The sequence below is a fragment of the Nocardiopsis listeri NBRC 13360 genome (assembly GCF_001570765.1).
In the GTDB taxonomy this organism is placed as follows: domain Bacteria; phylum Actinomycetota; class Actinomycetes; order Streptosporangiales; family Streptosporangiaceae; genus Nocardiopsis; species Nocardiopsis listeri.
In genome coordinates, this window is record NZ_BCSH01000028.1 from 1 (window position 1) to 57,671 (window position 57,671).

Sequence of the window (57,671 nt, forward strand, 5' to 3'; positions counted from 1 at the left end):
CCTCTTCCTCCATCCACGTCATGGACTTCAGTAGGTTTATATGTCGATTACTCTCGTTGTCGTATTTTTCTTTCTGCTCGGGGTCTTTCTCGTAGAAAGCCAAATCCGCGTAAAGATACATCACTATTTTAATATATGATTTTGCCTTTTCCTTTAGGTCCAGGTATTCCATGATTTCCATGCCTTTAGGTGGGAAGGGAGAGCGTTTTCGGAAGGTCCGGCCGTGGTCCTTGTTCTCGCGGTTCATGGTGTTCTCCTCCTTGGGTGTCGAGTGGTGTTTTGAGTATATCTGTGTTCGTTCTGGGATTTCGACTCCGCACTGTCCGGGTTTCTTGGACGGGTTGGTTGGTTCGCCTTGATTCCCCTGATCATCGGCTTACCGATCTGGAGCGATGGGCGAGCCGTTCTCTTCGATGAGCCCATTCCGAAGCCTGCGCGGGGCCGGATGGGCCGACTCCGGTTCTTGCGTTCGGGGCCGTCGCGCGTTGACCGGAAACGGCCACGTTGAGGCGAGTTCGGTGTGCTCGGAGACCGCTAGCGTGACTGGATGTGAACGACCCCGAACCCCCTCATGACTACGCCTCCTGGATCAGGAACTACGCCGACCTTGTGGGCCGGGTGCTCGCCCGGGGCCCGGCGGCGGTGGCCGACGAACTGTTCGAACACGTCCCCGACACAGCCGCCCCCACCTCCGCCCCCGGGCGGCTTCGGCGGCTGCTGCTCACCAACGCCCACCTGTTCGCCCACACCCGGGACCGGACCGAGATCGCCTGCACGCTGCACGGTGCTTTGACCCGCGAACCACGGGTGGCCGCATGGCTGACCGGGGTGGATGAGGCCCTGCCACCGTTACGCCTGATCGAGCGTGGAGACGACGCCGCACCGATCGACGCACGGTTGCTGCGGGTGTTGACCGGTCACCGCGCCCCGGTGAACTCGGTGGCCTGGTCGCCGGAGGGGAACAGATTGGCCACGGTCGGCGCCTACGACGCCTCCGTACGGATCTGGGACACCCGAACCTGGCGACAGGAACAGTGCCTGAACATTCGGGGCGCGGCCCTGGACCAGGGGGTCTGGAGCCCTGATGGGAGCCGGCTCGCGATCCTGGGCGAGAGCGACCGCTTCCCCGACGTGGGGGAGTACGACGCCGACGATGTGGGGGCCGGCCGAGTCGAACACGTGAGCATGGTGCTCGTCTACGACACCACCACGTGGACGGAGATCGCCGCCACCCCCACCGCTCCGCGAACCGGATACGGAGACCGGCCGGTCATCGCCTGGGCCCCCGATTCCCGGATCCTGGCCATCGGTGAGGACATCGGTGTGCGCCTGTGGGCGGTGGGCGGCGGCGAACAACCCCCGTGGCTCCTGGTCGATGACAAGGTGCGTCGGATATCCGCGTTGCACTGGCACCCCGACGGCGCACTCGCGGCGGTGGCCCTGATCGAACAAGGTCCACGCGCGATTTCCGAACACCGTTTGCTGACCTGGCCCAGGCCCTATGCGGATCCGTTGTATCGGGTGTGGGCGTGGAGCGACCCGTACGGCGTGCGCTGGCACCCCGATGGCGAGCGTATTCGCCTTATCTTCCAGGAAGAACGGGTCCTGTGCGGCCCCGAGACCGAACGGCCCCCGTCTCGTTCTGAAGGTGCGCGAACCCGGAGTCGGGTAGGAGCGGTCCCTGCTTGGTCCTCTGACGGGCAGGCTCTGGCCACACTGGAATCGGAGCACCATGGGTGGGCTCACCTGACCCGGTGGGAGGTCGGGGACGACAGCGCGCTGTCGAAGAGGGCCCGGATCGCCTGCGCCCCGGAGGAGACCACGGATCTGGCCTGGCGACCTGGAGGCGACATGGTCGCCACCGCCGGCGAGTCGGGGGTGCGTCTGTGGTCGGTTCGCGGCGATGGACACCGGGATCGAGAACGGACCGGTCCCGGATTCAGGGACCCCGTGTGGAGCCCCGATGGTGCGCACGTGGCGGTGCGATCGATCCGGGAGGGACGATGGTACGTGGCGGAGGCGCACGATCCGCGCGTGGTCGAACCGGCCGGGGACCGGTGCCCCTTCCCCGACCACGACACCGAGGAGGTTCGGGAGCTGATCCGGGCCGCGCGTCACGAGGGAAAGGACTTCGACGTCTACGCGAGTATGTACGGTTTCCGCGCTCCTGAGGCGGTCAGCCCCGGACACGGGTTGTACGCCCTCGCGGGTGGGCTCGCTCCGGTTCGTGTCTTCGACCTTCTCAACGGCGGCAGTCGTCGACTGGGCGACTCCAAGCCGGAGGGGCGATGGATGCTGGTCCGCTTCTCACCCGATGCCGATCGACTCCTCACCGTTGAGCACCGCACCATCAGCCATGAGCGGGACGGTGACTGGGTGGAGGAGATCGTGCTGACCCTGTGGGACGTCACCACGGGAGAGCAGGTGGCCTGTGCACGTTCGCGAGGTGACCGCAGGAGCGAGGAGTGGACCGACTATCCGCGTGACGTGGTGGTGGGTCGCACCCATCTGGCCTGGTGCGGCAACCACGGCGTGATCGCCGTGCACGATGCCCACACCCTGGAACCCCTCAGTCGGATCAGGGTCACCGAGGACGTGAACGGCCTGGCGTTCTCTCCCGACGAAAGCGCCCTCGCCGTGACCGGTGACGCGGGAGTGCGCGTCATGGACCTGATCGATGGCGATGGTAAGGGCGCGCGTCGATAGTTCCCCGCCTCGGCTTCAGCAGGTCCCAACCGTCGAGGAAACCGGTGATCCGCTCGACGGTGTCCTTCGCCGGCTCCCCGGCCACGGCGTTGGTGCTGTGGGTCAGGACCAGGGAGCGTTGTCGACGATCTCGGGGAAGACCTGGTGGACCTGTTCGCCCGTCTGACGGTGGGCGGGCATCTCGGTGGGGCGATGCCCGCCGTGCGGGTCAGTACAGCTGGTTGGCGCCGCCGTCGGCCATCAGGGTCTGGCCGGTCATGTACTTGGCGTCGTCGGAGAGCAGGAACGCCACGATCGGGGCGACGTCGGTCTCCGGGTCGCCGAAGCGGCCGAGCGGCACCTTCGCGAGCGAGGCCTCGTACAGCTCCGGTGCGGACTCGCTCCAGGCCTTGACGCCCGCCGTCATCGCCATCGGGCACACGACGTTCACGCGGATGTTCTCCTTCGCCCACTCATTGGCGACCACGCGCGAGAGGCCGCGGATGGCCTCCTTGGCGGAGGCGTAGGCGGCCTGGGTGGGCTGACCGACGAGCGCGGCGCCCGAGCCGAAGTTCACGATCGAACCACCGGACTTCGCCAGGTGCGGGTGGGCCGCGAGCATGAAGTTGCGGGTGGCGATGAAGCCGGTCGAGAACGACAGGTCCCACTGCTCCGGGGTGAGGTCGGTGAAAGGCGCCTGGCGCGAGGCGTGCGCGTTGTTGACCAGGCCCGTCAGCCCGCCGAAGCGTTCGACGGCGGTGCGGACCGCGAGCTCGGCGGTCTCCTCCAGCCTTACGTCGGCCTGGATGAAGGCGATATCGGCGCCGAGCTCGGTTTCGAGTTCCGCTCCGGCCTGCCCGTCGACGTCGACCGCGACGACCTTGGCGCCGCGTCGGACGAGGACGCGCGAGATCGCACCACCGATGCCGGCGGCGCCTCCCGTGACGATGACGATCTGGTCTTGCAGCAGCATGACTGCTTCCCTCCTGCGTGCCGCGCGCTCGTACGCACCGGGTTCCATTCTTGGCCCGGTGGCGTGAACGCGGTGCACCTACGGGGCGCTCGGCGTGGCCGTCGAGTCCTGACATGCGACGTGAATCGGTTGATTCAGGACACCGAGTGCGATTCGGGTGCCAATGACGGACCGTACTAGGATCCGAGTCATGCCGCGTTCTCGTCCGACCCCCGAACACCTGTCTCCGGGGTACTTCGCGTTCGTCATGGGCACCGGGATCCTGTCGGTCGCGGCCGAACAGCGATCGTGGCAGGTCGCGTCCCTGGTGCTGCTCGGGTCGGCGGGGGCCGGCTACGTGCTCCTCGTCGTCTTGAACGTGTGGCGGGTCATCGCCTACCGGGAGGCCTTCACGCGCGACCTGCACGACTCGCGCAAGGCGTTCTTGATCTTCACCTTCGTCGCGGGCACCGGCGTTCTCGCGGCGGGCTTGGCCGCGCACGGTGAGCTCGTCGGGGCGACCGTCCTGTTGGCGATCGGCACCGCGAGCTGGTTGCTGCTCGGCTACACGGTGCCGTGGGCGGCGGTGCTCAGCCGCGACGAACGACCGGTGACCGACGCCGCCAACGGAACGTGGTTCATCTGGGTGGTGGCCGCCCAGTCCGTGGCCGTGGTCGCCGCGACGCTGGAGCCGCACTACGAGGACCTGGCGCGACACGGGCTCTCGGTGCTGGCGGTCTTCGCCTGGTCGATCGGTGTGGTGCTGTACGCCGCCGTCGCGATGTTCGTCGTCCTGCGGATCCTCCAGGCCCCACTGGATCCCCGCGACTTCGAACCGCCCTACTGGGTGTCGATGGGGGCCATCGCCATCAGCATCGTCGCCGGCTCGCGCATCATCGAGATGGAGAGCACGCCGATGGTCGACTCGGTCCGTGGCCTCATCGAGGGCGGGGCCGTGGTGCTGTGGGCCTTCGCGACGTGGCTGATCCCCGCGCTGATCGCGGTCGGCGTCTGGCGGCACTTCGTCAAACGGGTGCCACTGAGGTACACGCCGACCCTGTGGAGCATCGTCTTCCCGCTCGGCATGTACTCGGTGGCCTGCATGTACCTGGGGCGGGCCAACCGTCTGCCGCTGGTCGAGTGGATCGGCCAGGTGTGGATCTGGGTGGCCCTGGCGGCCTGGGCGGTCACGAGCGCGGCCATGGTCCGATCGTGGTTTCCCACCGCGTCCCGCCGGCCCGCCCCGACTCCCCATGCCTAGCCGCCGACGTTGAGTTGAGTACCCATCGCCGCGCAGAGGTAGATCGCGGCGATGATGCAGATCAGCCGTACCGTCTTGCCGTTGTCCTGAGCGCAGAACAGGATTCCGTTGATGGTGTGGATACAGATCACTGTGAGAAAGCCGAACATGGTCGGGCGACCCTCATAGTGAGTGAACGAAGCCGATGGGCTCGTGTCTTCGTCGGGCGGCAGGGCGCTTCCTTCTGGTTTAGAGTTAATAGTACTTGATCAACTTCATCATCATCGATGGGAACGTAGTGACTGGAGTGGGGCCCCGGTCTCGGTCACACGCCAGAAGTCCCAGCCGTTGCGGTTGGGGTTCGCCTCGGGCTTGAAGTGCTGGACGACGGCGATGGCTGCGCTGCTCGGCTTGCTGAAGACCTCACCGGACCAGGGCGCGGACGTGATGGTCAAGGTGGAGGAAGAAGGATCGTACAGGCCTTCGACCCGCTCCTTCTCGTAGATCTTGTGGACCGCCACGGTGTCATCCGATCGGGTCTCGGTCTTGGAAAGGTTGGACAGGAGGCGGGCCACCACTTCTCCCTTGCTGGTTCCGTCCCATGAGGCGAGCAGGCTCAATTGGCGGTCGGTCTCCGCCGACACGTTGATCTCAGGCATGCGGTCAGACTACCTTCAGTCTGCTGGGAATGCTACCGATTCAGTTTTTCCCCCTTGAGAGGGTTAATAGCGCTTCTCTCGTCTGCGGTTTCCTCCCCCGCCAAAACACGTGTGGGCAAGGTCCTCATGCCGTAGCGGCAACAGGAGAGTGGCCCCGTGTGGGATACCGAGTACCTGCCCCACACCGGGAGCGTGGGGAGTGGCTCGCTCATCCCGGAGCCGCCACCCCCTATCCCCGGAGGTTCCGTGCCGCGTATCCCTGAGCACAGCAAGCGATGCGAACGAGCCATCAGGCCCGTGTGCGTCTGTTCCTCCTGTGGAGGCAGCCGCCACGGTTGGCTCGGTCATCTTGAACGGGCTCGACTCGGGGATCCGGGTGTCAGGGAACTACGTGAACCCGCGAAGAAACTGTGGTCGGATCGATGCCGTCACTTCGACGAGAACGGTCGCCGGACACCGACCAAGTACCTGCGACAAGCCGGTGGCGCAGTGGCCAGGGCCGGCGCGGTCGCCTGGCTGTCGGCCCATCCGACCGGAATTCAACGTATCGAGGGTCTTGGTACCGCACTCAACGAGGAGGTCTTCGCCGATCGACTGTGGCGGTACGCCGAACAGGCAGCCGAAGGGGAACCCCCGAGCTTCAACGACTACGGCCGTGCGATCGCGGGCCATTTCTGGTGCGATCTATTCGCTGAGATCGCCGACGTCCTGGACCGGGGGGCCAAACTGCTCGCCAGGGTGCCCGAAGGGCTCAAGGAAGCGGTCTTGGAGCACGAGGATGCGAAGGAGTGGGGTCCGGTCCGCACCGAGCTGACGGGGGAGGCACTGAACCTGCTGTGGCAGTGCGCTCAGAAGGTGCTGGGGGCCGACCCGAAATCCGCAGCCCTGTACCTGCGCATCCTCGCGATCCTCATTTGCCCGGATCCCGGTGCCCACCCACGTGTCGCGCGAGGATGCCTTCGACCTCTGGCCGCCGACACCCTGCGCGAACATCTCGGAGTCGACATCAAGCCCGAATGGCTTTGGCCGGACCCGAGCTGATCATGGCTCCTACCCCTTACGAGCCACGGCGTCGAAGTCGTCCAGGGGGTGCGCGGAGCCGACATCGGCGGGCTTGGGGCACGCATGTGCGAAATCGTGCCCGAACAAGAAGTCTCCCTCACTAGCGTGATGGCATGGTGAAGAACACCTTGTCCCCCGAACATCAGGTGGACGCCGCCGGTGAAACATTGCTGGCCGCCGTGACCCCGCTCGGCCTGCCCGCTCATGTTCTCGACGAGCTGGGCCGATACCAGGAGGCAGTGGGGGAGATCCTCTTGGAGGAGGTGGGCGGAAACCGTCGAGGTTCCTCCGAACACCCGGAGCTGCGGGTCCGCGAACGGGGGTGAGCCCCCGCACCGGATAGGCGCGTGGCCGAGTGAACCGGGTGATCTTGCTACCAGTAGCGGTGAAAGCGCTTTCATCGCTACTGGTAGCAAGAAGCGTCACCCGGGGTGAGGAGGGCTGGCCCGGCGCGGGAGGTGTGGTGGGTGTAGTTTCCCACCAGCCTTGTCGGCGGGTGCCGGGGCTGTACGTGGGCCGGTGGATGTGCAATTCTTAGAATTGGGCACTCGTCCAAGGCGGTCGCCCAAATTCTGGACGGAGAGGGCTTATGACCACACAGCGCGCGCACCAGGTGCGGGAGAGCCTGCTCACCGCCGCCGCCGAGCTCATCGCCGAGCGGGGGTGGACCGGGGTGAGTACCCGGGTGCTGGCCGAGCGGGCCGGGGTGGGGCCCGGGCTGGTCCACTACCACTTCCCCTCATTGCGCGCCCTGCTCAACGAGGCCGCCCTGCGCACCATACGAGCCGTGGCCCGGGAGGGGGCCGCCCACCTGCCGGGCGCCACCGCCCGGGAGGGGCTCGACCTGCTGCTCGGTTCCCTGGACGCCTACTCGGGCGAGGACCCCACCTCGGTGCTCTTCACGGAGGCCTTCCTGGCCGCCGGGCGCGACGCGGAACTACGCGAGGCCCTCACCCGACTCCTGGCGGACTTTCGCACCCTGCTCACCGACTGGATGCGGGCCGGCGGGGTACCCGACCCCGACACCACCGCCCGTGTCCTGGCCGCGACCGTGGACGGGCTCATGCTGCACCGTCCCCTGGACCTCTCCCTGACCGCCGAGTCCGTCGTCCCCGTCCTGCGCAGGCTCCTGCGTGGAGCCTTGGAGGAGTAACGATGAGTACACCGCACACGCCCCGGCACGCACACGCACCGCACGCCGTCGTCGCCGGCGCCGGGATCGCCGGACTGGCCCTGGCCCACCGCCTGGCGCACCACGGTTGGCGGGTCACCGTGGCCGAACGCGCCCCGGGACCCCGTCCGCAGGGCTACATGATCGACTTCTTCGGTCCCGGCTACGACGCGGCCCGGATCATGGGGGTGCTGCCCCGGATCCGGGAACTGGGTCACGACTTCGACGAGGCCGTCCTGGTGGACGAACAGGGGCGGCGCCGGGCCTCGCTCGGCTTCCGTCGTTTCGCCCGGGCCATGGGCGGGTCCCTGGTCTCGATCATGCGCCCGGACCTGGAACTGGCCCTGCGCGAATCCCTTCCAGAAGGGGTGGAACTCGTCTACGGGGCCGCGCTGACCGGGGTCGAGGAGCACCCCGACGGGGTCCAGGCGCATCTGTCCGATGGCCGCGTCCTGGACGCCGACCTGCTCGCCGGGGCCGACGGAATCCACTCCACGGTGCGGGGCCTGGTCTTCGGCCCGCAGGAGGAGTACCTGCTCCACCTGGGCTTCCACACCGGCGCTTTTGTTTTCGAGGACGCCGAGCTGCACACCCGCCTGCGAGGACGCTTCCTGCTCACCGACAGCCTGGGCGCCCAGATGGGCTTCTACGGCCTGGCGGGGAACAGGGTGGCGGTCTTCGCCGTGCACCGCACCGAGGACACCACCCTGCCCGACGATCCACGGTGGGCTCTACGCGAGGCCTGCTCGGGCCTGGGGTGGTTGGTACCACGGGCACTGGAACGGTGTCCGGAGCCCGAACACGTCTACTACGACAACGTGGCCCAGTCGCGGATGGACACCTGGTCCAAGGGGCGGGTGGTGCTGCTGGGAGACGCGTGCCAGGCGGTGTCGTTGTTGGCCGGACAGGGCGCCTCGATGGGTGTGGGCGGGGCGTTCGTGCTCGCCGAGGAGCTGGCCCGAGCGGGAACGGTGCGCGAGGGGCTGGAGCGCTACGAGGCGCGGTGGCGTCCGGTGGTGGCCGAACGTCAGCGCGCGGCCCGCACCGGGACCTCCTGGTTCCTGCCCTCGTCCGCGATGCGACTCCGGTTGCGCCGCCTCGTGCTGGGGTTGGCCGCCCTGCCCGGTGTGGACCGCTGGGTGGCCTCGGCGATGTCGGGCAAGCCCAGCCGGGTGGTCGAGGATCTCGCCGCCACGCCCCTGGTCGAACCGGTCGGGGACGTGGGCGCGAGTGCGAAGGAGGGCCGGAGCGGGTTCGAAGCGCCCCGGCCGTGAAGCCGTGGACTCAGGTGTCGCAGTTGCGGCAGCGGCGTGTGGCCACCCGCTTGGTGTTGCCCTTCGTGGCCTGGGCGGGAGCGCTCTCGCCCAGGCGGCGCCACAGGAGCGGGTCGGGATCGTTGATCCAGCCCCACATCGGCGCTTCGATCTCGGATTCGGACTGATGCCCGCACCCTGGGCGGTGGGCGATGCCTCTCGGTGAGATGAGGATGGCGCCGCGAGGGAAACGGGCCTCCTTCGAGGTGGTCCCGGGCTCCTGCCCGGATCGGCCGCGGGCCTCGCTCACGAGTGAGCACGCGCAGCCGCCCCCGATGGGGAGTTCGCAGAAATCACAGCGTTCCATGGCTCGATCATGCCCTGTTCCCGTGACGAATGGGCCCCGCGCCGCCTCCCCAGGCCCGTTCATTGAGCGGAAGGTGGCAAGTATCTCCTCTTCAGAGGCGGTCCTGGCACCCATCCCGCGGTTCTCCATCGCGGGGCCGGCCACTTCAGTCGGCGGGACGCGGCTCCTCCGGGGTCGCGCAGGCACGCGCACAGGCGTCGATCGGCTGCTGGATGAGAGGCCCGTACAGGTCCAGCACCGCATCGCGGGAGACCTCGTCGGTGGGGAACAGCCCCAGGAGTCGGACCCCCTCGGCCAGACCGATCACCTGGCAGGCGACGGCGCTCGCGTGGCGGCGGTCGGGGGTGGTGTCCCCGATCAGGTCACCGAAGCGGGTCAGGAGCCGCTCCCGTACCTCCTCGCGGGTGCGGTCGGGGTCGGGTGACTCGCGCACGTGAGAGACGGCCACCAGCAGGGGGTCGCGCACGTCGTGTTCGCGCCGGGTGAGGATCTTCTGCACCAGCGCGCGCCCGAGTTCGGAGCGGGGCAGGTCGAGTTCGGCCAGCGGGATCTCGTTGGGCCCCAGCTCGTTGAACAGCTCGGCCTTGCTCCGGTAGTGCTTCATCACCAAGGAGGGTGAGACCCCCGCGGCGGTGGCGATGTCGCGGATGCTCACCTTCTGGTAGCCGTGTTCGGAGAAAAGGGCTCGCGCACTGTCGAGGATGGTGCTCCGACTGTCGTTTCTGCTCACGGTTCCACCTTCTCCTGGACCTCCTTGACAACCTCGCGTACCGGTGCGGGCCCGGTGATCACATCATCGCCCTTCTCGTCGCGCTCGCGAGCCGGGATGATGGCCCCGAACAGCACACTGGCCACGCACACCGCCAGGCCGAGCCCGTTGGCGGTGAACATGGCCTGGGCGGAGGGGAACACCGCGCCGTTCACGGTCACGGTCAGCGAGGCGAAGACCAACGCCACCACGGCGCTGCCGCTGGAGGTGCCCATGGAGCGGACCAGGGCGTTGACGCCGTTGGCCGAGGCGGTCTCGTTGCGGGGGGAGGACGCCATGACCAACGCCGGCATGGCCGCGAAGGCGATGGCGCTGCCGACGCTGACGAGCATGTTGCCCATCATGATCTCCCACACGGCGTCGTTGTTGAACATCCGCCACAGGTAGGTCACGCCCATCACCACGCCGCCGGTCAGCAGTACGGTCTTTCCGCCCCAGCGGTTGAGCATGCGGGCGGAGATCGGTGAGAAGACGAGCATCATCAGGCCGCCCGGCACCATCGCCAGTCCGGCGACGGCCACGGGCAGGGCCATTCCGTACCCGGTGTCGGCGGGGACCTGGAGTTCCTGGGTGGTGACCAGGCTGTTCAGGAACATCGCGAAGCCGACGAAGTACGAGGAGATGTTGGTGAACAGGACGGGTCGCCGGAAGGCGGTGCGCAGGTTCACCATGGGTTCGCGCATGCGCAGCTGGAGGGGGACCCAGATCGCCAGGCAGACGAGCGAGAGCACGGTCAGACCGATGACCTCGCCGCTGGTCCAGCCCCACGTCGCGCCCTTGGACAGGGGGAGCAGGAGGCCGACGAGGACGATGGTGAGCAGCAGCGCGCCGACGACGTCGAAGCGTCCGGGGGAACGCTCGGTGGACTCGTCGAGGGTCAGTGGGATGGCGATGAGGAAGACCGTGCCGACCAGCGCGGTGGCCCAGAACAGCGAGGTCCATCCGAACGCGCCGTAGAGCACACCGGACAGCGGTAGTCCCAGGGCTCCGCCGATGCCGAGGGTGGCGCTCATCAGGGCGATGCCCCCGGCGAGCTTCTCCCGGGGCAGCTGGTCGCGCATGATGCTCATGCCCACGGGGATGAGGGAGGCGCCGAACCCCTGCATGGCCCGGCCGACGAGCATCGCGGGGAAGTTCCCGCCGAGCGCCGCGATGAGCGAGCCGACGGTCATGACCCCCAGGGAGACCAGCAGCATTCTGCGCTTGCCGTACATGTCGGCCATGCGGGAGACGATCGGGGTGGCCACGGCCCCGGTGAGCAGGGTCGCGGTGACCAGCCATGACGCGTCGTCGGCGGATACGTCGAGGATCTCGGGCAGGTCGGGCAGCAGCGGGATGACGAGTGTCTGCTGCAGCGAGACGATCATGCCGCAGAAGGTGAGGATCCCCATGGTGGCCCATGAGGGCACACGCAGGACGGCCATACTCGGAGCTCCAAAGCGGTGAAGGGGTGCGGCGGGCGAGTGGAGGGCGGACGCACGAAAAAAAGGGGGTGAACGATTGTTCACCCCCTTGAGTGAACACCCGTTCACCCCCGTGGGTCAAACGACTCGCGCCCACTGGGACCAAGGTCACCGCCAAGGTCACCGTCCCCGTGCGGGCTCAGAACAGGGGTCGAAGGTGCGTGTGCGCCCAGGCCGCGAGCGTGGTCGGGGTCGTGGTGAGCACGTCGCGTTCCTGTTCGGGCACGAAGTCCTGGCGCAGTCCGGCCGCCATACCGACGACACCCTCGACCTGCCCGGCGCTCATGCCGACGGAGCGCAGCCCCACGCGTACGTCGTCGTCGGAGACCCGCTCGGCGCGTACCTGGCGCCCCAGGACCCGGCCGAGGATCCGTGCCACCCGCGAGAAACTCAGGTCCTCGGGGCCGTGTACCGCCTGCACCCCGCGTCCCGCCCCGCCGCCCGGCCGGTCACCGGGCCGGGCACCCGCCAGGAGCCTGGCCGCCGCGACGTCACCGATGTCACGGGGATCGACCCAGGGCATCGCGAAGTCGAGCGGCCACGGGGTGGGCAGGACACCCTCGCGCAGGGAGTCCGATTCCATGAGCAGGTTCGTGAAGAAGTAGCCGCAGCGCAGGTGCAGCACGTCGGCCCCGGTGGCGTCCAATGCCTGCTCGGTCCGGGCCAGTCCGTCGATCTCACCGGCCCCGTGCCGTTTCTCCGCGCCCACGCTGCTGAGGAACACGATGTACCCGATGCCGTTCTCCCCGACCGCGCGCGCCGCGTTGGCTCCCATGCGAGCGTGGCCGACGATCGGGTCGTCGTCGGGGGTGGGCGGGTCCACCCAGAAGAGGCGGTCCGCGCCCCGGGTCGCGCGCAGGACGGCGTCGGCGTCGCCCTGGTCCCCTCGTACCGTGTCCACCCGTTCTCGGGTGGCCGCGTCGAGCCGGTCGGGGTCGCGCAGCAGCAGGGTGGGACGGACCCCTGCCTGCAACAACAATCGGACGACCCGTGAGCCGACCTTGCCGGTGGGCGTGGTGACGACGATCTTTCCGTGTGCGTGTTCGTGTGCCATGGCCGGACGCTACAAGCGATGGAGGTCGACTTCCGGCCGCCACTCGGCACCGAATCCGTCCGCCACTCGGGGCCGAGGGACGGTGGGAATCGGGGCGGGAAGGCACGGCGCTTCCCGCCCCGCACGTCGGTTCAGGCCCGGCTGCGGGCCTTGTAGGCCGCGCGGCGGGCCGCCTTGGCGACCTTGCGGTCCGGGTGGAGTCGGCCCACCGCGTCCAGCACCGACAGCGTCTGGGGGTGGTCGCCCCGCCACACCTCGCCGGAGCTTTGGAACAGCAGCCGCGTGAAGGGCAGACCCTCGCCGGCGTCCTCGCTCCTCAACGCGCCGGCCAGGGCGGACTCTCCCGTGTGCAACAGGCCCGCCGCGGAGTCGATCGTGAACCAGAGCCCGTGCGAACCGATCACCTCCTCGACCTCCTCCGGTGGAAGGTCCGGGGCGCCGATCAGGGTGCTCGCCGCGAGGCCGGCCACGGCGGGACGATCGGAGGCGAGCAGTACGCGTACCGGGGGCAGGGCGGGGCCGCCGAGTGCACGCAGCACCTCGGAGGCGATGATGCGACGCACAGCCCCGTCCCCCGTGGGCTCGGCGCACGCCTCGGCGATCTCCGTCACCGCCTCCTGCGCAGTGCGAAGGGCGGCCCACGCCTTGATCTCCGCCACCCGAACCTCGCGGGGGAGCCGACGCAGCGCGTCCAGGAGTTCGACGGCCCCGGCCCGGGCCAGGCCGCCGAGCAGCGGCGCATCGACCCCTTCGGCCAGGAACATCCGCCGTACCCCGTACCGGCCGAGCGGGGTGAGCACGGCCGCGCAGACGATCTCCGAGTCCCGAGGGCCCGAAACCGACTCGTCCAGGGTCAGGGAGTAGATGGGGAGCAACCCCCTTTCCGGCGCGAACTCCGCTCGCGCTTCCCCGCCGGTGTGGTCGACCAGCCGGATACCACCGTTGGAGCCGATCCCGAGCGCGGTCTGGTACAGGGTCATGTGCGCCATCCGACGCGAATGGTCGATGAGTTCCGGGGACGCGCCGCTCAACTGGGCACCGGGTCGGGCCAGCTCCTCGATGATGGTCGAGGCCAAGGTCGACAGGGAGACCTCCGTGTCGTCGGGCTCCGCGTACAGGTCGTCCAACAGGTCCCGGATCAGACCCGAACCGAACCGGCCGACGTCGAACAGGTCCTCCGGGTCCGGGTCGCCGGTGATGGCCCGCTCGAACAGGGCGACCCACAGGTCCAGGGTTCGCCGGGGGGACGTCCCGTCCCGGACCTCGGGGCAGGCCCGGGCCCGCCCCGAGTCGACCTCGATCAGGCCCAGCGCCACCGCGGTGCGCCACAGCGCCAGGAACTCGGGCAGCTCCCGGGCGGCGCGCAGCCGCTTCAATTTCTCCGCGCGCTCGGCGGCCTGTTCCTTCGTGGCACCGGGCCACAGGTCCAGGTCGCTCACCAGCGCCCGGATGTCGTCCGGGCGGGGCACGCCCGTCCCCGTCAACTTGCGTTCGGCGGTGAACCAGTCGGCCAGCGCCAGCAGTTCGCGCAGTGGCCAGGTGTCCCGTGCGGCGAGCGCCAGTTCCTCCTCCGACGGTAGGGTCACCGGCCGTACCCGTGCCCGTTCCGTCGGCTCAGTGGTCTCCTGACGCACCAATGTAACTCCCCGTTGTCGAATCCTTACTTTCGGTGTCCATTTCTATCGGTCGGAGCACCGCCATGTGGGGCTTTCCGAACACAGGGGCGCGTCGTTCGGCCGCGACACACCTGATCGAGCCCGGGGCGAGGCCGGTGAACGACCGCGTGTGTTCCGGGTGGCGCCCCGGCGACCTGACAGGCGCCACCCACCCGTCCGCGACGAGGATCCGCTACGCGCCGAAGGGGCTCATGTCCCCGCGGCCCTCGGTGCGCCGATCCCCGGGTCGATCCGCACGGGCCCCGACTTGGCGGGCCGCACGTCGAAGTCGAAGATCGCGGTCGGAAGGTAGACCGTGGCGCACGCGTTCGGGATGTCCACCACGCTGGAGAAACGCCCCTCGATGGGTGCCGCGCCCAGGAGCAGGTAGGCCTGCTCGGGGCTGTAGCCGAACCTGGTCAGGTAGTCGATGGCGTTCAGGCAGGCGCGCTGGTAGGCGAGCTGGGAGTCCAGGTAACGCTGTTGGCCGTCCTCGGTGACCGAGATCCCGGAGAAGGCCAGCCATTCGGAGTACTGGGGCGGCGTCTTGCCGGGCATGAAGACGGCGTTCCCACCCACCCCGTACGTCTCCATGCCGCCCTTGATCAGGTCCAGGTGCAGGTCGATGTACCCGCTCATCTCGATGCCACCGCAGAAGGTGATCTCACCGTCGCCCTGGGAGAAGTGCAGGTCGCCGACGGAGAAGTTCGCCCCGGAGACGAAGACCGGGTAGAACACGCGTGTACCCCGGGTGAGGTTCTTGATGTCCTGGTTTCCGCCGTTCTCCCGGGGCGGGGCCGTCCTGGCCGCCTCCGCGGCCACCCGGTCGAACTCCGAGCCGCTCAGGCTCCCCAGGACCGCGTCCCGTGGTTCGGGCGGCAGCGCCAGGGGCGGCAGCCGGTCGGGGTCGGTCGCGATCAGATCGCCCTCCCTGCGGTTCCAGCGCGCGAGCATGTCCGGGGAAGGGGCGGTGGCCATCAACCCAGGGTGGGTGATGCCGGTGAACGACACCCCCGGGACGTGCCTGGAGGTGGCCACCTCGCCGTGGAAGTCCCACACCGCCTTGTAGGCGTCCGGGAAGCGGTCGACCAGGAACGATCCGCCGTTGCTCTTGGCGAAGATACCCGTGTAACCCCACCCCTGGCCGGCCAGCGGTCCGGAGTCCTCCTGCGGTAGCGGTCCCACGTCCAAGACGTCGACGATCAGCAGGTCGCCCGGTTCGGCGCCCTCGACCCCCACCGGACCGGACAGGGCGTGCACCTTGGACATCGGGGCGTCGCGGATGTCCTCGGCGGAGTCGTCGTTCTTGATCGCGCCGTCGAACCACTCGCGACAGTGCATGCGAAACGTCGACCCGGGGCGCACCCGAACGGCGGGCGGGATGTCGGGGTGGTACCTGTTGTGGCCGATGACCCGTTGGTCGGTGAACGGCTTGGACGAGTCGAGCGGAAACAGGAGTTCGGGCATGGTCGAGTCCCTTCCAGGCGGACGACCTCAGGGCTTGGGAAGTCGTCGGTGTGCCGGATCGTTCGTGAAGCGCGCTCCGGGCCGCCCTGCCCGGGGTGGTGGCGACCGCACCACGTCCGGGGCGTCCGCGCTGCGTTCGGCGCGTTCGTAGGTGCTCCTCACGGCTCCGCGGGAGCGGTTGAGCATCGGCGCGCCGAACACCCGACGTGCCGGCCGGTGACAGGTGGGACAGGGCAGGGTCGAGGGCGCGGTTCCCATCGCCGCCTCGATGTCGATGCCGCCGTGTTCCCCGCACTCGAACCGGTACTCGGCCAAGACGACCTCCTCGTCGGCGAATGTTCCGAAGATCCCGCTGATCGCGCGGCATGACCCACCCCGACGCGGTCGGGGTTGAGCGTGATGATGTTATTGCGGAGTGTAATCAAGGGTCGCCGACGTGGCCGGCAAGCGATGGCGTGTGTTCCGGGTGGCGCCTCGGGGACCCGCGAGGCGCCACCCCTTCGCGAGGAGGATCCGCTACGCGCCGAACCCGCGGATCCGGTGCTGCATGACCTTGTAGGGCCAGCCATGGTCGGTGTTCCACTGACTGACGCTCAGGTGCAGTTCGTCGGGGGTGGAACCGGGGATGATGTAGCCGCCGTAGAGCTGGGCCACGTGGGAGTCGTCCTCGTGACCCCACGCCCCGCCATGGACGAGAGTGCGTCGGTGGGCCGTGTGCAGGTTCGACGTGGGGGTGTCCATGATGATGCCGTCGATGCGATAGCCGCCCGCGTCGAACCAGGTCAAGACCCATTTTCCGGCCATCGGGCGCAGACACATCTCCCCGAACGCGCCGTCGAGGATCGGGGTGGGCGGGTTGCCCCAGCCCCACACGCCCTCGCGGTACCCCCAGGGCTCGTAGGCGGCCGGGTCGGCGATGGCCGCCGTGGGGACCCGGTGCATGATGATCGGCCGGCTGCGGTCGAAGGAGGTGGAGTAGACGTAGACGTATCCGTCGTCGCCCTCTGCCCAGGTGAGCAGCTGGAACAGGCCGTCGTGCAGGTGGGCGTCGAAGTGCGCGTCGGTGTGCGTCCAGGTCGCGCCGGAGTCGTCGGAGCGCCAGATCTCCGTCCACACCACGTTGCCCAGGCCGTTGTTGACCATGGCGTGCAGGTACATGGTGTCGCCGATGGTGATGACGTCGGAGGGCAGGACGGTGGTGAAGACCGGGTTGTCGTGGTCGTAGTGCCACAGTTGCACGGCGGCCTCACCCCCGACCGCGCCCGACCACTGGACACCGGCGTCGAGGTCGGTGGTCGTGGAGTACAGGGCGGTGGGGGAGCGCCACCAACCGCCGCCGACGGTGGCGCCCTCGAAGCTGTCGCCGAAGACGAAGAGCATCCGCCCGTCGGGGGTGCGGACCGGGATGCCCAGGTCGGTGGCCTCCATGCGAAAGCGCGTGGTCAGGCCGGGGCCGGTGAGGTCGCCGATCTTGGTGACCTCCAGGGCTTGGCGGGAGGAGGCGTCGTCGGCGCCGGCGGGGGAGCCCGTGCCGAGCAGAAGTCCGGACCCCAGGAGGGCGCCGGCGGAGGTGCGAAGGAACGTGGACCGGTCGATCTGCGGGGGACGAGGGGTGCGGGGGTCGATCATGGTCGCTCCTACGTGCGAGTGGTCGAACGGTCAGGATCGATAGCCGCGGATGTGGTGTCAACCAGAGGAAACGGGGCCGGTGGGGCGCCCGCGGAGCCGTCACGGACCGGTTCGCGCGCGAAACCCGACGGTGGCGCGCTGTTCGCGGGGGTCGGCAGGAGAAGTAGGAAACCAACATGATTTGCGGGCTCGTTGGTCGAAAATTAACTGATCCGTTATCCGAAGCCCCGGTGTGCTCGCCGCGTCCTCCTGTTTCACTGAGGCGGTGGCCACGAAGAGGTGGCCGGCCCCCGCACCCCAGGAGTCGTCTTGAGCCCGAACCCCCCGAACCGGCGCGCCCTCCTCAAGAGCGTCGGTGGACTCTCCCTCGGACTGGCCGTCACCTCCGGCGGCCTCTTCGCCTCGACCTCGGCGGCCCACGCCGAACCGGTCACCCGGAACCTGCCCGCCCCAGACCACGCCGGGCTGCGCCTCGTGGACCACAACGAGGACGACCCCCGCATGTGGTACTACCGCTTCGAGACCCCCGAGATCGGTTGGAACCCCGGCGTCAACGTCCTCGTACCGGACGGCTACCGCGACGACGGCCGCACCTACCCGGTCCTGTACCTGCTGCACGGCGGCGGCCCCGGATCGGATTTCATCAGCTGGGACCGCACCGGGATCCGCCAGATCTCCCAGGACAAGCAGATCATCATCGTGATGCCCGACGGTGGGCCCTGCGGGTGGTACTCCAACCCGGTCACCTCCAACGTGGGTCCTCGCAACTGGGAGACCTTCCACATGAACCAGGTCCTGCCCTGGGTCGACGCCAACTTCCGCACGCACGCCGAGTTCGACGGTCGCGCCGTGGCGGGTTTCTCGATGGGCGGCTTCGGAGCGCTCAAGTACGCGGCCAAGTACTACGGCCACTTCGCCTCGGTGAGCTCCTACTCGGGGCCGGCCAGCACACGTCGCGACCTCGGGGTGGTCACCCACTGGGCGAACTTCACCTCCGCGGCCTTCGAGCTCGGCGGCGGCATGGTCTACGGGGCGCCGTGGGACGAGGCCCGGGTCAGCGCCGACAACGCGATGGAGAACATCGAGCGTTACCGGGGCAAGCGCGTCTTCCTGGTCGCGGGGGACAGCCCCGAGCGCTTCGACCTGTTCGATCGGATGAACGAAGAGCAGGTGTTGGCCGGGCAGCGGGAGTTCCGTGCCGCCCTGGACGAGGCGGGCATCGCCTACGAGGCGCACGAGCCGGGCGGCGGTCACTTCGTCCGCCCCGACCTGGTGCGGCGCGACCTCGACGGCATGATCGAACGGCTTCGCTCGGCGGGGTAGAAAGGATCGCGCCGGTCGGGGCACGTCCGGTCGGGGACAGGGTCGCGACCCCGACCGGACGTGATCAGGCCCGCGCGCCCGGATCCTCGTCGGCTCCCCGGGCGGACGCCTCGGGGGTCTCATCGTCCTTGGTCCTGTCCTCGGCGGGGGCGGGGCCGTGGTCCTCCACGGCCAGGGACGGCAACAGCGGGTGCTCGGCGACCTCGTAGCGCCGGATGTAGGTGCCCAGGAACGCCTGAAGGCTCGCGCCGATCGGCAACGCGAGCAGCGCGCCCGGGGCGCCCAGCACGGCCACGCCCGCCAGGACCGAACCGAAGGCCACGGCGGGATGCATGTCCAGGGTCTTGGCGGTGATCCGCGGTTGCAGCAGGTAGTTCTCGAACTGCTGATAGACGATGACGAACACCAGCATCCACACCGCCGGCCACACGCCCTCGACCAGCGCCACCAACACCGGGACCGCGCCGCCGATGTAGGTGCCCACGGTCGGGATGAACTGGGACAGCACCCCGATCCACAGCGCCAGCGCGAAGGCGAAGGGCACGTCCAACATGATCAGCACCACGTAGTGCGCGGCACCGCAGATCAGCGCCAACAGCGCGCGGGAGTACAGGAAACCGCCGGTCTTGGCCACGGCGATCTCCCAGGCCCGCAGTACCTCGCGCTGGGTGCGCGGGGGCAGGACCGAACAGATCACCCGGCGAAAACGCGGGCCGTCCGAGCACAGGTAGAAGGTGAACAGCGCGACCGTCAGCGCGTTGAACATCAGCACCAGAAGGGTCGTTCCGGCTCCCCACACGTTGTTGGCGATGCCGGTGGCGTACTGCTCGATGAGTCCGCTGGCGCTGGAGACCTCGTTGAGCAGCGTGGTGGGGGAGTAGGAGGTGTCGAACGTGCTGTTGATCCACCGCAGGACGGCCCGGACCATCGACGGGACCTCGGAGATGAAGGCCAGGACCTGACCGATGAGCATGGACCCGAGCATGCTGAAGAACACGACGGCCACCACCAGCACCACCAGCATCACCGCCCCGGTCGCGGGGCCGCGCGGCCAGCGGCGCCGGTGCAGCCAGTTGACCGCCGGTTCCAGGGCCAAGGCCAGGAACAGGGAGATCAACAACAGCATGAAGAGGTTCTGTAGCTTGAGGAACAGCCACAGTCCGACACCGAAGGCCATGACGATCCACAGGGCCAGCAGCATGGCGCGGGGCAGCCACGGGGGCATGCCGCCACCGCGGTCGTGGCGCGGGGGCCGGGGTGGGGAGGGGCTGGTGGACACGCGGGGTCTTCCTCACTGTCGACTCGGTACGGCGGGACCCTTGCCGGACGGTGAGGGGAAACCGGCCCTGGAGCACGGGGACGCGCTCGGTGGTCCTTCGCCGACCTCGGCGCGGGGGCGCCGACGTCGTTCTTGGGCAGAACGAGGTCCACCGTATCGACCCCGAGGGCATGCGACGGGCCCGCCGACGCGCGGAAGGGGCGCGTGGGTGGTGAGGGGCGGGGCCGGGGAAGCGCGGATGGACGTCCGGGGGAGAGGGACGCGGGCGCCCTCCCCCGACGACGTCAAAGGTGCGGGGTCAGGAGGGTGAGCAGGTCCTGGTCGCCACGGTCGGTCAGGTGGGCCATGAGCTCGGGCGCTTCGGCGTCCTCGGGCAGACCGACGGCGTGGATCAGGGAGGACAGATCGTCGGTGACCGAACGCCCGGCCAGGTACAGGGCGGCGGCGAAGGGATCGTGGGGGACGGCGTTCGCCTTGTGGAGCCGACACAGCACCCGCCCCCCGGTGAGGGTGATGAAGGCGTGGTCGCCGACCTGGGCGTCCTCGAGTAGGAGCAGGGGACGGATCGAGTTCATCAACGGCTGGTTCTTCCATGCCGCTATGGAGGGGCGATCACCGATGCGCACCGGCAGGCGGCAGCCCGGACCCATCCCCACGCTCACGGCGAAACCGCTGGGGATCGGAAAGCCGGACCCGCGCAGGTGCTCGCCGTTGAGCTCCACCCGAAGCCACCACGCCCCTTCGATGTCGCGGAAGCAGCGCCGGGTCCGCTCGACCACCCGCCGGGGCCGGTAGGGGGTCCGTGCCGTCACCACACCCGGTAGGGCCACCCATCCGGGGCGGGGGCGGGTGAACTCGCTGCCGGCGGACATGGCGCGGATCGAGCTCTCGGTGATGTCGAACCAGTCGGTGATGCGTTCGACGAGCGTGCTCACGGGCATCTCACCGCCCGCCTCGACCAGTTGGCGGCGCATCGTCTCCTCCAGGCCGAGGTATTCCCTGCCACCCCAGGCACGGAGCCCGAACAGGCGTCGGTCCCGGCGCATGATGCGTTCGTCGCCGTGGATGCGTTCCCGGAAACCGGACTCGTTGAAGCCGGTGCCGACCCGTTCGAGGAGTTCGTCGAAGTGCAGGGGGCGTCCGGCGACGGTCAGCACGGCGAAGGCCTTGTCGGGGAGGTTGCGGCCCCAACGCACGAGGTGGCCGTCCATCACGCGCGCGTGCGGCAGCGCGGACAGCCACGCCAGGGCGTGCTCTTGGGGGACACCTCCTTCGAGGGGGACGCGTTCGGCCTCCTCCAAGGGGATCACGGTCCGCTCGGCCAGTTCCTCGGTGAGTTTTCGGACCAGGGCCGTGGCCCCCTCGGAGGTGATCCAGCCGTCGACGACCCGGTGGCCGGGCAGCAGCCTCAACAGAACCTCGCCCACGGGCAGGTCGAGGGAGGGCAGGACGTCGGGGTACTCGGGGGACAGGTCCCAGAAGGCGTCGAGCGGGGTGGCCACACCCAGCTTCCTCGACAGCTCAGGCAGGTGCGCGGAGGTGCGTGCGCCTCGTGCGCCCTTGAGCCGGGAGCGCACCTCCTGGCCGACCTGCTTGTGGATCTGCCGGATGCGTTCGCGGGTGACCCCGAAGCGTGAGCCGAGGGTGTCCAGGGTCTCGGAGTTCAGGGTGAGGACCCGGCGGCCGGCCACGGCGCGGCGTCGGGGGTCGGCGGTGGCGAACCACCCCTCGATCTCGGTGAAGAGGGGACCGGTACCGGGGCCGGTGGGAGGGGCCTCCCACGGCAGGTGGTCCAGCGCCGTCAGGTACAGGTCGTGCAGGTACTTGTGGGCGCCTTCGGGGTCGGGCCACTCGTGCGGGTGGGTGGCCAGGACGTCGGGGTGCTCACCGGTGAGGTAGAGCGCGGGCATGATCTCGCCCAGGGCGAGGTCCTGCCAGCGATCCAGGGTGAGGTGGGCCAGGCCGGTGGCCAGGTGGTCGGGACCGATCGCGTGCAGGGCCCGGGGCAGGGTCACCTGCCGCCACCAGTGTTTCTCGAAAAGGTCGGGATGCCCCAAGGCCTGCTGGAGGGATTCTTCGCAGGTGTCGTCGAGGGGCGGGACGAGATGGGCGAGGCGGATGCCGAGGGACCGGGACAAGGGCGACCTTTCCGTGGTCGGGGGATCGGGAGATGACGGTGAGTGAGGCGGGAACATCACACGTTCCTCCCACGCGCGCGTCACCCAGGACGGGGTTATGCGGGACACGCATAGCGGTTGCCGGGGCGCCGCCTTCGTTCCACGTAGGTGATTCGGTCCATGGACGACATGTTAAACGAGCGGTTCGGCGGCGTTCCCCCGGCCGTTTTCGGTCCGTCCGAAGCCGTCGAAAAGGCAGTGCACGCGATTCGGAGATCGCCGGATCCGGAATCATGAAAGAATTCCAGGAGTTCTCCGGCTCGGCCTTTCCCGAGGTCGCCAAGACGCGCCGACAGGGCGACACCACGCTCCCGGCGCCCGGTGACCGAGGCGGAGGGCCCACCCCGCACCCCCTCGTCCTCGGATCCACGGTCACCGGACGGGTCGCGCACCCCAGGGGGCCGCCCGGGGGCGCGCCGGGGACCGCCGTTCCTATCGGTACGATCCTCGGTGAACCGAGGACCTGGTCGGCCAGGGTGTGGGAGGAACGGAACGTTGTTGTACGCGGGCACCTTCACGATCGTCGCCCACGACCGGAGCACCGGCGCGTGCGGGGTGGCGATCAGCAGCCGGATGCCGGCGATCGGAGCGCTGACGGTGTTCGCGCACGCGGACTTCGGGGCCGTCGCCACACAGGCGCTCATCAACCCGCTGCTGGGTGTGGACGCCTTGGAACTGCTGGGTTCGATGCCCGCGGAGGAGGCGTTGGAGGGGGCGCTGGCCAAGGACCCCGATCCCGACTCGCGCCAAGTGGTCGTGGTGGACCGTCGGGGCCGCTCGGCCGCGCACACCGGCACCATGACCCACCCCTGGTGCGGTCATCGGACCGGGGAGGGCTTCGCGGTGGCGGGTAACATCCTGACCGGCGCGGACACCCTCGACGCGATGGCCGACGCCTGGTCGGCGAAGCCGGACCTCACCTTCGACGAACGGCTGCTCGGCGCCCTGGAGGCGGGCCAGGCCGCCGGAGGCGACCGCAGGGGCAGACAGAGCGCCGCCCTGTACGTGCACACGGGCGACCCCTACCCCTACCTGGACCTGCGGGTGGACGAACACCCCGACCCGGTCGCCGAACTGCGCAGGGTGCACGGAGTGGCCCGGCGGGAGTTGCTGCCGTTCGTGGCGGCCCTGCCCACCCGGGACAACCCCCACGGCTCCTTCGAGCGGCTCCACGAATGACCGGCCGGCGTGAGGTCGGCCACGTACCCGCGGCTTCTAGCCTGGTGGGATGACCGAACCTGCCTACTCGGCCCCGCTCCCGCCCCGGCTGGTGGCGGCCATCCTCGACATGGACCTGCCCCAGCACCTGCTCGACGACCTGGCCCAGAGCCCCGACCAGACGGGGGACATCCTCCTGGGCGCCGCGGCCGAACTGCGCGAGCGCCGCCCCGGCCTTGCCCGTCGGGTGCTCGACCTGCTGCGCGAACACGCCCCCGAACCCGACTACCGCCAGTACGCCACCCACATGCTGGCGGGTCTGCTCCGCTCCCAGGGCGCGGTGGCGGAGGCCGACGGGCTCATCGACGAACTGATGGACCCGGGGGTGTTGGGTCGGCCCATGGCGGCGGTGCTCGCCGACGAGTTCGCCGCGGACGGGGACCTGGACCGCGCCCTGTACTGCTACAACATCGCCTGCCGCAGCATCCTCGCAGAGCCGGTGGAACTGCTGGAGCGCATGGACCCCGTGGGCCTGTTGCCTTTGATGGGCCGCGCGCAGGTGCGTGAACGACTGGGGCTGCCCGCGGACGAACACGACCGCGCGGTGCGCGCGGTGGACCAGGCCCGGCCCTCCTTGGAAGAGGAGATGGGTCTGTTGGCGGAACCCGTCGAGGTCGACCCCGACGCCCGGGTGGTGCTCACCGGACGGGCCCGGGAACACTACGCGGGGGTCGAACGCGCGCTGCGCGAAGGTGGGAACGGGCAACGGATCGTTCTGGCCGATCAGGCGGAGATCGACGCCTACGCGGGCGAGCACGGACTCGATCCGGCGGCGGAGGAGACCCGGAACGCGTGGGCGCGCACCCTGCCCCAGGACCGCGCGGTCTCCTGGCCACCGGAGCGCAACCGGCCCTGCTGGTGCGGTTCGGGGCGTAAGTACAAGAAGTGCTGCGGGTCCCCGTCGGTGCGCTGACCGCTCGACGCCCCGGTACGCGCGGGACGGGTCGCTCCTGGTGAGCGGCGCGTCTCGCGGAGAGGGAGCGCCTGACCCACCCGCAGATCAGGGCGGCTTCGAAACCATCGGCCCGGGCAAAACCCGGGTATAGGTTCGCATGATTCGGGGGACTCGTGTATCAGCCGACTCGCCATCGGGTAGCGGAGCGTGTGCGACGCAACCGTAAGTCATGGGCCGTGGCCGTGCGTCATATCGATGCGCGGCGGCGACCCGTACCCGTGAGGGAGAGCCATGGCCAAGGAAACCAACCCGATCAAGGCCGCGGTCGACAAGGTCTCGCAGGCGGTCTCGGAGGAGAAGGACCCCGCCGCGGACATCCCCGGTCGACCCACCGATCAGCCTCCGCCCCTGGAGGAACCGACCGAACCGCGGGCGCCCCTACCGCCCAAACCCGACCAGGGCGCCCCCGGCTCCTACACGGCGACGGGCCGTCCGGTGGAGGGCCTGGCCGACTCGCGCTCCCAGGAGAGCGCCTACCTGACCAACGCCCAGGGCACACGGCTGCCCGACTCCGACCACTCGCTCAAGGCGGGTCGGCGTGGTCCGGTACTCCTGCAGGACCACCACCTGCGCGAGAAGATCATGCACTTCGACCACGAGCGCATCCCCGAACGCGTGGTGCACGCCCGTGGAGCCGGCGCCCACGGCGTGTTCAAGGGATACGGGACGGCCGGGAGCGTCACCAAGGCCGCCTTCCTACGCAAGGACGTGGAGACCCCGACGTTCACGCGGTTCTCCACGGTGGCCGGTTCCCGGGGTTCGATGGACACCGCACGCGACACCCGCGGGTTCGCCACCAAGTTCTACACCTCCGAGGGCGTCTACGACCTGGTCGCCAACAACATCCCGGTGTTCTTCATCCAGGACGCCATCAAGTTCCCCGACGTCGTCCACTCGGTCAAGCCGCACCCGGACCGGGAGATCCCCCAGGCCCAGAGCGCGCACGACACCTTCTGGGACTTCCTGTCCCTGCACACCGAGGCGATGCACCACACCATCTGGTTCATGGCCGACCGCGGCATCCCGCGCTCGTACCGGACCATGGAGGGCTTCGGCGTCCACACGTGGCGGTTGGTCAACGACGGTGGCGAGACCACCCTGGTCAAGTTCCACTGGAAGCCCAAGGCGGGTGTGCACTCCCTGGTCTGGGAAGAGGCGCAGATCGTCGCCGGCGCCGACCCCGATTTTCACCGCAGGGACCTGGCCGACGCGATCGAGGCGGGCGCCTACCCGGAGTGGGAGCTGGGCATCCAGACCTTCCCGGACACGCCCGACCAGACCTTCGAGGGCATCGACCTGCTGGACCCGACCAAGATCGTTCCCGAGGAACTGGCGCCGGTCCAGCCGATCGGCCTGCTCACACTGAACGCCAACCCGTCCAACTACTTCGCCGAGACCGAGCAGGTCGCCTTCCACCCGGGCCACCTGGTGCCCGGCATCGACGTCACCGACGACCCGCTGCTGGCCGGGCGCCTGTTCTCCTACCTGGACACCCAGCTCACCCGGCTGGGCGGGCCCAACTTCGCGCAGGTGCCGATCAACCGTACGCACGCGCCCGTCAACGACATGCTGCGCGACGGCATGCACCAGACGGCGGTGCACAAGGGGGTCGCCCCGTACAAGCCCAACAGCCTGGATGGAGGTTGCCCCTTCTTCGCCGGCGCCGAAGAGGGCGGATACGTCGAGGTCCCCGCGCGGGTGGAGGAATCCCGGCGAGTCCGAGAGGCACCGGAATCGTTCGCCGACCACTTCAGCCAGCCTCGCCTCTTCTGGTTGAGCCTGTCGTCGGTCGAGCGGGAGCACACCATCGCCGCGTTCACCTTCGAACTCGGCAAGTGCTACGAGGACGCGATCAAGGAACGCACTCTACGCGCGCTCGCCGAGGTCGACCCCTACCTGTGCGAACAGGTGGCCAACGGCCTCGGACTCCCGGCGCCCAAGACCACCCGGGAACTCGAATCGCCCGCGCCCAGTCCCGCGCTCTCGCAGCTGGGCGGCGCGTGGCCGACCAAGGGGCGGGTGATCGGCGTCATCGCCGACGATGGATCGGACCTGGACGCGGTCCGCGCTCTTCGGGCCGAGATCTTCGACGGTGGCATGGTGCCGCTGGTGGTCGGCCCCACCGGCGGGGCGCTCGGCGCGTCCGGCGATGACCCGATCACCGTGCAGCGCAGCTTCGCCACCGCGCGGTCCATCGAGTTCGACGCGCTGATCGTGGCGGGGCTCCCCGCCGCGGGGGACGACGCCAACCCCTCCCGTGACGGCAAGGCGTGGACCGGAGGCGCCGACGCCGCCGTCGATCCGCGGGTGTCGCTCATGCTCAACGAGGCCTACCGGCACGCCAAGGCGCTGGGCGCCCTGAGCGTGGCCCGGCCGGCGCTCGATGCGGCGGGGATTCCCGTCGAGGCGCTCGGTGTGGTCGTGGGCGACCAGGGTGGGACCATCCTGCGAGAGGTCGTCGACCTGCTCGGCCACCACCGGGTCTGGGAGCGGTTCCCCACCCACGCCTGACCGGGGGTGGACGCTGTGGCCCTCGTGGAGCGAACGCTCCACGAGGGCCGTCGTCTTGGTGGCCACATGTGGCAACGAACCCGGACGGAGCCTGGGGCATCGGGGGCGTCGATCACAGACGACTTAGGAGTAATTGTCGCAGGTGAATATGGTCGGATGTTCTTGATATGCGATGAATTCGGTATCGGGTTTCTTTGGGTGGTGAGTTCATAAAGCCCTGGTGTAAGAAAAAGAAATGGTGATCGCAAGGGTCTCGTGGCACGCTTCCTCTCGTCTCCTCAACGGGGGCGAGAGCAAAGGAGTACGTGCATGAGTGCACTTCGTGGAGCCGCCGTCGCCGCGGCTCTGGGATTGGCGGCCACGGGGATCCTGGTCGCGTCCCCGGCCCACGCGGCCGCGTACAACGACGCCTGCGGTGCGGGATACGGCGTCGTCAGGAAGATGGACATCGGTGATTCCGGCACCGCCTTCCTCACCTACAACGCCTCGAACGGCTACAACTGCGCCGTGACCGTGCGCAACTCCCCGGGTGATCCGATCGAGGTGGTGGTCGGCATCAAGCGCACCGCCGACGACCCCGCCGACGCGGTCCAGGACGCCGGTATGTACACCACCTACGCGGGCCCGGTCTACCTGCACGCACCGGCGACCTGCGTGGATTGGTTCGGCCACATCGGTGGCGACAACAACAACAGGAACCAAGACGCCTGTGGCTGACGCGTGAGAAGGAGAAGTCATGAGGAAGTTCGTCCGGCGTTCCCTCGCCGTCGCCGGGGCGGCCGTGTTCGCCACCACCGCGTTGTGGACCACCGCCTCGCCCGCGTCGGCCGCCACGTACAACGGCGCCTGTGGGGACGGTTACGCCGTCATCAACAGCTACGACCTGTCCTCGGACCGGGGCACCATCTTCTTGACCTACAACAACTCCAACGGCCACAACTGTGTGACCACCGTGCGCACGGTCGCCGGGACCACCACCCTGGTGGAAGCGATGGTCCGTGTGAGCGGTGGCTCCGACTGGGTCATCGACTCCGGCGACTACACGACCTACGCGGGCCCGGTCTACGTGGAGGCCGCGGGCAAGTGCATCGACTGGGGCGGCACGATCGGCACCGAGACCCGGACGTTCCCGAACCAGCACTGCGGCTGACCTCCGCACATGGATGAGGGGTGGGCCCGGACGGGCCCACCCCTCATCGTGTTCTCAGCCGCGCAGGCGGTCCAGTTCGGAGCGCAGCTCGTCGACGAGGGACAGTGCTCGCTCCAACCCCGTGTCCGTGCCCGTGTCCGTGCTTGTGTCCAGGGCCTGGGCACGGCTTCGGTCGGGACGGGTCAGGGACGGCCCCGGCGCGATGTTCACCTGCTCGGTGGATCCGGCCGCCTCGATGTCGAAGACCACCCGGTCCGACCGGTGCCAGCTCTCGAACCACTCCACCGGGGCGCCGGAGCGATCGAAGGTGCCGCCCTCCAGGAGCAGCAGCGGAGAGTTCTCGGGTACACCGAGCTCCCGGGCGATCCCCGGATCGGCGGGAACCGCCCGGACCTGGCGTCGACCACCGGAGGGCACCACGCCGAAACGCGACTCCATGAGCCGGTGCAAAGAGGAGTCGGTGAGCATCCGGGCGTCCAGTCCGGCGAAGCGATCCGCGGGCAGCCAGGTGCGCACGTAGGACAGGGGGTCCCCGTCCACGGAACGCACCCGCTCCAGGCGGAGCAGGGAACGCGTGCCCAGGTGTTCCTCGGCGGAGGGCACACCCGAACGCACCGGGTCGAGGGAGACCACCTTGGTGGAGAGGGTGAGTCCCTCGGCGGAGAACTGGTCGAACAGGCCGGTCACCCGTTGCACCAGGCGGTGGTGTTCGGCGCGTACCGCGGCGACCGCCGCACGACCGTGCGGGCGACGGACCACGCCCTCGTCCTCCAGGGTCGACAGAGCCTGACGCACGACGCTGCGCGAGACACCGAAGCGTTCGCGCAGGGCGGCCTCGCTGGGCAGGGTCTCCCCGGGGGCGATCGTATGGTCCTGGATCTGCGCGCGCAGCACGTCCGACACCTGGGAGTGCAGTGGGCGCGGGTCGGAGCGGTCGACAGGCATGACGGCCATTCTAGGCAGTGCGCGGGGGCCACCCGCTCGGCGAACGGGCGGCCCCCGGAAAGCGGGACACGGAGCGTGGCCCGGCCTCGGGATCAGGTCTCGGAGCGCGTGGCCCGCCAGACGTGGCCCCAACCCGGGGCGAGTTCGGCGGCCCGACGCAGTGCCAACACCAGGCTCGCCTCACGGGCGATCCCCTGCCCGGCGATGTCGAAGGCGGTGCCGTGGTCCACCGACACCCGCACCACGGGCAGCCCCGCGGTGATGTTGACCCCGTCATCGCCGTAGACCGCCTTGAACGGCGCGTGTCCCTGGTCGTGGTAGCAGACCGCCACCAGCTTCCACTTGCCGCGCACCGCTGCCGGGATGAGGGCGTCGGCGGGGATCGGTCCGTGCGCGTTGACGCCCTCGGCGCGGGCGAGCTCGATCGCCGGAGCGAGGACGTCGGCGTCCTCGTCACCGAACAGCCGGTTCTCGCCCGCGTGCGGGTTGAGTCCGGCCACGCCGATGGGTTCGTCCGGAGAACCCTGCGCGCGGGCGAAGGCGTTCATCAACCGCAGCACCTCGAGGGTGCGCTCGGGGGTGACGTCCTCGATGGCCCGTCGTAGCGACACGTGCGTGGTCAGGTGGAAGAAGGACAGCTCACCGGCGGACAGCACGAGGCTGTAGTCGCGCACCCCGAACTCGTGGGCGAGAAGTTCGGTGTGGCCCGGCCAGTTGTGCCCGCCCATGTGCATGGCGGCCTTGTTCAGCGGTGGGGTGACGATGCCCTCGACCAGGCCGCGCTTGGCCAGGTCGACCGCCTCGATCACGAACCGGGCGGCCCCGTCGCCGGCCTCGGCGCTCAGCTCGCCGGTCGGCACGTGCCCAAGGGAGGGGCCGGTCTGCACGATGTCGATCACCGAAGGGTCGTCGGCCGCGTCGGCTGGGGACTCGACCGGGTTGACGGCGGAGGGGTCGCCGCCCACCGCGGTGACGGCGTTGCGCAGCGCGTCGGCGTCACCGACGACCACCGGTCGGGAGTGCTCGCGGACCTCCGGGTGGTGCAGGAGGGCCTTGGCGGTGATCTCCGGACCGATGCCGGCGACGTCGCCGAGGGTGACCGCGAGGGTGGGGCGGTGACTCATGCGTGGGTGCCTTTCGTGTGGCGGACCGCGTCGGCGGCCTCGATGAGGACGTTGGGACTGCCGAAGCCCCCGGCCTTGGTGACGATGGAGTGCCCCTCATGAGGGCCTCCGGTGAGGGTGCCCAGCGGAATGCCGGGGGCCACCTCTCCGGTCAGGGTGATGGAACGTGCCCGCAGCGCCTCGGTGAGGGCCCGGGCGCCGTCGCCTCCGGTGACGACGAAACCGGACAGTGGGTGTCGCTCGGCCACGCGCGCCGCCAGTTCGCCGAACCGGCGTGCCACGAGAGCGGGGGACAGGCCACCGTCACGGTCGTCGGGCGCGACCAGCGCGGTGTGCGGGCAGGTGGGATCGAACCCGGCCACGACCTTGTCGGACCATGCCCGCCACGCCTGGTCGTCGCCCAGATCGAAGGTCGTGGGTTGCTCCACCCGGGTCCACTCGTCCACGACCAGCTCGTGCACCTGACCGCGTGCGGCCTGGTGCAGTGAGGTGACCACCACCAGTGCGGGTGCGGGCTCGCGGACCGGACGCCAGGACTCGGCGAGCCGTGTCGCCAGACCGGCCGAACCGACCGGGACGACCCGGTCGCCCAAGAGCGTGATGGCCGCGGCGATCCGGGCGAGGTCCTCGTCGCTTTCGGCGTCGACCACCGCGACCGGTCCGGCGGCGCGCAGCCGTTCGGCGTCCTGCTCGGGGTCGGTCCCGGTCAGGCGCACGTGCCGAGCCCCCAACAGTTCGGCGACGCGGCTCTCGGTCACCGGGGAGACGGGGTCGGTGCCCACGGCGGTGCGGTGCACCTCCACACCGTCCACCAACAGGACTCCGTCACGGACGATACGACCGTTGGCGGGGAACGCCGTGCAGACCACCGCGACCGAACCCGGGTGCCAGGCCGACAGGACGCCGTCGATCTCGGCCCGGATGGGGCCCCGAAGCGTGGAGTCCACCTTCTTGTAGAGCAGCCTCGTGCCGGCCTCGCGCAGGCGGCGGACCTCGGCGGAGGCCGTCGCCGCCGCCTGCGCCTCGGGCAGGGCCCGAGAGTCGGTGGTCACCGCGACGACGTCGGCGGTGGCGTCGGCCGCGGCCAACTGGAGTTCGGTGCGCCAACCGGCGCGCACGAACTGGACGGCGGTGTCGCCCGCGCCGGTGAGGTCGTCGGCGACCACGGCGATGTGCGGCGCGGATGGTGCGTCGTGAGCGGTGGCGCTCATGACCGGTCCCCCTTCGTGGCGGTGTCCGTGGGATTCTCGGCTCCGTCGAGTGCGGCTTGTTCGGCCCGTTCGGCCTCGGCGGGACGGGCGCCGGCGCGGCGCAGTGCCCAGGTGGTGACCAGCGGTGCGAGCAGGGCGGTCACCAGCACGCTCGCGGCGACCTGGGAGGTGGCGGTGCCGACGTAGGCGGCGAAGGACGGGTCTGCGGCGGCGACGATGGCCGGGGTGGCCACGGCGTTGCCCGAGGTGGTCCCGGCGGCGAACCCGATCCCGGACTCCCCACCGCGACGCAGCAGGAAGCGGTACCCGAGGTAGACCATCCCACCGGTGAACAGGACGATCACCACGCCCATGACGACGCCGCCGAGACCGCCGCGGACGACGTCGCCCAGGTCGATGCCGGTGCCCAGGGCGAAGGCGAAGAACGGGATGACGATGCCGGGCACGGGCTTGAGCACCTCGCGCCACTTGGCGTCCACGTTGCCGATCACCACGCCCAGCAGGAACGGCAGGATCGCGGCGAGCAGGGTCATGAAGGGGATCTGACCGAGCCCGGAGGCGCCGATGAACAGCAGCGCGAAGAACGGGCCGTCGTTGACCGCGCCGGCGATGTAGGCGCCGCGGTCCTTGGTGCGCCCGTACTGTCCGGTGATGGCCAGCCACAGGCCGCCGTTGGCGTTGGTGGCGGCCGCGATCATCGCCAGGATCGACACACCGAGGACACCCCCGGGGCCGGTGGCCATGGCCAGGGCGATGATGAGCAGGCCGGGCACGACACTCTTGCCCAGGATGACCACACCGGTGGTGGCCAGGACGGGACCGCTGGTACGGAGGGTGACCTGGGTGCCGGTCGCGAAGATCAGCAGGGCGATGAGCGGCATGGCGCTGTCCTTGAACAGCGCGGTGGTGAAGCTGCCGATGTCGAGCGCGCCCGGGGCGAAGGTGCCCAGGATCGATCCCAACACCAGCGGGACCAGCATGGTTCCGCCGGGGATCTTGTTCAGCCAGTGGTAGAGGGGAACCACCGACCCGTGGTCGTCACGCATGAGTGTCCGTTCGAAAGGGCCCCTCGGTCGGCATGTCTCAGGGCCGGGTCACGTATTGTCCGTACAGAGTGTACGTACAATTTTGTTCCGCGCCACCCCCGAATCACATCCGGGCACGCCCAAGAGAGCCCTCCGACGCTCGGATCCACGATGGGAAGGGCCTTTCGAAAAATGTGAATCAGGTGGATCCGCCCGTGCCCGGTCGCACCGCGCCCGGGCGGCCCGGTGCGGCGGCCGACGGATGGTGCCCCCCGACGCACCGCTCGGACGAAGACACCTTCACCCGGATCACGGTGACCGACCCAGGACGCCTACGACCTGGAACAGGCCGTGCGATGGGCCGCTGCGAGGCCATCGGGCTCAGAACCGGTCGTCCCCGACCGCACGGAAGGAGTAGGCGCTCCCCACGAAACGGCCGTGGACACCGTTGTACTCCGGTTCGGGGCCGGCGGACAGAATCGCGTACACCTCGCCGTCCTCACCGAGGAGAGCGCGCGCGAACACCTGGAAGGGACCATGCGCGTCGTGCTCGTAGCGGTAGGAGAGCACTCCGTCCGCTCCCTGTCCCTCTCCCGTGTTCCGCTCTTTCCGGTCGAACCCGGGGAGGGACTCCGCCTCGTTCTCCAACCGCTCCAGCGCCCGGCCGGGGGAGGCGACCTCGGGACCGAACGACCTGACCTGGATGAAGTTGCGTCGAGCGTTCGGGGTGAAGAAGACCTTGAAGACGCCGTCCTGGGACAACTCCTCCGCACGGCTCCAATCCTCGGGCACGTGCAGGAGGAAACCCTGGTCGTCCTCCCGAACGCTGTAACCGTCGGGGGCGGGACCCTCCTCGCCCTCACCTTCGTCCGCGTCCTGCGTGGGAGCGTCCTCGGGCGGGGAGGTCATGGGGTCCTCCACGTCGGGTTCGAAGGCCCCGCCGGAGACATCGCCGCCAACGCTCTGCCCCTCCTGGTCGTCCTTGTCGTCGGGGGAGTCATCCGCGGTGAGGATGCCGCCGGGCAGGACGAATATCGCGGTCAGCATCAGGGCGATCAAGAACCCCAGGACCGTGAACGATCGGATCGGATAGGCGGACACCGACCGAACGGAGACGGCTCCGCCCGAGGGCTCTGGGAAGGAGACCCAACGCTGCCGTTCGGCGTCCCAGCGAAGGTTCTTCGACATCGGCCCTTCCTCAAGTCAGTAGACGTCGCGCCATGTCCGCCAGCGTGACCGCGGAGGCCAGGGCGCCCAGAGCCGTGTTCCCCGGGGCCAACCGCTTCCACAGCCGGCGCAACAGCCCCTGGTCGGCGCTGCCGCTCTGGGTGATCGCGAGCTCGGCCTCGGCCAACTCGGCGTCGACCACGGTCACTTCGGAGGTGTCGGCGAGCAGGGGCAGTTGTCCGCGCAACAGCCTGATCTGCTCCAGGAGCTCTTGGAACCGCTCGTCCTCGGGCGTGATGTCGGTTCGCGCCGTGCTGTTCTCGCCGGTGGCGATGGACACGCCCTCGGCGTCGCCGCCGATGACCACCGAACCGGCGGAGTGGTCCCCGGTCGGAGCGGGAGCAGGACCGATCCGACGATCGGCTCGAGGCGGCGCCTCGTCTGGACCCGCCGGAACCGAGGTTCGGGCGTCGCTTCCGGTACCGGTGGAGAGAGCCCCACCACGCACCGATCCTCCGATGAAGACCGAGCCCGTGCCGGCCTGGTCGTTGTCGTCGTTGGTGCTCGTCATCCCTACTCCTGTTCCGTGTGCGGGGGAGCGCCGGCGGTGTCGGCCCGGGCTCCGCTTCCGGTGGCGATCGATCCGGCCATGGACCCGCCGACGAACACCCCGCCGCCACCGACGTTGACCACCTGCTGTTGGAATTCGTCGGTCATGTAGCCGGCCTCGGCGAGGGCCTGGTGGGTACCGGAGGTGATGCGATCTTGAATGGTGGTGATGTAGCGGTTGATGTCCATCTCCTGGAACATCGACCAGGACTCGCGCGCCCCCACCTCCCGGATGCTGACCCGGGGCCCCTCCAGGGGGAGGTGGGAGGTGGCACGCCACCATTCGCGTGTCCAGGAACGCAGGGCGTTGATCCCGGAGAACAAGGTGGCGACCGTCACCGCCGGCCCGGCCGCCAGAGTCGACATCCGTAGTCGGATCGATCGTTCGGTGAGGTCGTCCACCTGGTGAAAACTCGACCGCGGCGGGGCCAGGACGTAGGGCAGCACCTCCAGCACGAGCAGCTCGCCCTGGGTGTGCACGCGGAGGAAGACGGTGGTGACGACCTCCTCCTGCCAACCGCCCACTCGGATGCGCAGGAAGTGCCGTCGCTGTTCGGCGCCCTCCCCGGCGGCCTCCGCCAGGTGTGCGTGCACGTCGGTGTCCCGGTAGGGCAGGGTGGCTCGGCGCAGCCCCTCGGGCAGGTCGCCCGGCAGGAAGACGCACTCCCGCAGTTCCAGCTCGTTGAGCCGGTCCTGGCTGGTGCGTGTGGTGCGTTCGGTGAGTTCGGCCAGCCGGGGGATGATGAGGTCGAGCACCCGGCGGCCGTCGAGGCGTTCGGGGGCGGTCGCCTGGTCGGGCCGCGGCCTCAGTTCCAGGGTCAGGGACCAGGGTTTGTGCGGCACCCCGGCGCCCAGGAACGGCTCGTCCGCGTTGTACAGGGCCAGGGGGGAGAACTGCTCGGTATCGATCGCCGCCAGGATCCTCGCGCGTCGGGAGGCGAACGGCGTGTGGGAGGTGTCCGGTGGGAACCCGGTGAACCGGTCTCGGGACAGCTCCGTCCATAAAATCCTGGAGAGCATGATTCGGTGCCAGGCCCCCACCAGGAGCAGTAGCGCCGGAAGGGACAGGACCACCAGGCCCTCGACGATCGACCCCGTGACGAAGGTCGACAGGATCGTGTACGCCGAGAGGGCCATCAGGACCCAGGTGGACAGGGGCAGGACCCCGAAGCGGAACCTGGCGAATCGGCCGGTCGGTGGATTGCCCGAGCCGTCGACCACCAGGGTGGACCGGCCCTGTCCGTACGGGGATCGTCGGGCCAGGGAGAGCAGGCTCGCCATGGTGAAGAGCATCAGCGAGATCAGCAGGGCCCCGCCCGGACCCGGCCCGGGCTGGTTCTGGTCCAGGCTCAGGTCCAGGTTCGGGACCGGTGGACTCAGCGTGATGATCGTCAGGCCGCTCACCCAGATCAGCAGGATCAGGACGGCGCTTCCCAGATCCAGGTTCCGGGCCCGAAGGGCGTGTCCGAGGACGGTCGAGGCGTCGTAGCCCAGGGAGGGCGGAACCAATCGTTCGGGGTGCTCGACCAGTTCGGTGATGACGGTGTCCCGGAACGCGGGATCGAGGTAGGTGCCCGCGCTGAGCAACCGGGTGGCCTCACTGCGACGGTGCTGAGCGGTGTCGGCGGGAGGAAAGGGGGAGGAGGGTGCTTCCGGGGGAGGGGAGGCGTCATGGCCGGGGAGGGTCTGGTTCGGTGCTTCCATTCTTCCCTTCGTTCGGAGAAGGTTTCTTCCGCGGGAATGAACCAGGATTATAGAGCGCCGACCGGGGGATCGGACAGCGAACAGAGTAACTCTCTGGGGCGAAAAACGAAATATGTATGTTCCCCTTTTTGGGGGCCTTGAGTTGATTCGTGGTGTTCTTCGTCCGTCCTTGGGGTGTCGATGGTCCTGGTGAGCGCCCATGTGGGTGAAGTGGGTCTTCTTCGAGCGGAGGTGAGTGCGGGGCGCGTGTTCGATCAGGGGTGAAGGGAAACGCAACGGGGGAATCCCTTGGTGGCCGGGATGGGGCATCGCATATTCCATCCCGGCCACATGGTCGGATCACCTCAGTCGCGCAAACGGGAGAGAACGCCCGGAAGACCCCGGTCGTGGGCCACGGTCAGCCTGCGGGTGGCGCGGGTGACGGCCACGTACAGGTCGTTGGCGCCGCGTGGCCCGTCGAGCACCTCCTCGGGACGCACCACGATCACCGAGTCGAACTCGAGCCCCTTGGACTCGGTGGCCGACAGCACCACCACGGGTGCCGTCTCCTCGTGCCGACGCCGCTGGGGGCGGCCCGATCCGGGCAGGGCCTCGGCCACCTCGAGGAGGGAGGCATCGGAGGTGATGACGGCGACCCGTCCCTCCACGATCGCCTCGGTCTCCTCGGTCACCAGCGCGGGTAGCCCGGACAGGCCCTCGGTGAGCCGCACCGCCCGGGGCGGATCCCCGTCCTCGCGTACCGACTCGGGCACCGCCTGGTCCGGTGCGGCCACGCGCAGCACGTCGGCGGCGACCGCCATGATCGGCGCGGGCGTTCGGTAGTTGACCCGCAGCGTCTCCACGTGCACCTTGTCGCGTGCGTACGGTTCGAGCGCGGCGGTCCACGAGGAGGTGCCCGCGGCGCTGCCGGTCTGGGCCACGTCGCCCACCACCGTCAACGAACGGGTGGGGACCCGCCGCATGATCGACCGCCAGGCCATGGGCGACAACTCCTGGGCCTCGTCGACGATGACGTGTCCGTAGGTCCAGGACCGGTCCGCCCCGGCCCGGTCCGCGGTGGTGGCCTGCGGTCCCGAGGCCCGGTGGCGGTCGGCCAGGGACGCGGCGTTCAGCCCCATGAGTTCCTGTTCGGCCAGACCGGTGAACTCCAGTACCCCTTGGGCGTAGTGTTCGGCCTCGACGCGTTCGGCCTCCTGTCGCCGCTGCCGAGCGCGTTCGGCGCTGTCGTCGTGGCCCAGGAGTTCGGCGGCCTCGTCCAGTAGGGGGACATCCTCCACGGTCCACGGGGAACCGGTCGGTCGGGTCAGCGCCGTGACCTGCGAAACCTCGGCGGCGCTCGCCAGCCGGGCCAGGGCCTCGGGGTCGGCGAACACCTCGCCGAGCAGCCGCCGCGGGGTCAGGTCCGGCCACAGGGCGTCCAGCGCCCACCGGACGGGGTCCTCCTGCCAGAGGCGTTCGCCGATGTGGGGCAGGTCCTCCTCGACCACGGGGCGGCCCAACAGGGTCGCCTCCGCGCGGGCGAGTTCGGTGAGCAGGGTGGTGACCACGTACTTGCGGGCCACGTTGTGCGGTAGCCGCAGACCCCGGGCGGTGGTCAGGACGTGCTCGCACACCGGCCCGGGGACCACGAGGTCGCCGGCGTCGGTCTTCACCCGCAGGTCCGCCTCACCGAAGGCCCGCGACGGGGTGCGCTGTCGGTCGTCGATCGCGGCGCGCACGAAGTCCGCCATGGCCACGGACCCCTTGATCGCGGCGACGTCGTGTTCCTCGCGCGCGGTGGCCTCCACCCCGGGCAGGAGCTCGCCCACGGTGCGCATCACCACGTCGGTCTCGCCCAGGGAGGGCAGCACGTCGCCGATGTAGCGCAGGAACGCCGGATTGGGGCCCACCACCAGCACGCCGCGCCGTTCCAGGACCGTGCGATGGGTGTAGAGCAGGTAGGCGGCCCGGTGCAGGGCCGCCACGGTCTTTCCGGTGCCCGGCCCGCCCTGGACCACCAACACCCCGGACAGGGCGGAGCGGATGACCCGGTCCTGTTCGGCCTGGATGGTGGCGACGATGTCGCCCATCCGACCGGTCCGGCCGCGGTCGAGCGAGGCCAACAGCGCGGCCTCGCCGACCAGTTGCCGCCGGTCGCCTTCGCCGAGGCCGTCGGGGTCGAACACCTCGTCGTCCAGACCGATCACCGTGCGGCGGCGAATCCGCAGGTGGCGGCGGCGGGTGATCCCCTCGGGCGCGCCCGGGGTGGCGGCGTAGAAGGGACGGGCGGCCGGGGCGCGCCAGTCCACGAGGATGGTCTCGTACTCGCCGTCGCGCAGGCCGATCCGGCCCACGTACCGGGCCTCGGTGTCCCCATCGGGGTGGGCGAGATCGATGCGACCGAAGCACAGACCCTCCTCCACCGCGTTCAACTGCGCGCCGCGCAGGGCCTGTTCCTGGGCGCGCGTCTCCCGTTCCACGATCGCGGCGAAACCGGAGCGGTCCTCCTGGAGATGGACGGCGGCCAACCGCTCGCCGGCCCGGGCCCGCAGCACGTCCAGGCGCTCGTACATCGTGGTGACGCGTTCCTGTTCGGTGGCGATCGCCGCGGCCTCCGTCGCCGTGACGGAAGGACCATCTTGACGGTCTTTGTTCAAGCTGCTATCCTTGCGGTGAGAAGTTAGCGAATAGCTTTACTTAGGCGAATGGGTGGAGAACTCTAGCAGAGGTACTCCACCATCGGCCACTCCTTCGCGCGCCACCCTCACCCGACGCGGGCGAGGGTTTTTTCGTGTCCGCGTCCCACCGGCTCGCCACAGCCGCTACACTCGGCCCCATGCGAACCGAACCGATCAACGGACAGTGGTGGCGCCGCACCTAGGCGGCGCACCGATCAGTTCGCGTTCCACGAACAGCGACCGCCCGGACCGGCGGTCGTTTTCTGCTTTCGAGGCGACCCCGGCCGGTGATGACCACCCGACCGTAGAGCGCCCCGAAGGACCGGCCGTGAAGCCCAGTGACGCCCAGAACAGCACTTACAGCACCCCCGCCGGAGTGAGGGTCCACCGCAGCGCCACCCCGTGCGACCCCGAGATCCTCACCGAACTCGTCAGCTCCGTCGAGTTCCGTCGAGGCGGTGTGCTCTCCTCGGGAATGGAGTATCCCGGCCGCTACGACCGCTGGCACCTGGGCTACGTCGACCCCTGCCTGGAGGTCGCCACCCGAGGGCGAGGGGTCACCGCCACCGCCCTCAACGAGCGGGGCCGTGTCCTGCTCCCCGTCGTGGACCAGGCGCTGCGCACCGCCGGAGAGGTCGTGGCCGCCGGCCCCGATCAGGTCACCGTGACCGTGCCCGAATCCGACCCGGGTGAGTTCTTCACCGAGGAGGAACGAAGCCGCCGGCCCAGCGTCTTCACCGCCGTGCGCGCCCTCCTGGACGCCCTGCGCAGCCCCGAGGACACCAACCTCGGCCTCTACGGCGCCTTCGGCTACGACCTCGCCTTCCAGTTCGAACACATCGAACGGCACATCGACCGCGACCCCGGCGACCGCGACCTGGTCCTGCACCTGCCCGACGCCATCGTGGTCCGCGACCGCAAGCGCGAGACCTGCGTGCGCTACACCTACGAGTTCACCGTCCCGGCCCAGGGGGATCGGCCCGAGGCCACCACCGAGGGTCTGCCCCGGACCACCGAACCCACCCCGCCGGTGGTGGCCACCGAGGTGCCCGCCGGACCCGAACCCGGCTCCTACGCCGAGATCGTGGCCCAGGCCAAGAAGCGCTTCCGTCGCGGCGACCTGTTCGAGGTGGTGCCCGGCCACCGGACCTACGCCCGCTGCTCCTCCCCGGCCCGCTTCTACGAGAACCTGCGCGAGCGCAACCCCGCCCCCTACGAGTTCTTCTTCAACCTGGGCGAGGGCGAGTACCTGGTGGGCGCCTCCCCGGAGATGTTCGTACGGGTCAGCGGCGAACCCGGAACCGGTCAGAGGGTGGAGACCTGCCCCATCTCCGGCACCATCCGACGTGGCGATGACGCCCTGGGCGACGCCGAGAACATCCAGGAACTGCTCTCCTCGGTCAAGGAGAAGTCCGAGCTGACCATGTGCACCGACGTGGACCGCAACGACAAGTCACGGGTGTGCGAGCCGGGCAGCGTCAAGGTGATCGGCCGGCGGCAGATCGAGATGTACTCGCGCCTGATCCACACCGTCGACCACATCGAGGGCACCCTGCGCCGGGAGTTCGACGCGCTGGACGCCTTCCTCACCCACATGTGGGCGGTCACCGTCACCGGCGCGCCCAAGACCTGGGCGATGCGTTTCATCGAACAGCACGAGACCAGTCCTCGCCGCTGGTACGGCGGGGCCGTCGGCGTGCTCAACTTCGACGGTTCGATGAACACCGGACTCACCTTGCGCACCGCCCACATCCGCGACGGGGTGGCCGCTGTGCGGGTCGGCGCGACCCTGCTGTACGACTCCGACCCCGAGGCCGAGGAGAAGGAGACCTTCCTCAAGGCCCGCGCCCTGATGGAGACCCTCGCCCAGGGCGAGGAGGAGGACGCCAGGGACTCCCGGCCCCCGACGGTCGTCGAGGAATCCGAGCCCGCTCCGCTGCCGGGCGCCGGCATGCGCGTGCTGCTGGTCGACCACGAGGACTCCTTCGTCAACACCCTGGCCGACTACGTGCGCCGCCACGGCGCCGAGGTCACCACCCTCCGCTACGGGTTCGACCACGCCCTGCTGGACCGCCTGGCCCCCGACCTGGTCGTCCTCTCGCCCGGGCCCGGGCTGCCCGAGGACTTCGCGATGAACGACCTGCTCGACGCCCTGACCGCGCGAGGGCTGCCCGTGTTCGGCGTGTGCCTGGGTCTCCAAGGCATGGTCGAACACGCCGGTGGTGAGCTGAGCACCCTGGACGCCCCCGTGCACGGCAAGCCCGGCCGGGTCGAGGTCCTGGGCGGGGAGCTGCTGGCGGGTCGGGGCGAGGGCGGCCGGTTCCAGGCGGCCCGTTATCACTCGACCTACACCGTGCCCGAGGCGGTGAAGCACTTCGAGGTGACCGCCGTCCTCGATGGAGAGGAGGGTGAGCCGCCGGTCGTCATGGCGATCGAGGATCGTGCGGCGCGTTGGTACGCCGTGCAGTTCCACCCCGAGTCCATCCTCAGCGCGGCGGTCGGTGAGGGCATCGTCTCCCGCGTTCTGGAACTCGCGCGGCGCTGACCGGGCCCGGCCGCCGAAACGAGCGGTCCGCGCGTGAAGGACCTCCCGCGTGCGGACCGCCTCTCACCTGCTTGGGGAACGATCATGACCGAGACCTTGCCGTGAACGAAGTTTGACCTACTCGTTAGCGGACAGGGGTTGCGTATGAGTATTTTGCTACTGATTCTCGGGATCATCCTTATCGTCGCCGGTGTGCTGGGCCTCCTGCGCGGGCAGCTCCTCTGGGGCATCGTCCTCATCGTCGTCGGGGTGATCCTCTCACCCGGCGGTTTCGTCCTCGGCCTCTAACGAACGGCCGAATCCTTCCAACGAGCACTGTTTCCCGACGAGACCGGCGAGGGGTCGGGTGTCCGACACGCGCACGAGCGTGGTCGAACACCCGACCCCTCGATTGTGTCCGCACCCTCGCACGGGAGGCAGGCCCTACCCCTGAGCCGGACGTGTACCCTCGTGGGAGGCCGATCGGCCCAACCCCATCGCGTGTACCGTTCCCCGATCAGATCCCCGGGTCACGGGATCGAAGCGTGCCATGGGTCGGGGGAAATGCGAGGAGAGGTTGCTGTGAAGAAGGTCGATCCCCAGGTCCGACTGGTCGCGCGTCCGCAGGTGGACTACGAGGCCATCACCGACTACCTCAAGGAGGTCGGAGGCGAGGCGTGGATCGAGCGGTTCGACCGAGGTGATCTCGACGCCCACCTCAACGACCCCCAGAACCTCGCGGAGTTCGCCGGGCGTCTGTGCTACCGCTCCTGGGAACCGGGGCTCAACCCCAACGTCACCCGGGTGCGCAAGGACCAGGACCAGTACCTGGGCAACCTGCTGGCCAGCCTGCACGGCTCGGTGCTCGAACACATCAGCTTCAGCTTCGTGCTGCACAACGTCTCGCGTGTGCTCACCCACGAACTCATCCGCCACCGTCCCGGTGTCGCGGTCTCCCAGGAGTCTCTGCGCTTCGTGCGCCTGACCGACCTGCCGTTCTGGTTCCCGGACTGGGCCGAGGAGGATCCCGAGCTGATGGAGCGCGCCACGACGATGCTCCAGCAGATGGAGGAGTTCCAGTTCTGGATGGCCGAGCACTTCGGCCTGGACGACGAGGGCGTGAAGTTCGCCGAGAAGAAGCACAAGACGTCGTTCATGCGTCGCTTCGCCCCCGAGGGCGTGGCCACCGGCCTGGTGTGGACCGCCAACGTGCGCACCCTGCGGCACACCCTGGAGGCCCGCACCGCCCCCGGTGCGGAAGAGGAGATTCGCCTGCTTTTCCACCTCATCGGTGAGACACTGAAGGAGGAGGCCCCCGCGCTGTTCGGCGACTACGTCGTCGAGGACGGTGCGTGGGTGCCTCAGTGGCGCAAGGTCTGATGGACCTTCCATGACCGCCCGCCCCGGCCTCTGCCCGGGGCGGGCTCCTTTCGTCGTACGGCGTCGGAGCCCGACCGCCGGCGCGGGTCAAGGGGTGACCGTGTTCCCGACGAGTGCCGCCACGCCTGGGCCCCTCCGAGGGCCGCTTGTGCTCGACGCGTCCACGACCCCGTCCCGGCCCAGGGAAGGTCAACGAGGCCCCGGGCGAGGGTCAATGATTCCCGGTCCGCGCCAATAGCAGGGGTGGATTTGGTTGGAACTCGCATAAGTCCTGGTGAGAGTATTCGTAGCGGCTTCTGGCGCGGGTAGGGGGCGGGGGCGACCGAAAGGCGAACAGCCCCGCCACCCGCGAACCAGGAAGGGGTTGCGCAGTGACCAGCGAACTCGTACCGGAGAACCTCATCGGGCATCACGTACTCGACCCGGAAGGGAACAACGTCGGGAAGATCAAACAGGTCTTCCTCGACGACCGCACTGGGGAGCCCAGCTGGGTGTCGGTCCACACAGGACTCTTCGGAATGAAGGAGACCCTGGTGCCGCTCCAGGGAGCACGCCCGAAGGCGGAGGACATTCAGATCCCCTACGACAAGGCGACGGTCAAGGACGCTCCGCAGGTGGAGGCCGACCGTCACGTCGCCCCTGAGGACGAAGCGCTCGTCCGTGACTACTTCGCCAAGCACGGCGGGGTGCCCCGCCAGAGCGGGGGAGAGACCGACGACATGACCGGGCCGCCGATCGCGGGCGAGAGGCGGCCCGGGACCGACGAGGCCAGGGTCCAGGAGACCGACTCCTGGACCGGGGAAGACGACACGGTCGGCCGTGCCCGTTCGGGTGAACGCCTCGGTGGTCCGGTCGATCCCGAGGCCGAGGACGTCTCGATGATCCGGCACGAGGAGCAGGTGGACATCGGCGTCGAACGCCGAGAGAGCGGACAAGCGCGGATGCGCCGATACGTGGACACCGAGCGCTTCGAGGAGACCGTTCCGGTGCACCACGACGAGTTGGAAGTGGAGCGTCGGCCGATCACCGACCCCTCCCAGGTGACCGACGAGGGTGACCTGGAGGAGGGTGAGCAGAGCTTCACGCTCTACGAGGAGCGTCCGGTGGTCTCCAAGAAGAACGTGCCGGTGGAGGAGGTCCACGTCCGCAAGCGCGACGTCTCCCATGAGGAGCACGTCGAGGGCGAGGTCCGCAAGGAACGGTTCGAGATCGATGGGGAGGAGGGCACGCCGCCCTCCGACCGCGAGTGATCGAAAGCGCCACCGTGCGCCGGGTGCCTTCGGGCGCCCGGCGCACCGCTTTTGTGCGGGGCCCGGTACCGGCGAGACGAAAGGAAACCGAAAGCCTTGCGCACTAGGTTTCCTGAACGAGGGGTGTCGGGGACGGACGACACCTCCTGGTCAGTCCCTCCCCGAGGCCCGCCGCCTCGGGGAGGGGGTACCTCTCGGGCGGTGGCCGGTGGAGAGCGCCGGCCACCGTCATCCCTTCGCCGATCGTCCACCCGGGCCCTTTCGGGGTGTCCTCCCAGGTCGGAGCCGGACGTGAGCTTAGGCTCACACTTGTCGGCCGCCGACAGGAGCAGGGGGAACACGATGACCGAGGACGTGAACGGGGAGAGCGCCCGAGAAGAGGTCACCGGCGAGGAGGCGGCCGGGCGCGAGGCCGCACCCGAGCCGCGTGGTCGTGACTCCGAACCCGGCCGCGGACACACCCTCGTCCTGGGGGCCGGCATGTCCGGACTGGCGGCCGCCGACCGACTCGCCGAACAGGGGGAGCGGGTCACCGTACTGGAGGCCCGTGCCCGTACCGGCGGACGGATCCACTCCGTGCACACCTGGGGCGGAGCGGCCCTGGACGTCGGCGCCTCCTGGATGCGGGGGGAGGAGAACAACCCGCTCTCCCGCCTGGTCCGGGAGGCCGGCGCGCGTACGGCGACCTTCAACCGGGCCACCGAGACCGCCTACGACCCCAAGGGGCGCCGCCTCCTCTTCGACCGACATCGGCGCAACATGGAGGACGTCAACCTCCTCCACGAGCACATGTACTGGACCACGGTCGGCGCCGGCCGGGAGGAGTCCATGGAGCAGGGGATCGACCACGCCCTCTACGACGTCAACCTGGTCCGTGCACGCGCCCGCGACGCAGCGGAGATCGTGCACCGCATCGCCGAGGCCGAACACGGGGCCGACGCCGAGGAGATCGCCTTCACGGCGGTCTCCGCCGGCCACGAGTTCAGCGGCGACGACGTCGTCTTCCCCGACGGGATGGGCCGGCTCACCGACCACCTGGCCCGCGGGCTGGACGTGCGCTTGGAGCACGTCGTGCTGTCGGTGGACCACGGTGAGGACGGCGTCCGGGTCCGAGCGGACACCCCGGATGGAGAGGAGACCCTCACCGCCGACCGTGTCCTGGTGACCCTGCCGCTGGGTGTCCTGCAGGCCGGCCAGGTCGACTTCGACCCGCCACTGCCCGAGGACAAACGCGAGTCGTTGGGGAGCCTGGGCAACGGCCGCTTGGAGAAGCTGTTCCTGCGCTTCGACGAGGTCTTCTGGGGCGACGCCGAGGTGATCGTGCACCTGGGGACCGAGGAGGGCACCTGGTTCCACTGGTACTCGGGACAGAACGTGTTCGGCGTACCGGTCCTGGTCTGCCGCAACGGTGGCAACGCGGCGCGCTTCTTGGCGGGCAAGGAGGACGCCGAGGTGGTCGAGCACGCGATGGAGTCGCTGCGCGGCATGTTCAAGAAGGCGCCGGACCCGGTCGACCACTACCTGACGCACTGGATGGACGACCCGTTCGCGCGAGGAGGGTTCTCCTTCACCGCGGTCGGCTCCGGTGACCAGGACCGGATCACGTTGAGCGACCCGATCGGGGAACGCGTGTTCTTCGCGGGGGAGGCCACCATCGTGGAGCACAGCGCCACGGTGCACGGCGCGTTGCTGTCCGGGCTGCGGGAGGCCGAGCGCATCCTGTCCCTGGACTGATCCCCCCGGCGGGAGGTTGTGCCCGGTGACGGGCGGGTAGTGCGATTTCACGGGTCGCGCACCCCTTCTACCAGGGGAGTCGTGCGTGCGGGGCCGGCGGTGTCATTCATCGAACAGCGAACGGGGGCCACGATGGGGACCGAACACGGTGTCGAGGGTCTGAAGGCGATTCTGGGCCAAGTGCCCTTTCCCGCGGACAAGGAACACATCCTGGACCGGGCCGCTTCTCTGGGCGCCGACGACGAGATCATGCGGGCACTGAGGGCGATGCCCCCGGTCGACTACGACCGACCCGACGACGTCCTGCGGTCGGTGCCGATGGACGAGTCCGACACGGACTCGCGCAAGGAGTCCGACCGGGCCCGGCAGCGTCGAGAACACACCAAACCCGGGCTTTCCGAGACGATGAAGGACACCGGGCCGGTGAACCCGATCGAGGAGGAGACCGGGGAGAACCGCAAGTCCTGAGCGGGCAGGGGCGGCGGGGTCCACGGTCGCACCTGGTGACGCGTTCGTGGGGAGAAGAACCCGAACCGGAAGATGAGTTCGTACAGGCTACGATTGGCGGGCGGCCGTTTCGCCGGGTCACGGGACATCGACGGAACGCGTTGCGGCGGGAACGGAAGATCCCGCCCGTTATCGTGGTCGCCATGGGGCGATCCGCGCAAGAAGGCAGACACGAGGCGGGGGGCAGTGTGGCCGGCCCGGTGGTCACCGACCGCATCTGGACGGTTCCCAACCTGTTGAGCATGCTCCGGTTGTTGGGCGTTCCGCTGTTCCTGTGGCTCGTCCTGGGGCCCGAGGCCGATTGGTGGGCACTGCTCGTGCTCGCCTTCGCCGGGATCAGCGACTGGCTGGACGGCAAGATCGCCCGGGCCTGGAACCAGGCCTCCAAGTTGGGTCAGTTCCTCGACCCGGCCGCCGACCGGCTCTACATCTTCGCGGCGCTGCTGGGCCTGGTCGTCCGCGGGATCGTGCCGTGGTGGTTGATGGCCATCCTGGTCCTGCGCGACGTCCTCATCCTGGGTGCCCTGCCGCTGCTACGCCACTTCGGCTACGGGCCGCTCCCGGTGAACTTCGCGGGCAAGGCCGCGACCCTGTGCCTGTTGTACTCGTTCCCGCTGTTGTTCGTGGCCGAGTACGCGTCCATCGTGGGAGATGTGGCCAAAATTGTAGGTTGGGCGTTCGCGCTCTGGGGAACGGCTCTTTACTGGTGGGCCGGATTGCTCTACGCGGTACAGGGACTACGCCTGATCGGACAGTCCCGCCGTGCCGAACGCGCTGATCACGAGGGTGTGAGAACGGGAGACCCGGACAGCGACGAAGGGCACGGCAGGTTCACGGAACGGGATGATCCGACCGCACCGGCGACCGTCGACGGTGAATCCGGGGCGGCGCCCGAGGGCTCGGAGAGACCGAGCCGTCAGGACCGGGACGGTAACGGGTCCTGATCCGTGACACCGGCGGGCCGGCTCACCTGAGTCCTGTCGGATCGAAAGGGAGTGTCGTCTCCGTCATGAGAACATGTCCCACCGCGCGCGCCGGTGCGCGCTCCGAAGAACACGCATCCCCCATCGCCCCCCACGGCCCGGCCGTTCGGGGGGATCGGGGATGAGCACACCCAACGAAGAGCCCGAGCCCACCACGCCTCCGATGAAGGCCGTCGTGATGGCGGGCGGCGAGGGTACCCGTCTGCGCCCGATGACGGCCAACCAACCCAAACCGCTCCTACCGGTGGTCAACAAGCCCATCATGGAGCACGTCCTGCGCCTGCTGCGCAAGCACGGGTTCACCGAGACGGTCGTCACCGTCCAGTTTCTGGCCACGCTCATTCGCAACTACTTCGGTGACGGCGAAGAGCTCGGCATGAAGCTCCACTACGTCGCCGAGGAGGTCCCCCTCGGGACCGCCGGCAGCGTCAAGAACGCGGAGGAACACCTACGCGGCGAGCCGTTCATCGTCATCTCCGGTGACGCGCTCACCGACATCGACCTCACCGACATGCTCCGCTTCCACCGTGAACGCGGAGCCAAGGTCACCATCGCCCTGAAGCGGGTACCCAACCCGCTGGAGTTCGGCATCATCATCGTCGACGAGCAGGGCCGCATCCAGCGGTTCCTGGAAAAACCCACCTGGGGACAGGTCTTCTCCGACACCGTCAACACCGGCATCTACATCATGGAACCGGAGGTGTTGGAGAGAGTCGCCTCCGGGGAGGTGGTCGACTGGTCCGGTGACGTGTTCCCCGAACTACTGGCCGAGGGAGAACCCCTCTACGGGTACGTCGCCGACGGCTACTGGGAGGACGTGGGCACCCACGAGAGCTACCTGAGCGCCCAGGCCGACGTGCTCTCGGGCAAGGTGGACGTCGACATCGACGGCTTCGAGGTCTCCCCGGGGGTGTGGGTCGGTGAGGGCTCCGAGGTCAGCTCCGAGGCCGTCCTCAAGGGGCCCCTCTACATCGGCGACTACGCCAAGGTCGAGGCCGGCGCGGAACTGCGCGAGTACACCGTGGTCGGCAGCAACGCCGTGGTCCGCGCGGAGGCCTTCGCGCACCGCACCGTGCTCCACGACAACGTGTTCATCGGTCGTGGCGCCAACCTGCGCGGCACCGTGATCGGCAAGAACACCGACGTCATGGCGGCGGTGCGGATCGAGGAGGGCGCGGTCATCGGTGAGGACTGCGTCATCGAGTCCGAGGCCTACCTGCACAACGACGTCAAGGTCTACCCGTTCAAGACCATCGAGGCCGGAGCGGTGGTCAGCACCAACGTCGTCTGGGAGTCACGGGGCCAACGTTCCCTGTTCGGTCCCCGCGGTGTGTCCGGCCTGATCAACGTCGAGATCACCCCCGAACTCGCGGTCCGGTTGGCCAACGCCTACGCCACCACCCTCAAGAAGGGTGCGATGGTCACGACCTCCCGCGACGTCTCGCGCGCCGCGCGCACGCTCAAGAGGGCCATCATCAGCGCACTCACCGCGGCCGCCATCGAGGTGCGCGACCTGGAGGTGGTACCGCTGCCGGTGGCGCGCTTCCACACCTCCCAGAGCGGTGTCAGCGGCGGCATCGTCGTGCGCACCAGCCCGGGGGACCCCGAGTCGGTCGACATCATCTTCCTGGACGGTGAGGGGGCCGACCTGTCACCGGGCGCTCAGCGCAAACTCGACCGGGTCTTCTCCCGGGCCGAGTACCGGCGCGCCTTCCCCGGGGAGATCGGCGAGTTGACCTTCGCCGCCCGCAACATCGAGAACTACTCCCACGACCTCCTACGATCCGTGGACACCTCCGGGGTGGCCGAGGCGGAGCTGAAGGTGGTCGTGGACTGCGCGGGCGGCACGGGTTCACTCATCCTGCCCTCGTTGCTGGGCCGGATCGGCGTCGACGTGCTCACCGTCAACAACCGCCTGGACGAGGCCTCGCCCGCCGACACGGTCGCCAAGAAGATGCGCGACCTGGAACGTCTGGGCGAATTGGTGTCGGGTTCGGGAGCGGACTTCGGTGTGCGTTTCGACCCGGTCGCCGAACGCCTCTCGATCGTGGACGAGAACGGCGAGCTGATCGACGACGACCGCGCGTTGCTGGTGGTGCTGGACCTGGTGGCCGCCGAACGCGGTGCGGGCAAGGTGGCGCTGCCGGTGACCACCACCAGGGTGGCCGAGCGCGTGGCCGGCGCCCACGGTGTCGAGGTGCGTTGGACGGCCACCGCCACCCACGAGCTCACCAAGGCGGTCCGTGCCGAGGGTGACGCCATCATCTTCGCCGGTGACGGCCGGGGCGGGTTCGTCCTTCCCGAGTTCGGCTCCACCGGTGACGGCATCGCGGCGTTCGTGCGGCTGCTGGGTCTGGTGGCGCGGACCCGTCGCCCGATCGTGGAGATCGACCGGGCGATCCCTCAGGCGCACCTGTTGCGCCGTTCGGTGCCCACCCCATGGGCGGTCAAGGGCAGCGTCATGCGCGCGGTCGTGGAGGCCGCGCAGGACCGGGAACTGGACACCACCGACGGCGTCCGCGTGATCGAGTCGGACGGAAGCTGGGCGCTGGTCCTCCCGGACACCGCCGAAGCCGTGACCCATCTTTGGGCCGAAGGTCCTGATTCGGACAAGGCTCAGGCTCTGTTGGACGAATGGGCCTCCGTCGTGGAGCGTGCGGAGGGCTGAACCGGCAGGTCGTGGGCGTGGCCGGCGGTGGCCGGTCACGCCCACGGGCTTCGGTCCGTCCATCGGCCGGGCGGAATCGCCCGGCAGGGCGGTCGAGTGGACGAATCGAGCGGAAGCCCAGGTGAGTCCACGGGTTGGAGGCCGACGAAAATCCACTCCGCGTTCAACAGAACCAAACCACTCGGACGGGCATCTGCCCCAGAACAGGCGTTGACCTCTTCCAAGGTCCGGTGTGGTGGTGCCCCGGGTGCCGACTCCACCGAGTCCGTCGCACGCCCGTGTCACGGGGCCGCGTGGCGGGCCATGGGGGAGCGAAACCCTGTCTGGACAGGGATATGGTTTAAAGTCGAGTGTTCCCTGAAGCATCTCGTCACCACCGACACAAGGGGTTCCGGCAACGGCGGACGTCCGTCGGGGTGACAAGGGGCAGAACATAGGGGATGAGACCTAGCGACCGACCGTGTGGGACGATCCGTTGCCGCGAAAGCGGAACGTCTCACCGTGTTCCGGACGTTGAGCGGGCACAGTGTCCGTCCGGCGACCGGAGCGCGCCACCGATCAGCCGAATCAAGCACCGCCCCGTGCGGTAGGAGGCCGAGCCGACCTATGTCGAGCGTTTACTGCACGCAGTGCGGTCACGCCGTTGCGGATGATGCCCGTTTCTGCTCCCACTGTGGAACTCCCCTCCGCAGGGCCGACCAGCAGAGCCCGCCGTCCAACACGGGCGGGGAGTCCGGTGGCGGGGACGTCACCTCCACCATCTCCATCTCCGGGATCCAAGCCCTGGAGGACGAGGAAGCGGGTGAGGATCTCGGCGGCGACGACCCCGCCAGTGCCGATGCGTTGCCCCCGGGCACCGCGCTACTCGTGGTCCGACGTGGCCCCAACGCCGGAAGTCGTTTCCTGCTGGACAGCGACGTGACCACCGCCGGGCGCCATCCCAACAGCGACATCTTCTTGGACGACGTCACAGTCTCCCGACGCCACGTGGAGTTCTTCCGCAGGGGCAACGGGTTCGGGGTCCGTGACGTCGGTAGTCTCAACGGCACCTACGTCAACCGGGAACCGGTGGACGAGGCCGAGCTGGGTGGTGGGGACGAGATTCAGATCGGCAAGTTCCGGATGATCCTGCTGACCAAGCCCCGCCGATGACGAATCGGTGACCACGGTCGACGGGGGGTGGGAGGGCCGAAGAGGTTTGCGGCCCTCCACCTCCGGAGAGCTTTGTAACGAAGGGTGCCGATTTCGCCCTCGGGTCCTGATCCAACGGGGGAGCAGGGACGAGCGCCCAGCCGGCATGACGACTCGTGGGACGGAGACGCTGTGAAACACATGGAGGTCGTCGGCGTCCGGGTTGAGATGCCCTCGAACCAACCGATTGTCCTGCTCAAGGAATCCGAGGGTGACCGCTACCTGCCGATCTGGATCGGTGGGGTGGAGGCCACCGCCATCGCCTTGGCCCAACAAGGGGTCGCGCCCGCTCGACCTCTCACGCACGACCTGTTCCGGGACGTGCTCGACGCCCTGGAGACCGGCCTGGAAACGGTACGGATCACGGGGCTGAGCGATGGCATCTTCTACGCCGAACTGGTCTTCAGCAATGGTGTCGAGGTCAGCGCACGCCCCTCCGACTCCATCGCTCTGGCCCTGCGGACCGGAACTCCGATCTACGCGCACGAGGACGTGATCGAAGAGGCGGGGATGCCGATCCCCGACGAGCAGGAGGACCAGGTCGAGGCCTTCAGGGAGTTCCTGGACAACATCTCGCCCGAGGACTTCGGTCGACGCAGTACCTGAGAGACACAAGGGGGCCGGGCCCGCGCACGGCGTGGGCCCCTCTTCCTTGCCCGAGCCGGACCATCGGCCCATGAGGTTGAGGACACGGCTGTGACCTGCGACTTCGTTATCGGGGTCAGTGGTAGATTGGGATGAGGGAATGGACGCGGCGACCACAACCGAAAAGGCCTGGTCTCCTCGGGGCACCGGACGTGTCGGTGGGTCGGAGCCGTCACCGCGCGTACTTGGCGACGCGCCGGGCGGCCTCGTTGACGCTGCCTTGGCGCCGCCCTACCGTCAGTGCTGTGGAACCCACGGCGCGCCCATTCCCTGAGTGGACCTTCCCCTGTCGATGCCGCCGTGGGACGAGAAGCCGGAGGTCGGCGTGGCGGTAGCGAGCGGCAAGCGGGATCCCCATGACAGGCGGTCCGCGCTGCGGCTAGCGGGGCAGCAGGGCCTACTGTGCGAAGAGGACGTGATGGCGCTGCCTATGGACGTCGGGTATCGGGGCCCAGCGGCGTGTACGGCCGCAGGGATCACCTATCGACAGCTCGACTACTGGGCCCGAACCGGCCTGGTGGAGCCGAGTGTGCGCACGGGAGCCGAAAACGCCCCGCTGTACAGCCTTCCGGACATCCTGCTGCTGAAGGTGGCCAAGCGTCTCCTGGACACCGGGATCTCCCTGCAGCAGATCCGCACGGCCGTCGACCACCTGCGCGGCCGGCCCGCCGGGGAGTTGGCCCGTATCACCCTGATGAGCGACGGTGTGAGCGTCTACGAGTGCACCTCCCCCGACGAGGTCGTCGACCTGATGCAGCGTGGCCAGGGCATGTTCGGGTTGGCGTTGGCGAACGTGGCCCGTGAGCTGGAGGAGGCCCTGGGCGTCGTCCCGGCGGAGGCCCGTGCCGACCTTCCCACCCCCGACCCCCGACCCGTCGACGAACTGGCCCGTCGGCGACGTGAACGCCGCACCGGCTGAGAGCGGTGCGAAGGTGCGCCCTGGCTCCTCGTGCCGGAGCCCGATCGAGTACCTTCGTAACCACAACGGGGGCGAAAGCCGACATTTCTCCCTGCTTGGATACATGTACAGAGCGTCAGCAGGCTTTTGATATCGCGCGGGAGAGACCCCGACGCTACGGGGCGCCGACGGGGCAATACTCCCCAGTAACCTCTCAGGCACCATGGACCGCGCGAAGGAGGCCGCTCTGGAGCCGGCACCGTCGTGCCCGGTGACAGAGGGGGAGACCGTGAGGAACACCGCCGATCGAATCGGCCCTGTCACCAGGAGGTCTCCGTGACTGACCCGTCGAACGCCTCGACCACGGGCGCACCCGCCCGGGTCTTCGCCGACCGGCACATCGGCCCCACACCCACCGAGACGGCGGAGATGCTCAAGACCGTGGGCTACGGTTCCACGACCGAGCTCATGAGCGCCGCCGTGCCCGAGTCCATCCTCACCGGCCCCGGGCAGAGCGCCCCGTTGGCCCTGCCCGAGGCCGCAGGAGAGGCCGAGGCCCTGGCCGAGCTACGGGAACTGGCCGGCCGCAACCGTCCCCACACCACACTCATCGGTCTGGGCTACTACGACACGTTCACCCCGCCGGTCATCCTGCGCAACATCATGGAGAACCCGGCCTGGTACACCGCGTACACGCCCTACCAGCCGGAGATCTCCCAGGGCCGGTTGGAGGCCCTCCTCAACTTCCAGACCGCGGTCTCGGACCTGACGGGTCTGCCCATCACCGGCGCCTCGCTGCTGGACGAGGCGACCGCCGCGGCCGAGGCCATGACCCTGGCCCGACGCGCCTCCAAGATCAAGAGCGACGTCTTCGTCGTGGACGCCGACGTCTTCCCCCAGACCCTGCAGGTGTTGCGCACCCGAGCAGAGCCCCTGGACATCGAGGTCGTCGTCGCCGACCTGACCAAGGGCCTGCCCGAGGGCGAGGCCTTCGGCGTCCTGGTGCAGTACCCGGCCTCCAGCGGTGCGGTCCGCGACCCGAGCGCGGTCATCGAGCAGGCGCACGAGCGCGGTGCGCTGGCCGTGGTCGCCGCCGACATCCTCGCCCTGACCCTGCTGCGCAGCCCCGGTGAACTGGGCGCGGACATCGCGGTGGGTTCCACCCAGCGCTTCGGTGTGCCGCTCGGCTTCGGCGGCCCGCACGCCGGTTACATGTCCGTGGGGGAGAAGCTGCGCCGGCAGCTGCCCGGTCGTCTGGTCGGAGTGTCCGTCGACAACGTCGGCAGACCCGCCTACCGTCTGGCCCTACAGACCCGCGAGCAGCACATCCGCCGGGAGAAGGCCACCAGCAACATCTGCACCGCCCAGGTGCTGCTGGCGATCATGGCCGGCATGTACGCCGTCTACCACGGCCCCGACGGGTTGCGGGCCATCGCCCGTCAGGTGCACACCCGCACCGCGTCCCTGGCCGACGCGCTCACCAAGCGCGGCTTCGAGGTGGTCCACGGGGCGTACTTCGACACCCTGCGCGTGCGCGTGCCCAGTGCCGACCGCGTCGTGGAGCGGGCCCTGGAGTCCGGGATCAACCTGCTCGCCACCGACCAGCACACGGTCGGTCTGAGCGTGGACGAGACCACCGGCGTGGACACCCTCGGCCAGGTCCTGGCCGCCTTCGGTGAGGCCGACCGTGGCGCCGAGCGCGGACCGGTGGCGGTGGACGAGTCCGCCGACCGCCTGCCCGCGAACCTGACGCGCGGCGTCGACTACCTCACCCACGAGGTCTTCAACACCCACCGCAGCGAGACCTCGCTGCTGCGCTACATGCGCCGGCTGGCCGACCGGGACCTGGCGCTGGACCGCACGATGATCCCGCTGGGTTCGTGCACCATGAAGCTCAACGCCACCGCCGAGATGGAGTCCATCACCTGGCCCGAGTTCGCCGGGCTGCACCCGTTCGCCCCGATGGACCAGGCGGCCGGCAGCGTGGCGCTCATCCGCGACCTGGAGGCCTGGCTGGTCGAGGTCACCGGCTACGACGCGGTGTCGCTGCAACCCAACGCCGGTTCCCAGGGTGAGCTCGCCGGTCTGCTCGCCATCCGCGGGTACCACCGCTCGCGCGGGGAGGCCCACCGGGACGTGTGCCTGATCCCCAGCTCGGCGCACGGCACCAACGCCGCCAGCGCCGTCATGGCGGGCATGCGTGTGGCCGTGGTGGCCTGTGACGACGACGGCAACGTCGACCTGGACGACCTGCGAGCCAAGACCGACAAGCATCGTGGGGAGCTGGCGGCCATCATGGTCACCTACCCCTCCACCGCGGGTGTGTACGAGGACACCATCACCGAGGTGTGCCGCCTGGTGCACGAGGCCGGCGGCCAGGTCTACGTAGACGGGGCCAACCTGAACGCGCTGGTGGGCTGGGCCAAGCCGGGCGAGTTCGGCGCCGACGTCAGCCACCTGAACCTGCACAAGACCTTCTGTATCCCGCACGGTGGCGGTGGTCCGGGAGTGGGCCCGGTCGCGGTCCGTTCGCACCTGGCGGGCTTCCTGCCCAACCACCCGGGTCAACCGGGGGCCGGTCCGCACACCGGGGTCGGTCCCGTCTCGGCTGCGCCGTTCGGTTCGGCGGGCATCCTGCCGATCTCCTGGGCGTACGTGCGCATGATGGGGGAGAAGGGGCTGCGTTCGGCCACCGAGACCGCGGTGCTGTCGGCCAACTACGTCGCCAAGCGCCTGGAACCCTACTACCCGGTCCTGTACACCGGTGCGGGCGGCCTGGTGGCGCACGAGTGCATCATCGACATCCGTCCGTTGCAGAAGGCCGGCGGCATCAGCAACGAGGACGTCGCCAAGCGGTTGATGGACTACGGCTTCCACGCGCCGACCATGTCCTTCCCGGTCAACGGCACGCTCATGGTGGAGCCGACCGAGAGCGAGAACCTCGCCGAGCTGGAGCGGTTCATCCAGGCGATGATCGCCATTCGCGGTGAGATCGACAAGGTCGCCAAGGGGGAGTGGGACGCCGAGGACAACCCGCTGCGGGGTGCCCCGCACACCGCGGAGGCGCTGACCGCCGACGAGTGGGACCGCGGCTACACGCGCTCGGAGGCCGCCTACCCGCTGCCGTCGCTGCGTCAGGACAAGTACTGGCCGCCGGTCGGTCGGATCGACCAGGCCTACGGTGACCGCAACCTGGTCTGCTCCTGCCCGCCGCCGGAGGCCTTCGAGCTCTGAGGGTGGTGAGCGGGGCGTCGGCTTCGGCCGGTGCCCCGCTCTTTTCGGACAACTGAGAATCTACGTCGTAAAGGTGCCGATTCGAAGAAAGCGACACGCGACATCCACCACCAGGACGCCGCTCTGGCCATCGGCCGGCAGGTTAGAGTTACGGCGAGCAGAACACTCGCGCCGCCCACCGCGCGACCCTCGCCCCCACGGAAAGCCGCACACCATGACCACGACGTCCGGATCTTCCGCACGCCCTGGACCCTCCGACCCGCCGCCCCAGGCCACCGACCCCGAAGACGTCGAGGACACCGGAATCGGTGGCGGGGATGCCGCCGACCTGTGCGATCAGGCCCGCGACCTGGCCGAGAACGGGCACTTGAAACGCGCCGCCAAGCTCTACCAGCGGGCGGTCGCCGCCGACCCGCGTCCCAGGGTACGGGCGCGGGCCCTGCTGGGGCTGGCCGTGGTCCAGGACCAGCGCGGTGACCTGGCCGCGGCGCGAGAGGCAGCCCGTCGGGCGCTGTCCACCGGCGACTCCCGTTACGCGCCCCGCGCCGCCTACCACCTGGCACTTTCCCTGGAACAGGAGGGCTCGCACGGTGAGGCCGCCCGGGTGTGGGAACGACTGCTGGGTCTGGGCGGGGCGGCCTACGGTGCGGTGGCCCGCTACGGGTTGGCGCGAGAGGCCGAACTGCGGGGTGAGCACACCGAGGCGGAGGAGCACTGGGAGGCCGCTCTGGAACTGCCGCCCGAAGGCGAACCGATGAGCCGTCTGCACGCCACCACGGTCCAGGACGCCGCCAGGGACCTGGCGGGGCGCTTGTTGGACCGAGGACGGGTGGAGGACGCCTCCGTGGCGGTCGAGCGCGGTCTGGCGGTGGGAGACGATCCGGGTCTGCGTCTGCTGCGCTCCGCCACCCACCTGGAGCGGGCCATCGCCGACGTCGCCGCGGTCGCCGATCCGGGCACCGCCGACGAGCGGGCACACCCGCAGGCACGCACATCGGGCGCCGCGGTCGAGCTCCTGGCCGGATTGTTGGCCCTGCGAGGCGAACCGGACGAGGCGGCCCGGGCCTGGCGTACCGGGTTGGAGAGCCCGGACGCGCAGACCGCAGAGGAAGTGCGGTGGCGATTGCGCCGCTCCTTCGCCCAAGCCGGGGACGAGGACGGCGAGGAGGCGGCCGAACCCTGGTGGGAGGGGTACCTGGAGGAGGCCGTGGCGACCTCCAGCGCTTCCATGCTCGCAGGGGAGCTCTTCGCGACGGTGACTCGGATGCACGCCCTGTTGGCGGTGCCGGTGGTGGAGGGCGAGTCACGCCCGGCCGCGCTGCGCGCCGCCATGGAGCAGGCCCTGCGTACCCCGAGCGAACTGGTGTGGGGCTCGGACGTTCACGCGGACTTCCGGCGGCGGCTCGCCGAGGCGATGGGGGAGGACGTGCTTCCCGAGGGTTGGCCGGACGGTCCCTGACCGGTTCGCGCGCACGTCACCGCCCGGGATTTCGCGGTTCCCGGGCGGGAGAGGTCGAGAGTTCGGAGGATCGGTTCTTCGGTGGGTGCCACGCGAGTCGGTGGAAATCGTGGCCGGGCACCGGTCGAGACCGGTGGTCGGTCGCTTCAGGCCGCGACGCGGGGGCGGTGTGGTGCCACGACCGCCCCGTCGGGGAGGAGCTCACCGGTGTCGTCGAAGAGGACGACGCCGTTGCAGAGCAGGCTCCATCCCTGTTCGGGGTGGCTGGAGACGACCCGGGCCGCCTCGCGGTCGGTTTCCTCGGCGGTGGGGCAGGAAGGCTTGTGGCTGCACATGGAATGGACCCTTTCGGTCGTGTGCCGGTTGAGGCCAACAGTAGTGGCTGACATCACATGATGTTGTCGGTTTAGGCCGATGGCAATGGTGCCGTTCCGCTCTTGTTCGCTCTCAACAGGTGAGACTCTCCCCCCGGCGGGCCGGTTCTCCACGAAATGTCGTGTGCGTGTCCGAACCCGGACACGTCCACGGGGAATCAGTAACCGCCGCGTGTGCGTCGGGCGGCCGGACGACTGCGCATCCCCGCGCCCGCCAGCCCACCGCGTTGGAAGGCCCGGACCAGTTCGCCACCGAGGTTGACCCCGGCGCCCAGCGCGAGCGCCACCGTGATGGCCTCGGCGAGGCTGAGCATCCCCGCCACGGCCGTGCCCTGGGTGATCT

At 69.3% G+C, this 57,671-nt stretch carries 49 protein-coding genes and 1 riboswitch (1 of these 50 running past the window's edge); of the genes, 25 read left to right on the forward strand and 24 right to left on the reverse strand.

Going from position 1 to position 57,671, the window contains the following annotated elements; all coding sequences use genetic code 11:
• The coding region (locus tag NLI01S_RS25680) for a hypothetical protein (protein ID WP_157090999.1) at positions 1-247 on the reverse strand (247 nt) is incomplete at its 3' end.
• A 302-nt stretch (positions 248-549) separates the two neighbouring features.
• On the opposite strand from NLI01S_RS25680, the gene NLI01S_RS09795 reads away from it, so the two are divergent.
• Complete coding sequence (locus NLI01S_RS09795; RefSeq protein ID WP_067602644.1) at positions 550-2,706, forward strand: WD40 repeat domain-containing protein; 2,157 nt, start codon at positions 550-552, stop codon at positions 2,704-2,706.
• 208 nt (positions 2,707-2,914) lie between these two features.
• Here the strand turns inward: NLI01S_RS09795 and NLI01S_RS09800 are convergent, their stop codons facing one another.
• Complete coding sequence (locus tag NLI01S_RS09800; RefSeq protein ID WP_067602648.1) at positions 2,915-3,658, reverse strand: SDR family NAD(P)-dependent oxidoreductase; 744 nt, start codon at positions 3,656-3,658, stop codon at positions 2,915-2,917.
• A 190-nt stretch (positions 3,659-3,848) separates the two neighbouring features.
• Between NLI01S_RS09800 and NLI01S_RS09805 the strand changes: the two genes are divergently transcribed.
• Positions 3,849-4,898 (forward strand): tellurite resistance/C4-dicarboxylate transporter family protein, encoded by a 1,050-nt coding sequence (locus NLI01S_RS09805; protein ID WP_067602653.1) that lies wholly within the window; start codon positions 3,849-3,851, stop codon positions 4,896-4,898.
• Here the strand turns inward: NLI01S_RS09805 and NLI01S_RS26570 are convergent.
• Together NLI01S_RS26570 and NLI01S_RS09810 are read right to left on the reverse strand one after the other, a co-directional pair.
• Positions 4,895-5,029, reverse strand: coding sequence for a hypothetical protein (locus NLI01S_RS26570; protein ID WP_263363282.1), 135 nt, complete (start codon positions 5,027-5,029; stop codon positions 4,895-4,897). The two genes, NLI01S_RS09805 and NLI01S_RS26570, sit on opposite strands and share 4 nt — an antisense overlap.
• A gap of 129 nt (positions 5,030-5,158) precedes the next feature.
• Positions 5,159-5,536, reverse strand: coding sequence for a hypothetical protein (locus NLI01S_RS09810; protein ID WP_067602657.1), 378 nt, complete (start codon positions 5,534-5,536; stop codon positions 5,159-5,161).
• Between the two features lie 489 nt (positions 5,537-6,025).
• Here NLI01S_RS09810 and NLI01S_RS09815 point away from each other — a divergent pair, with 489 nt between their 5' ends.
• The 4 genes from NLI01S_RS09815 to NLI01S_RS09830 all read left to right on the forward strand — a co-directional run bounded on the left by NLI01S_RS09815 (position 6,026) and on the right by NLI01S_RS09830 (position 9,043).
• On the forward strand, positions 6,026-6,577 hold the full coding sequence (locus NLI01S_RS09815; RefSeq protein ID WP_223809185.1) for a hypothetical protein: 552 nt from the start codon (positions 6,026-6,028) through the stop codon (positions 6,575-6,577).
• 134 nt (positions 6,578-6,711) lie between these two features.
• Positions 6,712-6,924: a hypothetical protein gene (locus NLI01S_RS09820; RefSeq protein ID WP_067602660.1), complete on the forward strand. Its 213-nt coding sequence runs from the start codon at positions 6,712-6,714 to the stop codon at positions 6,922-6,924.
• 263 nt (positions 6,925-7,187) lie between these two features.
• The gene (locus NLI01S_RS09825; protein WP_067602663.1) at positions 7,188-7,751 is read left to right on the forward strand and encodes a TetR/AcrR family transcriptional regulator; all 564 of its coding nucleotides are present in this window, start codon (positions 7,188-7,190) and stop codon (positions 7,749-7,751) included.
• Between the two features lie 2 nt (positions 7,752-7,753).
• Positions 7,754-9,043 carry an FAD-dependent monooxygenase gene (locus NLI01S_RS09830; protein ID WP_084392450.1) on the forward strand — a complete coding sequence of 430 codons (1,290 nt, stop codon included), beginning with the start codon at positions 7,754-7,756 and terminating at the stop codon, positions 9,041-9,043.
• 10 nt (positions 9,044-9,053) lie between these two features.
• Here NLI01S_RS09830 and NLI01S_RS09835 read toward each other — a convergent pair whose 3' ends face one another.
• The 8 genes from NLI01S_RS09835 to NLI01S_RS09870 form a co-directional block, all read right to left on the reverse strand.
• Positions 9,054-9,389 carry a hypothetical protein gene (locus NLI01S_RS09835; protein ID WP_067602666.1) on the reverse strand — a complete coding sequence of 112 codons (336 nt, stop codon included), beginning with the start codon at positions 9,387-9,389 and terminating at the stop codon, positions 9,054-9,056.
• A 145-nt stretch (positions 9,390-9,534) separates the two neighbouring features.
• Complete coding sequence (locus NLI01S_RS09840) at positions 9,535-10,119, reverse strand: TetR/AcrR family transcriptional regulator (protein ID WP_067602669.1); 585 nt, start codon at positions 10,117-10,119, stop codon at positions 9,535-9,537.
• Positions 10,116-11,582, reverse strand: a complete 1,467-nt coding sequence (locus tag NLI01S_RS09845; RefSeq protein WP_067602672.1) for an MFS transporter — start codon at positions 11,580-11,582, stop codon at positions 10,116-10,118. The genes NLI01S_RS09840 and NLI01S_RS09845 overlap by 4 nt, the downstream gene beginning before the upstream one ends.
• Positions 11,583-11,760: 178 nt before the next feature.
• Positions 11,761-12,675: an NAD(P)H-binding protein gene (locus tag NLI01S_RS09850; protein ID WP_067602675.1), complete on the reverse strand. Its 915-nt coding sequence runs from the start codon at positions 12,673-12,675 to the stop codon at positions 11,761-11,763.
• A 131-nt stretch (positions 12,676-12,806) separates the two neighbouring features.
• Positions 12,807-14,261 carry a hypothetical protein gene (locus tag NLI01S_RS09855; RefSeq protein WP_067602678.1) on the reverse strand — a complete coding sequence of 485 codons (1,455 nt, stop codon included), beginning with the start codon at positions 14,259-14,261 and terminating at the stop codon, positions 12,807-12,809.
• A gap of 279 nt (positions 14,262-14,540) precedes the next feature.
• Entirely contained in the window at positions 14,541-15,797 is a 1,257-nt protein-coding gene (gene fmdA, locus NLI01S_RS09860) for a formamidase (RefSeq protein ID WP_067602681.1), read from the reverse strand.
• A 27-nt stretch (positions 15,798-15,824) separates the two neighbouring features.
• Positions 15,825-16,112, reverse strand: a complete 288-nt coding sequence (locus NLI01S_RS09865) for a hypothetical protein (RefSeq protein ID WP_067602684.1) — start codon at positions 16,110-16,112, stop codon at positions 15,825-15,827.
• Positions 16,113-16,313: 201 nt separating this feature from the next.
• On the reverse strand, positions 16,314-17,426 hold the full coding sequence (locus tag NLI01S_RS09870) for a DUF4185 domain-containing protein (RefSeq protein ID WP_190318420.1): 1,113 nt from the start codon (positions 17,424-17,426) through the stop codon (positions 16,314-16,316).
• Between the two features lie 309 nt (positions 17,427-17,735).
• Here NLI01S_RS09870 and NLI01S_RS09875 point away from each other — a divergent pair, with 309 nt between their 5' ends.
• A complete protein-coding gene (locus NLI01S_RS09875) occupies positions 17,736-18,749 on the forward strand; it encodes an alpha/beta hydrolase (RefSeq protein WP_067602687.1) in 1,014 nt (337 codons plus the stop codon).
• A 64-nt stretch (positions 18,750-18,813) separates the two neighbouring features.
• On the opposite strand, the gene NLI01S_RS09880 is transcribed toward NLI01S_RS09875, so the two are convergent.
• The gene (locus NLI01S_RS09880) at positions 18,814-19,974 is read right to left on the reverse strand and encodes an AI-2E family transporter (protein ID WP_084392457.1); all 1,161 of its coding nucleotides are present in this window, start codon (positions 19,972-19,974) and stop codon (positions 18,814-18,816) included.
• 338 nt (positions 19,975-20,312) lie between these two features.
• Complete coding sequence (locus NLI01S_RS09885; protein WP_067602690.1) at positions 20,313-22,166, reverse strand: RNA polymerase subunit sigma-70; 1,854 nt, start codon at positions 22,164-22,166, stop codon at positions 20,313-20,315.
• Positions 22,167-22,703: 537 nt separating this feature from the next.
• Here NLI01S_RS09885 and NLI01S_RS09890 point away from each other — a divergent pair.
• The 5 genes from NLI01S_RS09890 (at position 22,704) to NLI01S_RS09910 (ending at position 28,039) form a co-directional block, all read left to right on the forward strand.
• Complete coding sequence (locus NLI01S_RS09890; protein WP_067602874.1) at positions 22,704-23,384, forward strand: DUF1028 domain-containing protein; 681 nt, start codon at positions 22,704-22,706, stop codon at positions 23,382-23,384.
• Between the two features lie 49 nt (positions 23,385-23,433).
• Positions 23,434-24,336, forward strand: coding sequence for an SEC-C metal-binding domain-containing protein (locus tag NLI01S_RS09895; RefSeq protein WP_067602693.1), 903 nt, complete (start codon positions 23,434-23,436; stop codon positions 24,334-24,336).
• 273 nt (positions 24,337-24,609) lie between these two features.
• Positions 24,610-26,889: a catalase gene (locus NLI01S_RS09900; protein ID WP_067602696.1), complete on the forward strand. Its 2,280-nt coding sequence runs from the start codon at positions 24,610-24,612 to the stop codon at positions 26,887-26,889.
• A gap of 309 nt (positions 26,890-27,198) precedes the next feature.
• Positions 27,199-27,606 (forward strand): spore-associated protein A, encoded by a 408-nt coding sequence (locus NLI01S_RS09905; RefSeq protein WP_067602699.1) that lies wholly within the window; start codon positions 27,199-27,201, stop codon positions 27,604-27,606.
• Positions 27,607-27,625: 19 nt separating this feature from the next.
• A complete protein-coding gene (locus NLI01S_RS09910) occupies positions 27,626-28,039 on the forward strand; it encodes a spore-associated protein A (protein WP_067602702.1) in 414 nt (137 codons plus the stop codon).
• A 54-nt stretch (positions 28,040-28,093) separates the two neighbouring features.
• On the opposite strand, the gene NLI01S_RS09915 is transcribed toward NLI01S_RS09910, so the two are convergent.
• The 8 genes from NLI01S_RS09915 to NLI01S_RS09950 all read right to left on the reverse strand — a co-directional run bounded on the left by NLI01S_RS09915 (position 28,094) and on the right by NLI01S_RS09950 (position 38,460).
• A complete protein-coding gene (locus NLI01S_RS09915) occupies positions 28,094-28,993 on the reverse strand; it encodes a GntR family transcriptional regulator (protein ID WP_067602705.1) in 900 nt (299 codons plus the stop codon).
• A gap of 83 nt (positions 28,994-29,076) precedes the next feature.
• Positions 29,077-30,108, reverse strand: a complete 1,032-nt coding sequence (gene pdxA, locus NLI01S_RS09920; protein WP_067602708.1) for a 4-hydroxythreonine-4-phosphate dehydrogenase PdxA — start codon at positions 30,106-30,108, stop codon at positions 29,077-29,079.
• Positions 30,105-31,319, reverse strand: a complete 1,215-nt coding sequence (locus NLI01S_RS09925; RefSeq protein ID WP_067602711.1) for a four-carbon acid sugar kinase family protein — start codon at positions 31,317-31,319, stop codon at positions 30,105-30,107. The genes pdxA and NLI01S_RS09925 overlap by 4 nt, the downstream gene beginning before the upstream one ends.
• Positions 31,316-32,365 (reverse strand): 2-keto-3-deoxygluconate permease, encoded by a 1,050-nt coding sequence (locus NLI01S_RS09930; protein WP_067602714.1) that lies wholly within the window; start codon positions 32,363-32,365, stop codon positions 31,316-31,318. The genes NLI01S_RS09925 and NLI01S_RS09930 overlap by 4 nt, the downstream gene beginning before the upstream one ends.
• A gap of 360 nt (positions 32,366-32,725) precedes the next feature.
• A complete protein-coding gene (locus tag NLI01S_RS09935) occupies positions 32,726-33,532 on the reverse strand; it encodes a hypothetical protein (protein ID WP_067602716.1) in 807 nt (268 codons plus the stop codon).
• Positions 33,533-33,542: 10 nt separating this feature from the next.
• Positions 33,543-34,082 carry a hypothetical protein gene (locus tag NLI01S_RS25685; RefSeq protein WP_067602719.1) on the reverse strand — a complete coding sequence of 180 codons (540 nt, stop codon included), beginning with the start codon at positions 34,080-34,082 and terminating at the stop codon, positions 33,543-33,545.
• Positions 34,083-34,084: 2 nt separating this feature from the next.
• Positions 34,085-35,824 (reverse strand): hypothetical protein, encoded by a 1,740-nt coding sequence (locus NLI01S_RS09945; RefSeq protein WP_067602723.1) that lies wholly within the window; start codon positions 35,822-35,824, stop codon positions 34,085-34,087.
• A gap of 344 nt (positions 35,825-36,168) precedes the next feature.
• Complete coding sequence (locus NLI01S_RS09950; protein WP_067602726.1) at positions 36,169-38,460, reverse strand: HelD family protein; 2,292 nt, start codon at positions 38,458-38,460, stop codon at positions 36,169-36,171.
• Positions 38,461-38,809: 349 nt separating this feature from the next.
• On the opposite strand from NLI01S_RS09950, the gene NLI01S_RS09955 reads away from it, so the two are divergent.
• The 13 genes from NLI01S_RS09955 to NLI01S_RS10010 all read left to right on the forward strand — a co-directional run bounded on the left by NLI01S_RS09955 (position 38,810) and on the right by NLI01S_RS10010 (position 56,954).
• Positions 38,810-41,026: an anthranilate synthase component I gene (locus tag NLI01S_RS09955; protein WP_067602730.1), complete on the forward strand. Its 2,217-nt coding sequence runs from the start codon at positions 38,810-38,812 to the stop codon at positions 41,024-41,026.
• Between the two features lie 144 nt (positions 41,027-41,170).
• Positions 41,171-41,314 carry a GPGG-motif small membrane protein gene (locus NLI01S_RS25995; protein ID WP_190318421.1) on the forward strand — a complete coding sequence of 48 codons (144 nt, stop codon included), beginning with the start codon at positions 41,171-41,173 and terminating at the stop codon, positions 41,312-41,314.
• A 273-nt stretch (positions 41,315-41,587) separates the two neighbouring features.
• Entirely contained in the window at positions 41,588-42,385 is a 798-nt protein-coding gene (gene thyX / locus NLI01S_RS09960; protein WP_067602733.1) for an FAD-dependent thymidylate synthase, read from the forward strand.
• Positions 42,386-42,756: 371 nt separating this feature from the next.
• The gene (locus tag NLI01S_RS09965) at positions 42,757-43,635 is read left to right on the forward strand and encodes a PRC and DUF2382 domain-containing protein (RefSeq protein ID WP_067602736.1); all 879 of its coding nucleotides are present in this window, start codon (positions 42,757-42,759) and stop codon (positions 43,633-43,635) included.
• Between the two features lie 342 nt (positions 43,636-43,977).
• The gene (locus NLI01S_RS09970; RefSeq protein WP_067602739.1) at positions 43,978-45,369 is read left to right on the forward strand and encodes a flavin monoamine oxidase family protein; all 1,392 of its coding nucleotides are present in this window, start codon (positions 43,978-43,980) and stop codon (positions 45,367-45,369) included.
• A gap of 132 nt (positions 45,370-45,501) precedes the next feature.
• A complete protein-coding gene (locus NLI01S_RS09975; RefSeq protein WP_067602742.1) occupies positions 45,502-45,837 on the forward strand; it encodes a DUF2795 domain-containing protein in 336 nt (111 codons plus the stop codon).
• A 227-nt stretch (positions 45,838-46,064) separates the two neighbouring features.
• Complete coding sequence (locus NLI01S_RS09980; protein WP_067602746.1) at positions 46,065-46,820, forward strand: CDP-alcohol phosphatidyltransferase family protein; 756 nt, start codon at positions 46,065-46,067, stop codon at positions 46,818-46,820.
• A gap of 202 nt (positions 46,821-47,022) precedes the next feature.
• Positions 47,023-49,527: a mannose-1-phosphate guanyltransferase gene (locus tag NLI01S_RS09985; protein WP_067602749.1), complete on the forward strand. Its 2,505-nt coding sequence runs from the start codon at positions 47,023-47,025 to the stop codon at positions 49,525-49,527.
• Positions 49,528-50,133: 606 nt separating this feature from the next.
• Positions 50,134-50,679 (forward strand): FHA domain-containing protein, encoded by a 546-nt coding sequence (locus NLI01S_RS09990; RefSeq protein WP_067602752.1) that lies wholly within the window; start codon positions 50,134-50,136, stop codon positions 50,677-50,679.
• 171 nt (positions 50,680-50,850) lie between these two features.
• Entirely contained in the window at positions 50,851-51,324 is a 474-nt protein-coding gene (locus tag NLI01S_RS09995; RefSeq protein WP_067602755.1) for a bifunctional nuclease family protein, read from the forward strand.
• A gap of 469 nt (positions 51,325-51,793) precedes the next feature.
• The gene (locus NLI01S_RS10000; protein ID WP_084392452.1) at positions 51,794-52,282 is read left to right on the forward strand and encodes a MerR family transcriptional regulator; all 489 of its coding nucleotides are present in this window, start codon (positions 51,794-51,796) and stop codon (positions 52,280-52,282) included.
• Between the two features lie 127 nt (positions 52,283-52,409).
• Positions 52,410-52,502: riboswitch (glycine riboswitch) on the forward strand.
• Between the two features lie 95 nt (positions 52,503-52,597).
• On the forward strand, positions 52,598-55,495 hold the full coding sequence (gcvP, locus tag NLI01S_RS10005; protein ID WP_067602758.1) for an aminomethyl-transferring glycine dehydrogenase: 2,898 nt from the start codon (positions 52,598-52,600) through the stop codon (positions 55,493-55,495).
• Positions 55,496-55,709: 214 nt separating this feature from the next.
• Positions 55,710-56,954, forward strand: coding sequence for a tetratricopeptide repeat protein (locus NLI01S_RS10010; protein ID WP_067602761.1), 1,245 nt, complete (start codon positions 55,710-55,712; stop codon positions 56,952-56,954).
• A gap of 146 nt (positions 56,955-57,100) precedes the next feature.
• Here the strand turns inward: NLI01S_RS10010 and NLI01S_RS10015 are convergent, their stop codons facing one another.
• Together NLI01S_RS10015 and NLI01S_RS10020 are read right to left on the reverse strand one after the other, a co-directional pair.
• Positions 57,101-57,289 (reverse strand): DUF5999 family protein, encoded by a 189-nt coding sequence (locus NLI01S_RS10015; RefSeq protein WP_067602763.1) that lies wholly within the window; start codon positions 57,287-57,289, stop codon positions 57,101-57,103.
• Between the two features lie 197 nt (positions 57,290-57,486).
• Positions 57,487-57,671 carry the final stretch of a threonine/serine exporter family protein gene (locus tag NLI01S_RS10020; RefSeq protein WP_223809186.1) on the reverse strand. It continues 1,243 nt past the right edge of the window, so only the last 185 of its 1,428 coding nucleotides appear in the window; the start codon falls outside the window, past its right edge; it ends in the stop codon at positions 57,487-57,489.

Bases quoted from the DNA above. Each gene is read 5' to 3' on its own strand.
- NLI01S_RS09800 (WP_067602648.1), bottom strand. From the start codon at position 3,658: ATGCTGCTGCAAGACCAGATCGTCATCGTCACGGGAGGCGCCGCCGGC.
- NLI01S_RS09805 (WP_067602653.1), top strand. From the start codon at position 3,849: ATGCCGCGTTCTCGTCCGACCCCCGAACACCTGTCTCCGGGGTACTTC.
- NLI01S_RS09810 (WP_067602657.1), bottom strand. From the start codon at position 5,536: ATGCCTGAGATCAACGTGTCGGCGGAGACCGACCGCCAATTGAGCCTG.
- NLI01S_RS09820 (WP_067602660.1), top strand. From the start codon at position 6,712: ATGGTGAAGAACACCTTGTCCCCCGAACATCAGGTGGACGCCGCCGGT.
- NLI01S_RS09825 (WP_067602663.1), top strand. From the start codon at position 7,188: ATGACCACACAGCGCGCGCACCAGGTGCGGGAGAGCCTGCTCACCGCC.
- NLI01S_RS09830 (WP_084392450.1), top strand. From the start codon at position 7,754: ATGAGTACACCGCACACGCCCCGGCACGCACACGCACCGCACGCCGTC.
- NLI01S_RS09835 (WP_067602666.1), bottom strand. From the start codon at position 9,389: ATGGAACGCTGTGATTTCTGCGAACTCCCCATCGGGGGCGGCTGCGCG.
- NLI01S_RS09845 (WP_067602672.1), bottom strand. From the start codon at position 11,582: ATGGCCGTCCTGCGTGTGCCCTCATGGGCCACCATGGGGATCCTCACC.
- NLI01S_RS09850 (WP_067602675.1), bottom strand. From the start codon at position 12,675: ATGGCACACGAACACGCACACGGAAAGATCGTCGTCACCACGCCCACC.
- fmdA (WP_067602681.1), bottom strand. From the start codon at position 15,797: ATGCCCGAACTCCTGTTTCCGCTCGACTCGTCCAAGCCGTTCACCGAC.
- NLI01S_RS09870 (WP_190318420.1), bottom strand. From the start codon at position 17,426: ATGATCGACCCCCGCACCCCTCGTCCCCCGCAGATCGACCGGTCCACG.
- NLI01S_RS09880 (WP_084392457.1), bottom strand. From the start codon at position 19,974: ATGCCCCCGTGGCTGCCCCGCGCCATGCTGCTGGCCCTGTGGATCGTC.
- NLI01S_RS09895 (WP_067602693.1), top strand. From the start codon at position 23,434: ATGACCGAACCTGCCTACTCGGCCCCGCTCCCGCCCCGGCTGGTGGCG.
- NLI01S_RS09900 (WP_067602696.1), top strand. From the start codon at position 24,610: ATGGCCAAGGAAACCAACCCGATCAAGGCCGCGGTCGACAAGGTCTCG.
- NLI01S_RS09905 (WP_067602699.1), top strand. From the start codon at position 27,199: ATGAGTGCACTTCGTGGAGCCGCCGTCGCCGCGGCTCTGGGATTGGCG.
- NLI01S_RS09910 (WP_067602702.1), top strand. From the start codon at position 27,626: ATGAGGAAGTTCGTCCGGCGTTCCCTCGCCGTCGCCGGGGCGGCCGTG.
- NLI01S_RS09915 (WP_067602705.1), bottom strand. From the start codon at position 28,993: ATGGCCGTCATGCCTGTCGACCGCTCCGACCCGCGCCCACTGCACTCC.
- pdxA (WP_067602708.1), bottom strand. From the start codon at position 30,108: ATGAGTCACCGCCCCACCCTCGCGGTCACCCTCGGCGACGTCGCCGGC.
- NLI01S_RS09925 (WP_067602711.1), bottom strand. From the start codon at position 31,319: ATGAGCGCCACCGCTCACGACGCACCATCCGCGCCGCACATCGCCGTG.
- NLI01S_RS09930 (WP_067602714.1), bottom strand. From the start codon at position 32,365: ATGCGTGACGACCACGGGTCGGTGGTTCCCCTCTACCACTGGCTGAAC.
- NLI01S_RS09935 (WP_067602716.1), bottom strand. From the start codon at position 33,532: ATGTCGAAGAACCTTCGCTGGGACGCCGAACGGCAGCGTTGGGTCTCC.
- NLI01S_RS25685 (WP_067602719.1), bottom strand. From the start codon at position 34,082: ATGACGAGCACCAACGACGACAACGACCAGGCCGGCACGGGCTCGGTC.
- NLI01S_RS09945 (WP_067602723.1), bottom strand. From the start codon at position 35,824: ATGGAAGCACCGAACCAGACCCTCCCCGGCCATGACGCCTCCCCTCCC.
- NLI01S_RS25995 (WP_190318421.1), top strand. From the start codon at position 41,171: ATGAGTATTTTGCTACTGATTCTCGGGATCATCCTTATCGTCGCCGGT.
- NLI01S_RS09970 (WP_067602739.1), top strand. From the start codon at position 43,978: ATGACCGAGGACGTGAACGGGGAGAGCGCCCGAGAAGAGGTCACCGGC.
- NLI01S_RS09975 (WP_067602742.1), top strand. From the start codon at position 45,502: ATGGGGACCGAACACGGTGTCGAGGGTCTGAAGGCGATTCTGGGCCAA.
- NLI01S_RS09985 (WP_067602749.1), top strand. From the start codon at position 47,023: ATGAAGGCCGTCGTGATGGCGGGCGGCGAGGGTACCCGTCTGCGCCCG.
- NLI01S_RS09990 (WP_067602752.1), top strand. From the start codon at position 50,134: ATGTCGAGCGTTTACTGCACGCAGTGCGGTCACGCCGTTGCGGATGAT.
- NLI01S_RS10000 (WP_084392452.1), top strand. From the start codon at position 51,794: ATGGACGTCGGGTATCGGGGCCCAGCGGCGTGTACGGCCGCAGGGATC.
- NLI01S_RS10010 (WP_067602761.1), top strand. From the start codon at position 55,710: ATGACCACGACGTCCGGATCTTCCGCACGCCCTGGACCCTCCGACCCG.
- NLI01S_RS10015 (WP_067602763.1), bottom strand. From the start codon at position 57,289: ATGTGCAGCCACAAGCCTTCCTGCCCCACCGCCGAGGAAACCGACCGC.